The following is a 57,671-nucleotide window of genomic DNA, read 5'->3' on the forward strand; positions in this document are numbered from 1 at the left end:
CGATGAAGAACCGCTTTCCGTGCACGAACTGGCGGGCCATGGCCTCCGAGCCCGGCATGTTCGTGTCCGACTCGACCCACATGCCGCCCGCGGGCACGAAACGCCCCTCCGCGACGGCCTTCTTGACCTTCGCGTAGACCTCCGGGCGGTGCTCCTTGATCCAGGCGAACTGCTGGGCCTGGGACATGGCGAAGACGAACTCCTCCTCGTCCTCTAGGAGGCTCGTCATGTTCGATGTCGTACGGGCGACCTTGCGCACCGTCTCGCGCAGCGGCCACAGCCACGCCGAGTCGATGTGCGCGTGCCCGACGGCGCTGATGCGATGCGCGGACGCGTCGGCGGGGGCCCGCAGCACCTCGGTGAGCTGTGCGCGGGCCGCGGCCGCCGTGCCGCCCACGTCCTGCAGGTCGACGGCGTCCAGACAGCGCCCGACCGCCCGCAGCAGGTCCCAGCGCCGCCCGCCCTCGACCGGCAGTTCGTGCATCAGCTCGCCCACGACCTCCAGGTCCTGGATCAGCTCCCACACCGTGCTGTCGAAGACCGCGAGATCCATCCGGGCCAGGACGTACTGCGGCTTGTCGCCCGCGGTCTCCTTGTCTCCGAGCTGCGTGGGCCGGAAGGGGTGGTAGTCCAGGATCACCGGATTGGACGCGGCCTCGATGTGCAGCTCGATCCGCTCGCCGCCCACCGCGGGTGAGCCGATGCGCACCCACTGGTTGCGGGGGTTGAGGCCCTTCACCGGGGTGCCGTCGCTCTCGTAGACCAGGCCCTCGCACTGGAAGCCGGGCATGTTCTCGTCGAAGCCCAGGTCGAGGACGGCCTCCACGGTCTTCCCGGCCCACGCGGCGGGCACCTCGCCGGTGACCTTGAACCAGGTCGTCGCCCAGGGAGCCCCCCATGCCGAGCCGGCCTCCACCGGCTCGTGCGCGGCGGCCAGACCTTCGGCCACGGGCACCGGTTCGCCGGGCGCGACCCAGGCCCCGACCGTCAGCGGCACCGACTCGGGGTACACGGCGGGTCGGATGCGCTCGTCGAGCACACGCTTGAGGCGGGCCTCGACGAGGGCGCGGTCGTCATGCATGAGGGGTCTCCGTAACTGGGTTCAACTGGGTTCAACTAGGGGTGTGTTCAGCCGACAGCCAGGTTCCACCAGGGGTGCGGTCAGCGGCGTCGCCTGGGATCACCAGGGGTGTTGCACAGTGAGTGGAGCGGATACGGCAAAGCTCTCACCGACCGCCCTCAGCTCGAACGTCACGGTGTTCTCGCCCTGTTCGCGGGCCAGGCCCTTGACGTAGGCGGCCTGCGCGCAGGTACCGGCGAGGAAACGGCGGCCGCCGCCGGGCAGGACGCGGTACACCTCGTAGTGGCGCACCACACCGGTCGCGGCCTTCCAGGACAGCCGGAACTCCCCGTCCCCGGAGGCCTTGTCGACCTTGAGGCCGCTCGGCGCCGCGACCTGTTCGGCCGTGTCCTCGACGGTCAGCGCGCCCAGGCGCCACTTGACCGCTCCGGAGCCGCCGAGGCGTACCGCGAGGCCGTGGATCGTGCCCGTGCCGAGCGAGGAGAGACGGACGGCCGCCTCGGACCAGTCACCGGCCTTGAGCGTCCCCGCGGGCAGGAAGTCGTACGCCAGCGGATCGCCCGGCCTGTCCGGCTCGCGCAGGGCCACGCCGAGCTCGACAGTCACCGCACCGGACTCGACGCGCTGGGCGAGTTCCACGGTCGTCGCGGCGGTCAACGGCAGCCGGGTGGCGTGCAGTTCGACCGTGGTGGGCGCGTCGAGGGTGCCGTCCACCAGGAGGCTGGAGCCGCCGCGCCAGGCGTCCGCGAAGTCGAGTGTGACGGCGGGCCGCCGGCCGGTGGTGCGCACCACCCAGCGGCGCCCGGGCAGCCGGTCCTGCAGGCCGAGCTGGTTCCAGGCCGCGTCCGAGCGGACCACGCCGCCGTCGTACCACTTCAGGCCGTGCCCGGTGTTGAAGGAGCAGGCGAACGGCAGCGCGGTGACGGTCGAGCGGTCGGCGACCACGGCGGCCGGGGCGCGCCAACTGCCGCCCGGCTCGGCCGGATCGCGTGACTCACCGGTCCAGAACCGGTCGTCGGCGGCGTGGAACTGGCCGGGCGTGCGGCCGTCGGGCAGCTGGTTGCGGGTCCACTCGGGGCGGTAGAAGCCGTACGACACCACGTGCTCGCCGCCCGAACCGAGGATCGCGTCCCAGTCGACGGAGGTGTTCCAGCCGTTCGACTCGACGTCGATGCCGGCCCACAGCTCGTAGCGGTCGCGGCCGAGATCCTGGGCGAGTTTCGCGGAGGAGGCGAGCTTCGTGGTGTTCCAGTTGAAGTTGACGAACATCGTGTCGGACGCGGTGAAGAAGTCCTGGTTCCGTTCGTTCAGCTCGTCCTGCCAGTCGACGGAGCCGGCCGTGGTCATGGAGTCGTACCAGGTGATCCGCAGGCCGTGCGGCTCGCCCAGACGCTTCAACTCCCGTACGAAGGCGAGCATCTGGGCCCCGAGAGCCGCGTCACCGCCGCCGGTCTCGGCATTGAGGAACCAGCCGTCGAAGCCGTAATCGACGGCGACCCGCACCAGCTTCTCGGCGATCGGGAAGCGGCCGTCCGCGCCCTTCTGCACGAGGTCGCGGGTCCACCGCAGCTGTCCGCCGTACGCGATGGGCGGCAGGAAGACATTGCCGAGCACCGGCACGCCGTTGCGGTGGGCGGCGTCGACGACCGGGGCGTTGGGGGCGAGCACGATGCCCTCGCCGGACGAGCCGCCCCAGAAGACCAGTTCGTCGATGTACGCCCAGTGCGTCAGGGCGTAGTAGTCGGCGTTCGCGGCGCCCTGCGCGGGGTTGCCCGCGGTCGGGGCGAAGGAGACGAGCGAGGAGATACGGGCCTGGTCCGCGCGTGCGGTGGCGTTGACCGGTACGGGTGTGAAGCGGGGCGCGAGCGGCACGGTCGAGCGGTTGAACGCCAGGTCGGCGTCGCCCTCGGGCGTCCACTGCTTGAGCGAGCGCCAGGTGATGCCCTCGCCGGGCGTGCCTGAGGGCAGGGAGTCGGGGAACCAGTAGGAGGCGTACGGCTGCAGGGTGCCCGCGGCACGCTTCTTGGGGGCGGCCCCGGCGGCCCCGGTGGCCGGTGCGGCCTGCGCCGTGGCAGGGGCGAGCAGGGCCGCGGCGGCCGCGGCACCGGAGACGACGACGGTGCGGCGCGTGGGAGGTGTACGGGTCATGACGGATGAGCTCCTTAACGGGGGAGTCAGTCGACCTCTTCGGGGGTGACCGTCGCGGTGATGCCGCGGGCGGCCAGATGTGCCGTGTCGTGCGCGTGCTCCGCCAGGACCACCGCGGGGCGGGCGCCCTGCGCGGCGAGGGCGGTCCAGGCCTCGAAGAATGTGCCGCCGGGTGCGCATGCCGAGCGGTTCGTGGCGGTCACCGGATCGCTGTCCAGAACCAGGGCCGTGGTGCGCGGCGCGGGGGCGTACGCGCGGCCCCGCCAGTGCGCCACGAGCCGGGCGATGGCCTTCCCCGCGGGCTTGATGGCACGGTCGGTCGTCAACAGGCCCAGGCTGTACTCGAGTTCGGGGAAGTCGGCGAGGTCGCGGGAGACGTCGTGCGAGCACCACCAGGTGACGCCCCACACGTCCGTGCAGTCCAGAGCGTTCTCGACGGTCGCCTCGGTGAAGTGCGCGGCGTGCTCGGCGGGGATGTGCGGCGCGGGGGCGCCCACCTCCTGCAGCCAGACCGGGCGGTGCGGGTCCGTGTGCCAGGCCTTCGCGAGTTCGATCATGTACGCGGCGTGCTGCTCGGTCGCGGTGCCCGTGCGGCCGTGCCGCTGCGCGGTGCCGTTGAACACCCAGGAGTGCACGGCCGTCGCGGCGCCGAGACGGGCGGCCTGTGCGGGCGTGAAGGGGTGCTCGTCCTGGTACCAGGCGGCGTCGTACTCGGCGTGCAGATGGAACTTCCCGGGCGCGCCCGCCTCGCAGGCCGCGAGCATCCGCTCCAGCCAACTTGCCGCCTGACCGGGGGAGATGCGGTCCGGGTCGGGGTGCGGGCCGTCGGAGAACTGGTTGATCTCGTTGCCGATGGTCATGCCGAGGAAGTTCGGCCGCCCTGCGAGCGCCGCGGCGAGGGTGCGCAGATACTCCTCCTGGCCCGCGACCACGTCCGGGTCGGTGAAGAGGTTGCGGCGGTGCCAGGTCTGCGTCCAGGCGGGCAGGAAGTCGAAGCTCGACAGATGGCCCTGGAGCCCGTCCACGTTGACGTCGAGCCCGCGCTCGGCGGCCGCGTCGGCGAGCTCCACCAGCTGCTCGACGGCCCGCGGCCTGATCAGGGTGCGGTTGGGCTGGAACAGCGGCCACAGCGGGAACACCCGGATGTGGTCGAGGCCGAGCTGTGCGAGGGAGTCGAGATCGGCGCGTACGGCGTCCAGGTCGAAGTCGAGCCAGTGGTGGAACCACCCTTGTGTGGGCGTGTAGTTGGCGCCGAATCGCGGGGCGTGCCGAGTGGGGGAGACGTGGGGGGTGGTGCTTTCAGGCATGCGTGTCCTAGGGCAGGGCAGGGCAGGGCGGGTGCAGGGGTGGGGCGGGGCGGCGGGCTCAGCCCTTGACGGCGCCCTCGCCGACCCCGCGGAAGAAGTAGCGCTGCAGGCAGGCGAACATCACGATCAGCGGCAGGACGGCGATGATGGTGCCGGCCGCCACCAGGCGCTGGTTGTTCGCGAAGGTGCCGTGCAGGTAGTTGAGGCCGACGGTGAGGGTGAAGTTGGACTGGTCGCTCAGCACGATCAGCGGCCACAGGAAGTCGTCCCAGGCGCCCATGAACGCGAAGATCGCGACGACGGCGAGGGTGCCCTTCACCGAAGGCAGCGCGATCCGGGTGAACCGCTGCCAGGCGTTGGCTCCGTCGACGTAGGCGGCCTCTTCGACCTCGTACGGCAGATTGGAGAACGCGTTCCGCATCAGCAGTACGTTCATGGCGCCGATGCAGGCGGGCAGCAGCACACCGACCAGGGTGTTGTTGAGCTGCAGCTCACGCATGGTCATGAACTGGGCGATGATGATCGACTCGACGGGCACCAGCATCGCCATCACGAAGACGACGAGGGCCGCCTTGCGGCCACGGAAGCGCAGCCGGGCCAGGGCATAGCCGGCGAGCGCGGCGCCCGCACAGTTCGTGAGGACGTTGGCGGCGGCGACCTTCAGGGAGTTCAGGGCGAAGTCCCAGACGGGAATGAGGTCGGCGACCTTGGCGTAGTTGTCGAGCGTCGGATCCGATGGGAGCAGCTTCGGCGGATAGCTGTAGATGTCCTCGGCGGGACCCTTCAGCGAGGTGGACAGCTGCCACAGGAACGGGCCGACGGTCAGCGCGAAGACCCCGAGCAGCAGGGCGTAGCGCAGCACCAGCTGCCATACGGGCATACGGCGGCCGCTGCCCTGCCTGTCGGCGAGCCGCTCGCGGCGGCGCTCTTCGCGGCGGCGCTTGTCATGGGGTTCCGGGCGGCGCGTGGCCGTGAGCGTGCTCATCGGTCCTCCTTACGGTCGGCGCGCAGCACCAGGAGCATCAGGCCGAGCGTGATCACGAAGACCACGACGGAGATCGCCGAGGCATAGCCGACACGGCCGTTGAGACCGGTGCCGACCTGCTGGACGAGCAGCACAAGCGTGGTGTCCTCGCCGCCGGGACCGCCCGTGGGGCCCGCCATCAGATACACCTCGGAGAAGACCTTGAAGGCGTTGACCGAGGAGAGCGCGGCGACCAGGACCATCGTCGAGCGCATCGCCGGGACGGTGACGGTGAAGAAGCGGCGCACCGCGCCCGCGCCGTCCACCGCGCAGGCCTCGTGCAGCTCCCGCGGCACATTCGTCAGCGTCGCCAGATAAATGATCATGTAGTAGCCGAGGCCCTTCCAGACCGTCACCAGCATCGCGCTGATCAGCAGCAGCCACTGGTCGCTGAGGAAGGAGACCTTGCCGAAACCGACCGCCCCGAGCACGGAGTTGATCAGCCCGCGGTCGTCCAGCAGCCACACCCAGATCAGCCCGACGACCACGACCGAGGCGACCACGGGCGTGTAGAAGGCCGAGCGGAAGAACGTGATCCCGGGGATGTGCCGCTGCACCAGCAGGGCGAGCAGCAGCGGCAGGATCACCAGGAGCGGCACGGCCCCGATGACGTACAGGACGCTGTTGCGCAGGCCCGTCCAGAACATGTCGTCCTGGATCAGCTCCTGGTAGTTGGCCCCGCCCACGGGTGCGCCGTCGGTCAGCGTCCGCTTGTCGGTGAAGGAGTTGAGCACCGTCGAGACGAACGGATAGAGGCTGAAGCCGCCGACGACGAGGAGACCGGGGGCGAGGAACAGCCAGGGGCTGGACGGCAGATGGGTACGGATGGCGCGGCGCCGTCCTGACGGCCGGCCGGCGGCGGGGGCGGCAGGAACGCGTCCGGTTCCGGTGGTTCCGGTGGTCCCCGAGGCCCCGGAGGTCCCGTTGGCCTTTCCGGCGCCGGTCCTCGTGGCCCTCCCGCCGCCGCGGCCCTTCGTCATGGCAGTCATGTGCTGTGCGTCCCGTCCCGCCGTCTCAGCCCGTGGTCTTGAGGAGGCGGTCGCACTCCGCCACGGCGTCGTCGAGGGCCTGCTTCGGGCTCTTCTTGCCCTGCATGGCCTTGGCGACCTCATTGCGCAGGGCGGTCTTCATCTGCTCGCTGAAGAGGACCGGGGTGTAATTGACCGCGGTCTTCAGGGACTTGGCGGCCGCGACCCGCACCCGTGTCTCGTCCTTGCCGTCGTCCTCGGTGAAGTACGGGTCGTCCAGGCTGCCCTTGGTGGAGGGGAACACGGCCACCTCGTGCGCGAAGTCCATCTGGTTCTTCGCGTTGGTCACGAAGTGGGCGAAGGCGACGGCGGCCGGTTTGACCTCGCTCTGCCTGTTCACCATCAGACCCTGGACGTACATGTTGTCCTTGCCGGTGTTGTTCACGGCGGGCGTGATGCCGAGGTTCTTGTAGAGGCTCGGTGCCTCCGCCCTGAATGTCTCCAGGTCATGGGCGCTGCCCGGGTTCATGGCGATGGACTGCTGCTGGAACTTGCGGCCCGCGGCCTCCGCCTTGTTGGTGAGGGCCTGCGAGTCGAGCGCCCCCGCGTCGTACAACTCCTTGTATTTCTTGAGGAGTTCCACGCCCTCGGGCTCGTTGAAGGTGAACTTCGTGCCCTTCGCGTCCATGAGCCGTGCGCCGTAGCGGCCGAAGTCCTCGATGGCGGGCGCGTTGGCGAGCATGGCGATCCTGCCGTCGCTCTTCTCGGCCATGTCACCGGCGTCCTTGAAGAGCTGGTCGTACGTCGTCGGCGGCTTCTCGGGGTCGAGGCCCGCGTCCTTGAAGAGCTTCTTGTTGTAGAACATCGGGCCGGTGTTCAGATACCACGGGAAGGCGTAGGTGCCCTCAAGTCCCGGCATCCGGTGGCTCTTCCAGGCGCCGTCGAGATACTCGTCCCTGTACTTCGCCGCCGCCTTGTCCAGGTCGAGGGCCAGGCCCGCCTTGGCCAGGGGGTGGGCGAGGTCGGGGGAGACGTTCACGACGTCGGGCAGGGTGCCGCCGGCGGCGTCGGCGCTGAGTTTGTCCGCGTAGCCCTCGGCGGGCTGGTCGATCCACTCGACCTTCGTGCCCGGGTACTTCTTCTCGAAGTCCGCGATGACGCCCTCGAAGTAGTCCCTGAACTCGGTCCGCAGATTCCAGGTCTGGAACTTGACGGTGCCCTCCACCTTCCCCGCGGCGCTGTCGGAGCCGTCCGAACCCCCCGACGAGCCACAGGCCGTCATGACGAGTGCTGAGGTCACGGCCACCGCGGTGGCCGTGGCTGTGCGGCGGGATATGCGCATGTCTTGCGGCTCCTCTGCTCGGACCTGCTGGGACCTGTTCGGACCTCCAGTCGCGCACCGAAGTTCTACTAATGCGGTTTAGCGCTGTCAATACATCGGCCGGAAAAGGGATTTGAAGGCCTGCTCAGGACTGGTGACCTAATGCGCTTTAGCTGTAATGTCGTGAGCGCAGTCGGAGAACCCTGCAGACGGCATCCCGCCGGCACCCCCGACGGCACCCGGCAGAGACCTCTGCGAGACCCTTTGCAGAGGCCCCTGCACGGACTGCACAGGCCCCGGACCGGCCATCGACAGGCCCCGAACGGAAGCGGACGAGGACTCCACGACATGACGCCGCCCGGTGACGCCGCCAGGAGAGCCCCCGCGACAACTCCCGCGCGCAGGCCCACGATCAAGGACATCGCCCGTCGCGCCGGGGTCTCCGAGAGTGCAGTCTCCTTCGCGCTCAACGGCCGGCCCGGGGTCTCCCAGGGCACCCGTGACCGCATCCACCGCGTCGCCGAAGAGCTCGGATGGCAGCCCAACAGCGCCGCCCGGGCCCTGTCGGGGGAGCGCGCGGGCTGCGTCGGCCTGGTGCTCGCCCGGCCCGCGCACACCCTCGGCGTCGAGTCGTTCTTCCTCCAACTCGTCTCCGGCGTACAGGAAGTGCTCGCCGCCCGGAAGGTGGCGCTGCTGTTCCAGGTGGTCGAGGACATCGACGCCGAGTGCGAACTGCACCGCCGCTGGTGGGCCGAGAAGCGGGTCGACGGGGTCCTGGTCGTGGACCCGCGGGCCCGGGACCCGCGCCCTGAACTGCTGGCCTCCCTCGGCCTGCCCGCCGTGGTGATCGGCGCGCCCGCGGCCGGCGAGGACGCCACCGCCCTGTCCACCGTCTGGGCCGACGACTCCGCCGCCATGGCCTCCGTACTCGCTCATCTGCACAGCCTCGGCCACCGCCGGGTCGTCCATGTCGCGGGCCTGCCGGGCCTCGCCCACACCGAGCGCCGCATCGCCTCGCTGCGGGCCGCGGCGGACTCCCTCGGCCTGACCGACAGCCGCTCGGTCACCACCGACTACTCCGACGCCGAGGGCGCCGAGGCCACCCGGCGGATCCTCGACGAGCCCGCGCCGCCGACCGCGATCATCTACGACAACGACGTGATGGCCGTCGCGGGCGCCTCCGTCGCGGCCGAGCGCGGCATCCGGGTACCCGCCGAACTCTCCATCGTGGCGTGGGACGACTCGGCCCTGTGCCGGGTAACGCACCCGCGCCTCACGGCTCTCGTCAGGGACACCTCGGGCTTCGGCCGGCTCGCCGCCCAGGAACTCCTCGACCGCCTCGACGGCGGCCCGGTCCGCAGCATTCAGGCCGAACTGCCGCACCTGGAGCCACGGGAGAGCACGGGGCCGCCTCACCCGCAGGGCGCGGGAAGGAGGCCTCACCCGCAGGGCGCGGGAAGGGGGTAGGGCTCCACGGGGCGGTACGGGGCTGGGCTCGGCCGGGGCTCCACGGAGCCGAGGTGCCAGGGGCGCCGGTCAGGGCTCGGCCAGGGCCCGGCTAGGGCTTCACGGACCGGTAATAGCGTCGGGCCCCGTCGTGCAGGGCCAGCGGATCCGTGTAGATCGCGGTACGCAGGTCCACCAGCTGGGCGGCGTGCACCTTGAGGCCGATGTGGTCACGGCTGTCGATCACGGTACGCGTCAGCCGCTCGGTCAGCTCCGGGTCCGCGCGGTCCGTCGTGACCAGCAGATTGGCGACCGCGAGCGTCGGTACCTCGGCACCTTGCTGGGCGCGCGGGTACGCGTCGGCCGGCATCACCGCGGCCCGGTAGTAGCGCGAGGCGCCGCCCTGCTTGTGCAGTGCGGAGACCAGATTGCCGAGCTCGACCAGGCGGATGTCGGCACGCTCCGACAGCTCGCGGACGATGGTCGTCGGCAGGCCGCCGGACCAGAAGAAGGCCTCGACCTCACCGTCCATCAGCCGCCGGGGGGCGCGGTCTATGCCGTGCGGCTCCGGTTCGATGTCACGCTCCGGGTCGAGCCCGGCCGCCCGCAGCACCCGCTCCGCGATCAGCCGTACGCCCGAGCCCTCCTGCCCGACGGCGACCTTCTTGCCGCGCAGGTCCTCGACGCCGCGCACCTTGGAGTCGCCGCGCACGATCAGCTGCACGTAGTCGTCGTAGAGCCGGGCGCAGCCCCGCAGCCGCTCCCAGCCGGGCTTGTTCTGCAGCCGGTACTTCTCCACCGCGTCGGCCGCCGCGATGGTGTAGTCGGCCTGGCCGGTCGCCACCCGCGAGACATTCATCTGCGAGCCCTCGCTGTGCCGCAGCGAGATGTCCAGATCGGGCAGATCACGCGCGGCGGCGTTCTGCAGGAGCTTGCCGTACCGCTGGTAGACGCCCCGCTCCACACCCGTGCTGAAGACCACCTTCCCGCCCGGCGAGCCCTCGCCCAGCGGCAGCAGCCACCACATCAGCAGCCCGAAGACCACGAGGGCGGCCGCGGCGCCCTGGAGTGCGCGGCGCCTGCCGATAGGGGGGAGTGCCTGGAGCATGGCCGCGATCCTGCCAGCTCATCCCGGCCACGGACCAGCCCTCTTCGCGGGCGGACGCAGTGGATCTTCCATTGGATCTTCCAGGGGAGAGACGCAGTGGATCTTCCCCTCCGGAACCGTGCAGGACCGGCTCCGGAGCCGGTCGGGACCGGCGGACAAAGGGGCCCCGCGCACCGCCTACCCTTGTTTGTATGAGCAGCGTGGACCGGAGCGAGCCAGTGGGCGACGTCGTCGAGGGCAGGAGCAGCGTCGAGGGCAAGAACGGCGTCGAGGGCAGGAAGAGCTACGAGGTGCGCACCTACGGGTGCCAGATGAACGTCCACGACTCAGAGCGCCTGGCCGGTCTCCTGGAGGGCGCCGGATATGTGAAGGCACCCGAGGGCACCCCCGAGGGCGAGGCCGACGTCGTCGTCTTCAACACCTGCGCGGTCCGCGAGAACGCCGACAACCGTCTCTACGGCAACCTCGGCCGCCTCGCCCCGATGAAGACCAAGCGCCCCGGCATGCAGATCGCCGTCGGCGGCTGCCTCGCGCAGAAGGACCGCGACACCATCGTGAAGAAGGCGCCCTGGGTGGACGTCGTCTTCGGCACGCACAACATCGGCAAGCTGCCGGTGCTCCTGGAGCGCGCCCGGGTCCAGGACGAGGCCCAGGTCGAGATCGCCGAGTCCCTGGAGGCCTTCCCCTCCACGCTGCCGACCCGCCGCGAGAGCGCGTACGCCGCGTGGGTGTCGATCTCCGTGGGCTGCAACAACACCTGCACCTTCTGTATCGTCCCCGCGCTGCGCGGCAAGGAGAAGGACCGCAGGCCCGGCGACATCCTCGCCGAGGTGGAGGCCCTGGTCGCCGAGGGCGTCTCGGAGATCACGCTGCTCGGCCAGAACGTCAACGCGTACGGCTCGGACATCGGCGACCGCGAGGCCTTCAGCAAGCTGCTGCGCGCCTGCGGCGCGATCGAGGGCCTGGAGCGCGTCCGCTTCACGTCCCCGCACCCCCGTGACTTCACGGACGACGTGATCGCGGCGATGGCCGAGACCCCGAACGTGATGCCGCAGCTGCACATGCCGCTGCAGTCCGGCTCGGACCCGGTCCTGAAGGCGATGCGCCGCTCCTACCGCCAGGACCGCTACCTCGGCATCATCGAGAAGGTGCGCGCCGCCATCCCGCACGCCGCGATCACCACCGACATCATCGTGGGCTTCCCCGGCGAGACCGAGGAGGACTTCGAGCAGACGATGCACGTGGTCCGCGAGGCCCGCTTCGCGCAGGCCTTCACCTTCCAGTACTCCAAGCGCCCGGGCACCCCGGCGGCGGAGATGGACGGCCAGATCCCGAAGGAAGTGGTCCAGGCCCGCTACGAGCGCCTGGTCGCCCTCCAGGAGGAGATCTCCTGGTCGGAGAACAAGAAGCAGGTCGGCCGCACCCTGGACCTGATGGTCGCCGAGGGCGAGGGCCGCAAGGACGGCGCCACCCACCGGCTGTCGGGCCGCGCGCCCGACAACCGCCTGGTCCACTTCACCAAGCCGGACCAGGAGGTACGCCCCGGCGACGTCGTCACGGTCGAGATCACCTACGCGGCCCCGCACCACCTGCTCGCCGAGGGCGGGGTACTGGCCGTACGCCGCACCCGCGCGGGCGACGCCTGGGAGAAGCGGAACGCCGCTCCCGAGCAGAAGCCGGCCGGCGTACTGCTCGGCCTGCCCACGGTCGGCGCCCCCGAGCCGCTGCCCGCGGCGACGGGCGGCTGCAGCATCGACTGACGGCGAGAAGTACGCACGCGTACGGGAGCCACGGGGACGGGGGACGGGCGTGACCACACGGTGGGGTCTGATCGTCGAGCACACCGACGGCATGGGCGACAGCAAGAACTGGGCCGCGACGGTCCTCGCCCATGTCGACGGCACCCGTGAGCAGGCCCTCGCCGAACTGGAGAAGCGCGCCCGCGGCTATAGCCCGCAGCATCCGGCCAGCCCGGTGAGCACCCGGCTCTACCGCACGTCGGACGGCGGTTTCCTGCTGGTCAACGAGGGTTCGATGCGCACGTACCAGTGCCGTTTCTCGGTGGCGGAGCTGCTCTACGACAGCGTCGAGGCCGAGCGGGCCGAGCACGCCGCCCAAAAGGCGGCGCGGGAGGCCGAGCGGCAGCGGCGCGAGGCGGAGAAAGCGGCTCGCAAGGCGGCGAAGCGGGGCGGACGCGGGTCGTTCTTCAGCCGCTGAACGTGCGCAGGGCAGGCCATCCGTGGTCGCTGAATCGTGCGCAGGGCAGGCCATCGGAAGTCCCTGGCCCGAGCGCAGGGCTGGCCGTCCGAGGCGGCTGAACCGTGCTCGGGTCAGGCTGTCCGAAGTCGCTGAACCGTGCGCAGGGCAGGGCGTCCGAGGCCGCCGAACCGTGCTCGGGTCAGGCCGCCCGAACGTCCGAGGGCTGCGTGCCGGGCGTGAGCGCCAAGAGCTACCCTGCCGATCATGCTCGTAGCCGCTGCCGTCTGCCCGTGCCCCCCACTGCTCGTCCCCGAGGTCGCCGCGGGCGCCGCGCCCGAACTCGACGTGGCGCGGGCGGCCTGCACCGATGCCGTGGGCGTCCTCGCCGCCGCACGGCCCGACCGGCTGATCGTCGTGGGGCCCGCCGGACAGAGCGGCCGGGGTCCGCACCCTCAGGGGGCGCGCGGCTCGTTCCGCGGCTTCGGTGTCGACGTCGGCGTATGCCTCGGGCCGGGAGCCTGCGCAGGCCCGGGTGAAGGTGCCGACGTACGCCCCGGGCAGGCTGAGGAGTCCGTGGAGCGGGAGCTTCCGCCGTCCCTCGCGGTCGCCGGCTGGCTCCTGGAGCGCACGGGATGGTCCGCGTCCGCCGTCGAAGGACTCGGCGTGGGGGAACCTCTGGCGGCCGAGCGGTGTATTGAAGTCGGAAGGGAACTCGCGGCGCAGGCCGAGCGGGTGGCACTGCTGGTGATGGGCGACGCCAGCGCCTGCCGCACGCTCAAGGCGCCCGGCTACCTCGACGAGCGGGCGGCGGGCTTCGACGCCGAGGTGGCCCGTGCGCTCGGCGCGGCCGATGTGACGGCACTGCGGGAGCTGGACGCGGAGCTGGCGTATGAACTGCAGGCGGCCGGCCGGGCCCCGTGGCAGGTCCTCGCGGGCGCGGCCGAGGACGCGGGCCTGAGCGGCGCCCTCCTCTACGACGAAGCGCCTTACGGCGTGGGGTACTTGGTGGCTGCCTGGTCCTGACCGGCCGCGCGCCGGAACGCCCGGCGCGCGCGACGACTCGGGCAAGCGCGACGGCCGTGAGGACAAGTGCGACGGCCGTGAGGACAAGTGCGACGGCCGTGAGGACAAGCGCGACGGCCGTGAGGACAAGCGCGACGGCCGTGAGGAATCGTGCTCCTCACGGCCGTCCGCGCTGCGTCACTGCTGTGCCGTTCCTGGCCCGGTAGTCGGTCCTGGCCCGGCAGCCGGACCTGGTTCGCCGGCCGGACCTATTTCGGGCCCGGGGCCGGGAGCCGGCTCCGGTTCAGACCCGCTCAGCCCGCAGGAGGGCTGGGCGGAGTCCCGCCCGAACCGGGCGAAGGCGGAGTCCCACCGGCCCCGGGCGAGGGCGGAGTGCCCTCGTCCTTGGCGATCCGGTCCAAGGCGTCCTTGGCCTTGCCGGTCCCCGTCTGGATCTTGTCGCTGTACTTGCCCTTGGTCTTCTCGTCGACCGTCTTGGCGACTTTGTCCAGGCCCTGGTCGATCTTGTCCCCGTGCTCCTTGGCGAGCCCGGAGACCTTGTCCTTGGCCGGGGCGAGCTTGGCCTTCAGTGTGTCCAGGAGGCCCATGGGTCCACCTCTTCCTCGAGGCCGGGTTCGGCCTTACTTGCGGGCGCCCTCACCGGCCTCGCTGTCGGCCGCCTCCTCCGCGGACTGCTGCTTCGGGATCTCCACAGCCTCGGCTGCGGCGCCCTCGGCCGGCTGACCGTCCTCCTGCGGCGCCGCCTCCTCCGCTTCGGCCTTCGCCTCCGCCTCGGGCTCGGCCGTCAGAGTGCCGGTCTGCGCATCAGAGGTTGACGCCTCGTCGGCACCCTTGACCTTGCGGCGAAACCGTGAAAAAACGCCCATAACTACTCCAAACCTTACTCGTGTGAGCGAAATTTCGCGCCGCCCGGAGCGTCCCATTGCGTCGCCCGGGGCTCCGGTCCTCAAAACCGGCGGCCGAAACCTCGCAACAGGCAACGACCCCGGCCGCGTGCCGTCACGTAGCTCGTTCGAGGACCGTGCCCGAGGTTTGGGAGACTGGGGCGGTGAGTACCGCAGCCACCGCCCCCCGGGTCATCGCCGTCGTCGGTCCCACCGCGGCCGGAAAGTCCGATCTCGGCGTCTTCCTCGCCCAGCGGCTCGGCGGCGAGGTCGTCAACGCCGACTCCATGCAGCTGTACCGGGGGATGGACATCGGTACCGCGAAGCTGACGCCGCAGGAGCGCGCGGGCGTCCCGCACCACCTTCTCGACATCTGGGACGTCACGGTCACCGCCAGCGTCGCCGAGTACCAGAAGCTCGCCCGCGCGGAGATCGACCGGCTGCTCGCCGACGGCCGCTGGCCGATCCTCGTCGGCGGCTCGGGCCTCTACGTCCGCGGCGCCGTCGACAACCTGGAGTTCCCCGGCACCGACCCGGCCGTCCGCGCCGCGCTCGAGGACGAGCTCACGCTGCGCGGCTCCGGCGCGCTGCACGCCCGCCTCGCCGCCGCCGACCCCGCGGCCGGCAAGGCGATTCTGCCGAGCAACGGCCGCCGTATCGTGCGAGCCCTCGAAGTCATCGAGATCACCGGCCGCCCCTTCACGGCCAACCTGCCCGGACACGACTCCGTCTACGACACCGTGCAGATCGGCGTGGACGTGGCCAGGCCCGAACTGGACGAGCGCATCACCACCCGTGTCGACCGGATGTGGGAGGCGGGCCTCGTCGACGAGGTGCGCACCCTCGCGGCGCAGGGACTGCGCGAGGGACGTACGGCCTCGCGCGCACTCGGCTACCAGCAGGTGCTCGCGGCGCTCGCAGGGGAGTGCACCGAAGACGAGGCGCGGGCGGAGACCGTGCGCGCCACCAAGCGCTTCGCCAGGCGCCAGGACTCCTGGTTCCGGCGCGATCCGCGGGTGCACTGGCTCAGCGGTGCGGCCGCCGACCGGGGAGAACTCCCGGACCGCGCACTTACGTTGGTCGAACGAGCGGTTACAGCCTGATCACGTGATGGCATCGGGACGCTCCGGCGGTCATCCCGGCTCCTGAGGGCGTGCCATCATCGAGCTTCGATCGAGCCAGTGGAAGCCGAGTTGGGAGGGCGCGTGGCGATGGAGGCCGGCCCTCGCGACACTGCACACGAGGACCCGGGACAGCTCAGTCCCGATGGTTCCGGCGGTCCCGGCAGCACACCGGAGGACACCGTTCCGGGCGCCGACGCCGAGCGGAACACCCCGGCGGACACCCCCGTCGAGGCCCCGGCGGACACCCCCGATGAGGTCCCTGCGGACGGCCCCGTGGACGCCCCTGTGGACGCGCGTCCTGACGCGGCGGACGAACCGGGTGCCGCAGCGGACAGCCCGGACGATCCCGGCCATCCCGGCGTTCCCGCCGCCCGCGACAGTCTCGGTGTCGTGTCCGACGGCCCCGACGAGCTCGGCGGGACCACGGCGGACGGCGTGACCGGCCCCGAGGTCGAGGTCGAGCTGCGCCCGCAGCGCCGCCTGCGGATCTGGCAGCTGGCCCCGATCGTGGTGCTCGCGGCCATGGGCTCCCTGATGTTCGCCTTCCCTCTCGCCTTCGAGTTCGGCGACGGCGGTCCCGTGGTCGCCATGCTCGGCCTGCTCCTGTGCTGCTGCGCCGCCGGCTGGGGCATGATGGCCGCCCGCCGCGTCGGCCACACCTGGCCCGGCCTTCCGGGCCGCGGTTCCGGCCGCCGCCCCGACTGGCGCGTGATCGCCGCGTACGCCGTGGTCGTCATCGCCGTCGCGGTCCTCGCGGTCTGGCGGGTCGCCCGGCTCCGCTGAGGACACCCACCGGGTCCCGACTCCACCGGCGGCCCGGCCGGGTCCGGTCCGGGCTCTGGAACGGGTTGTCGGCGGCAGGTCGTACGATCGAGGAATGAGTACGCGGATCGCCTTCCTCAAGGGCCACGGCACCGAGAACGACTTCGTGATCGTGCCCGACCCGGACAATGCCGTCGACCTGCCCGCGACCGCGGTCGCCGCCCTGTGCGACCGCCGGGCCGGCATCGGCGGGGACGGCCTCCTGCACGTCGTGCGCTCCGCCGCCCACTCCGAGGCCCAGGCCATGGCCGCCGAGGCCGAGTGGTTCATGGACTATCGCAACGCGGACGGCTCGATCGCGGAGATGTGCGGCAACGGCGTCCGTGTCTTCGCCCGCTATCTGCAGCGCGCCGGACATGTCGAGGCGGGCGACCTGGCCGTGGCCACCCGCGGCGGCGTCAAGCGCGTCCACATCGCCAAGGCCGACGCCCGCGGCGCTGCCGAGGTCACCGTCTCCATGGGCCGTGCCACGCTCCCCGAAGAGCAGGCCACCGTCACGGTCGGCGAGCGCAACTGGCCTTCCCTGAACGTGAACATGGGCAATCCGCACGCGGTCGCCTTCGTCGACGACCTCGCGCACGCCGGCGACCTGTACACCCCGCCCCCGGTCACCCCGGCCACCGTCTACCCGGACGGTGTGAACGTGGAGTTCGTGGTCGACCGCGGCCCCCGCCACGTAGCCATGCGCGTGCACGAACGCGGCTCCGGCGAGACCCGCTCCTGCGGCACCGGCGCCTGTGCCGTCGCCGTCGCCGCGGCCCGCAGGGACGGCGCCGACCCGGCCGTCACAGGCACCCCCGTGACGTACACCGTGGACCTGCCCGGCGGCACCCTGACGATCACCGAGCATCCGGACGGCGCGATCGACATGACAGGGGCCGCGGTGATCGTGGCCGAAGGCGAGATCACTTCCGAGTGGCTCGAAACCATAAGCGTCTGAACCTTCGCTCGAATGGGTGATCCGTTTCACGCTGGGCGAGAGCGGGTGAGCGGCGCGTGATGGGCTCGGTAGCATCAAGCACCGGCTACGGGGGGACCCGCCGCCCCGCCCCCAGCCGCCGGTCGAGCAGCCGGAGGTGCCCATGAGTGCGGAGGCCACAAACCCTGCGACGTCCGGAGCTCCACGAAGGCGCGGCCGTCCCCGGCTCGACCTGCGCAGACTCGGGCTCGCCGCGCTCCTGGGCTCCACCTCGCGCGGCCGCCTTCCGGACGCGATCGGCCATGTGGCCGAAGCCCATCGCGCCCATCACGCCGACGCCGACCTGGAGCCGCTGCGCCGCGCCTATGTGCTCGCCGAGTCCTCGCACCGCGGCCAGATGCGCAAAAGCGGTGAGCCGTACATCACACATCCGCTCGCCGTGACCCTGATCCTGGCCGAACTCGGCGCCGAAACCACGACGTTGACCGCCTCGCTGCTCCACGACACCGTCGAGGACACCGAAGTGACGCTCGATCAGGTACGGGAGGAGTTCGGCGAAGAAGTCTGCTATCTGGTCGACGGCGTCACCAAGCTGGAGAAGGTCGACTACGGCGCGGCGGCCGAACCCGAGACCTTCCGCAAGATGCTCGTCGCCACCGGCAACGACGTCCGCGTGATGTCCATCAAGCTCGCCGACCGGCTGCACAACATGCGCACCCTCGGTGTGATGCGCCCCGAGAAGCAGGCCAGGATCGCCAAGGTCACCCGGGACGTGCTCATTCCGCTCGCCGAACGCCTCGGCGTACAGGCCCTGAAGAGCGAGCTCGAGGACCTGGTCTTCGCGATCCTGCACCCCGAGGAGTACGAGCAGACCCGTGCCCTCGTCGCCCGCAACTCCGCGGAGCCCGGCCCTCTCGCCGATATCGCCGAGGACTTCCGCGCCGTCCTGCGCGAGGCCGGCATCAGCGCCGAAGTCCTCATCAGGCCACGGCACTTCGTCTCCGTGCACCGCTCCCGGATCAAACGCGGTGAGCTGCGCGGCGCCGACTTCGGCCGCCTCCTGGTGCTCGTGAACGAGGACGCGGACTGTTACGGGGTGCTCGGCGAGCTGCACACCTGCTTCACCCCGGTCATCTCGGAGTTCAAGGACTTCATCGCCGCCCCGAAGTTCAACCTCTACCAGTCGCTGCACACCGCGGTCGCCCGAGGCGACGGCGAGGTCGCCGAAGTCCTCATCCGCACCCACCAGATGCACAAGGTCGCCGAAGCCGGCGTCGTCGCCCTGGGCAACCCCTACGACTACGGAGCGGACGAGGACGGCGCCGACGGCGAGCGTATCGACCCCACCCGCCCCGGCTGGCTCTCCCGGCTCCTCGACTGGCAGCGCTCCGCGCCCGACCCGGACACCTTCTGGAGCTCCCTGCGCGAAGAACTCGCCCAGGACCGTGAGATCACCGTCTACCGCCCCGACGGCGGCACCCTCGGTCTGCCCGCCGGCGCCAGCTGCGTCGACGCGGCCTACGCGCAGTACGGCGACGACGCCCACTCCTGCATCGGAGCCAGGGTCAACGGCCGCCTGGTGACGCTCAGCACGGTCCTGCGCGACGGCGACACGGTGCATGTGCTGCTCGCACCGCCCGAGACCGGCTCGGGCCCGGACGCGGAATGGCTGGACCACACCCGGACCCCCGCCGCGCGCATCGCCATCGGACGCTGGCTCAGCTCCCACCCCGAGGGCCCTGTCGTCGCGGCGGCGGCGCCGCGCCCGCAGCTGACGGTGGAGACGGTCCGCCCGGTCGCGGCCGGCGCCGTGGTCGATCTGCCGCACGCCACCGTCCGCCTCGCCGGCTGCTGCACACCGGTACCGCCGGACGGGATCACCGCCTTCACGGTGCGCGGCGGCGCCGTCACCGTGCACCGCGAGGAGTGTTCGGCGGTGGAGCGGATGACGGCGGACGGGCGCGAGCCGGTCGCCGTGCGCTGGGCCGAACTCGAGGACACCGCGGAGTGCCGGGTGACGCTGATCGCCGAATCGTTCGGGCGCCCCCATCTCCTCGCCGACCTCACCGAGGCCATCGCGATGGAGGGCGCCGCCATCGTCTCGGCCACGGTGGAACCCCCCAGCGAGGGCCGTGTCCGGCACACGTACACCCTCCAACTCCCCGACTCCACCGGGCTTCCCGGTCTGATGCGGGCGATGCGCAAGGTGCCGGGGGTGTACGACGTGGGCCGCGGCAAGGAGCCGGCGGCGGCGGGCCAGGGGCACCAGGGCCTGGGCTAGCCGCGCCCCGCCGAGCAGGGCGCGCTTCCGCGCGATGGCGCGCGGAGGACCTCGTTCGGGTGGGCCGGTCGCGCGCCGTCACAGGAACCAAGGCCCGTGCTGATAGCGGTGGTTCATGTTGCTCTCGCACCGCACCAGGGCCGCGCTCCTCGCCGCCGCCACCTCCGCAGTGTCCGTCTCGCTCCTCGCCGCCGGTGCGCCCTCGCCCGCCGTCCCGCTCGGTATCGGAGACCCGCTCTTCCCGCACCTGGGCAACCCCGGGTACGACGTGCGGTCGTACGACATCGCCTTCACCTACGGCGGCGACAACCGCAAGCCCCTGGACGCCGTGACGGTGATCAACGCGCGCTCCACGGACCGGCTCAAGCACATCAACCTGGACTTCGCCCAGGGCAAGGTGCGCTCGGTGGCGGTCAACGGCGCCCGCGCGGCGTACGCCACCACCAACGAGGACCTGGTCGTCACCCCGGCACAGCCGATCGCCGCGGGCAGCCCGATGCGGATCACCGTGCGGCACACCAGCAACCCGGAGGGCTCGACGGACGGCGGCTGGGTGCGCACCGGCGACGGCCTCGCCATGGCCAACCAGGCCGACGCCGCCCACCGCGTCTTCCCCTGCAACGACCACCCCGCCGACAAGGCGGACTTCACCTTCCGCGTCACCGCACCCAAGGGCCTGACCGCCGTCGCCAACGGTCTGCCCGAAGGACGGCGGGCCGGCGCCAAGGCCACCACGTGGACGTACCGCACCCACCACCCCATGGCCACCGAGCTCGCCCAGGTCAGCATCGGCAAGTCCACCGTCGTCCGCCGCAAGGGCCCGCACGGCCTGCCGGTGCGCGACGTGGTGCCCACCAAGGACCGTGCGCAGCTGGAGCGGTGGCTGAAGAAGACGCCCGGCCAGATCTCCTGGATGGAGCAGAAGGTCGGCCGCTACCCCTTCGAGGCGTACGGGCTGCTCGTGGCGGACGCGGAGACCGGCTTCGAGCTGGAGACCCAGACCCTCTCGCTCTTCGAGCGCGCCCTGTTCATGCGGCCCGAGTTCCCCGAGTGGTACGTCGACTCGATCATGATCCATGAGCTGGCCCACCAGTGGTTCGGCAACAGCGTCAGCCCCCGGACCTGGTCCGATCTGTGGCTGAACGAGGGCCACGCGACCTGGTACGAGGCGCTCTACGCCGAGGAGCAGGCGCGGCAGCCGATGGAGACGCGGATGAAGGACGCCTATCGCTCGTCCGACAGCTGGCGCGCGGCGGGCGGACCGCCGGCCGCGCCCAAGGCCCCCGCGCCCGGCGAGAAGATCAGCCTGTTCCGGCCGGTCGTCTACGACGGCAGTGCCCTCGTCCTGTACGCGCTGCGCCAGGAGATCGGCCACGCCGCCTTCGACCGCCTGGAGCGCGCGTGGCTGCGGCGGCACGCGGACAGGACCGCGACCACCGCGGACTTCACCCGGCTCGCCTCGGCGATCGCCGGACGCGATCTGACGGGCTTCTTCAAGGCGTGGCTGTACGCCAAGAAGACCCCGCCGATGCCGGGACACCCGGACTGGAAGTCCGACGCCCCGCTGGCGGAGCCGCGGGGGGCCGGCACGGATCGGGCGTCCGGTCACGGGGCGTCCGGTCACGGGGCGTCCGGTCACGAGGTAGCCGGTAACGAGGCGTCCGGCCACGAGGTAGCCGGTCACGAGGCAGCCGGTCACGGGGCTGGTCACGGGACCGGCCAGTCGGCAGGGCATGTGGCAGGCCACGAGGCCGCGCACGCCCCGGCCCAGTCGGGCTGAGCCCCGGCCGAGCCCCCGCCGTGCCCGGGCCCGGCCCTGGCTGTGCTTCGCCCGCGCGGCGGCGGTTAAGTCAGGTGACGAGACGCCCCGTGCCGTGCGACCATCAACGGGTCGACGGCGCGGCGGGCCGGGAATCTCCCGGTCGGTGCGCACGTTGACCTCTATGACGGCCGCCCGCCGTGGGTAGCCCCTCTCCCTATAGACGTAAAGGATCCAATGACCTCCTCTTCTTCCCCTTCCCAGGACGCGCAGGACCCGCAGAACTCCGCGCAGAACCTCCCCGAAGGACTTCGGGCCGATGCCCTGATGGAAGAGGACGTCGCCTGGAGCCACGAGATCGACGGAGCGCGGGACGGCGATCAGCTGGACCGCTCCGAGCGCGCGGCTCTGCGCCGCGTGGTCGGCCTCTCCACCGAGCTCGAGGACGTCACCGAAGTCGAGTACCGCCAGCTCCGTCTGGAGCGGGTCGTCCTCGTCGGCGTGTGGACCTCGGGAACCGTGCACGACGCGGAGAACTCCCTGGCCGAGCTGGCCGCCCTCGCGGAGACGGCGGGTGCCCTCGTGCTCGACGGCGTGATCCAGCGCCGCGACAAGCCCGACCCGGCGACGTACATCGGATCGGGCAAGGCCCAGGAGCTGCGCGACATCGTGCTCGAAACCGGCGCCGACACCGTCGTCTGCGACGGTGAGCTCAGCCCCGGCCAGCTCATCCATCTCGAAGACGTCGTCAAGGTCAAGGTGGTCGACAGGACCGCCCTGATCCTCGACATCTTCGCCCAGCACGCCAAGTCCCGAGAGGGCAAGGCGCAGGTCGCCCTGGCGCAGATGCAGTACATGCTGCCGAGGCTGCGCGGCTGGGGTCAGTCGCTGTCGCGGCAGATGGGTGGCGGTGGCTCCTCAGGCTCGGGCGGCGGCATGGCCACCCGTGGTCCCGGTGAGACCAAGATCGAGACGGACCGGCGGCGGATCCGCGAGAAGATGGCGAAGATGCGCCGTGAGATCGCGGAGATGAAGACCGGCCGTGACATCAAGCGGCAGGAACGCCGTCGGAACAAGGTCCCGTCGGTCGCCATCGCCGGTTACACCAACGCCGGAAAGTCCTCCCTGCTCAACCGCCTGACGGGCGCGGGCGTCCTGGTGGAGAACGCACTGTTCGCCACCCTCGACCCCACCGTCCGCCGGGCCGAGACCCCCAGCGGGCGGCTGTACACCCTGGCCGACACGGTCGGGTTCGTACGTCACCTGCCGCACCACCTCGTCGAGGCGTTCCGCTCCACCATGGAGGAGGTCGGCGACTCCGACCTCATCCTGCACGTGGTGGACGGCTCGCACCCCGTGCCGGAGGAGCAGCTGGCCGCCGTGCGCGAGGTCATCCGCGACGTGGGCGCGACCGACGTACCCGAGATCGTGGTGGTCAACAAGGCGGACGCGGCCGATCCGCTGGTGCTCCAGCGACTGCTGCGCACCGAGCGGCACGCGATCGCGGTGTCGGCCCGCACCGGCGCCGGCATCGACGAGCTGCTGCAGCTCATCGACGACGAACTGCCCCGGCCCAAGGTCGAGATCGAGGCCTTGGTGCCGTACACGCAGGGCGCTCTCGTCTCGCGTACGCACGCCGAGGGCGAGGTGATCTCCGAGGAGCACACCGCGGAGGGCACCCTGCTCAAGGCCCGGGTGCATGAGGAACTGGCCGCGGAACTGGCCAAGTTCGTGCCTGCGGAGCACTGAGCGCAGCGCTGCGCTCAGTCAGGCGGCCTGAAGGCTTGAAGGCCTGAAGGCCTGAAGGAGCGCTGTGCTCAGTCAGGCAGCCCGAAGGTCTGAAGGCCCGAAGGTCTGAAGGCTTGAAGGTCTGAAGACGAAGGCCCGCCTCCCCTGCTGGGGGAGGCGGGCCTTCGCCATGGGGCGCCGCGGCGCCGCTACTTGTTGCCGTACTTCTCGCTCATCGTGTCGAAGACCCGCTTCGCGCCGTCGCCCAGCTGCGGGCCCGCCAGCCAGCCCGCCGAACCGGCCGGGCCGATCGAGGTGTTGGAGACCAGGGCCAGCTTGCCGTTCGAGATCTCACGGAACCAGCCGCCGCCGGAGGAACCCGCGGTCATGGTGCAGCCGATGCGGTACATCGTCGGGGCCGACGAGGTCAGCGAGAGCCGCCCGGGACGGTCGACGCACTTGTGCATCAGTACGCCGTTGAAGGGCTCCGCCTGCGGGTAGCCCCAGGCGCCCATCGCGTCCACGGACTTGGGGGCCGGGGACGAGAAGTCGACGGGCAGGGCCGCGCCGACGGTCTCCTCGAGGGACTTGCCGCCCTTCTCCGGCTTCACATGCATCACGGCGTAGTCGTACTCGTACGAGCCGCCCTCGGGGTCGGTCGCCGTGGTGCCGTCGATCCACTCGCCGGACGTCGAGACCCAGTCCGCCCAGAAGTTGCCGTAGGGGGCGACCTCTTGAGGCTGTGCGTTCTGCATCTGGGCGGGGGACTTGCCCTTGTCGTTGTACGCCGGGGTGAAGACGATGTTCCGGTACCAGCCGCCCTTCTTGCCCTGGTGGACGCAGTGCCCGGCCGTCCAGACGAGGTTGGACTTGCCCGGGTTGCGTGGGTCCTTCACGACCGTGCCGGAGCAGACCGCGGTGCCCTCGGGGGTGTCGAAGAAGATCTTCCCGACCGGGGCGGCGTAGTTGTGGTACGGCGTCCGCTCCTTCTGGGCGCGCACCGGACGCGGCTCGGGGTCGGTGACGCCCTCACTGCCGGAGGCGGCCTTGGCGGAGATGGTCTGGCTGGGGTCCTTGGCGGACTTCATCCGCTCCGGGCTCCACAGGTCCTCGATGACCGGGTTGGCGAAGTCCTTCGCCTCACGCAGCCACTTGTCCTTGTCCCAGTTCTTCCACTCGCCGTCCTTCCACTTGTCGACGTCGATGCCGTGTTCCTTGAGCCGGTCGGCGATGGCGTCGAGATCTTCGGGAAGCTCCGCGCCGCCCTCACCGCCGGCCTGGTCGCCTTCCTGCGCGGCGGAGTTGGTCGGCTTGGCGTCGGCCTTCTTGTCGCCCGACTCACAGGCGGTGGCCGTCAGCACCAGGGCTACGGCGAGTGAGGCCGCCGCTAGGGCCGGACGTATGGATCGCATGGTGCTGAACCCCCGATAGGTATGAGATGTGCTGTTCTACGTCGTTCTACGTCGTTCTACGTGGTTCTACGTCGTTCTACGTGGTTCTGCAGTGTGTCTGTTCCGTCGCCGTGACTGTCATGTGCGCGTCAGGCGGAAGTTGTCGGCGGCGGGCGCCGAAACACAAGAGGCCACTATGCCGGGTGAATTGCGGACGGGTGACGGCGGGTCCGTGAAGATTGCGTAGGGCCGACGCGGCCGGTTACTCAGGGCCGAAGTGGCCGCTTGAGTGGGGCCGGAGGGTGGCCGCTTGCGTAGGGCCGAAGTGGCCGATCCGGGCGGCCCCCGCCGTCAACTCCGCTGCTCAACGGGCCGGCCGAGGGCCAGGGCGCCGTGGCACCTGGCCGGCCCGTTGAGCTGTGGCGCTGTGGCGCGTCAGTTCCCGAACTTCTTGCTGACCTCGTCGTAGATGCCCTTGGCCTCCTTGCCGAGTCGCGGACCCGCCAGCCAGCCGGCGGTCACGGGGCCGATGGAGGTGTTGGACACCAGGGCGGGCTTGCCGTCCTGTCCCGCGGCGACCCAGCCGCCGCCGGAGGAACCGCCGGTCATGGTGCAGCCGATGCGGTACATCGTCGGGTCGGTCTGGTTCAGCGAGAGCCGGCCGGGCTTGTCGGCGCAGGAGAACTCCTTCTGCCCGTCGAACGGCGGTGCCGCCGGGTAACCCGTCGCCTTGATGCTGTCGATGCTCGGCACCGCCGGAGCGTCGAACTCCACCGGCAGGGCCGAACCGACCGTCTCCTCAAGGGACTTGCCGCTGCCCTTCTCCGGCGTCATGTGCATGACGGCGAAGTCGTACGGAGCGCCCTGGCCGCCGCTCGCGGCACCCTGCTGGATCCACTGGTCGGATGTCCGCACCCCGTCGGCCCACCAGATGCCGTACGGAGCGACCTCTTCCTTCGTCGCACCCTGCAGCTGCTCGGCGGACTTGCCGTCGTTGTTGTACGAGGGGACGAAGGCGATGTTGCGGTACCAGCCGCCCTCCTTACCCGCGTGCACACAGTGCCCGGCCGTCCACACCATGTTGGACTTACCGGGGTTCGCCGGGTCCTTGACCACGGTGGCGGAGCAGACCATCGAGCCCTCAGGGCCCTCGAAGAGGACCTTGCCCGCCGCCGGGGCGCTGTCGTTGTACGGCGTCGCCACCGGCTGCGCGTCCACCGGCGCCGGGGTCGGGTCGGTCTTGCCCTGGTCTCCGGAGATGTCGTTGTCCACCGGCTTGTCCGGGCGCTTGTCGGCGTCCCGCATCCGGTCGGAGTCCCAGAAGTCCTCAATGATCGGGTTGATGAAGTCCTCGGCCTCGCGCAGCCACTTGTCCTTGTCCCAGTTCTTCCACTCGCCGTCACGCCAGTTGTCCAGGTCGATGCCGTGGTCCTTGAGCCGGTCCTTGATGTCGTCCGGGATCTTGATCGGCTCGTCCTCGCCGCCCGCGGGGCTGGACGCGGAGGGCTTGTCGTTCGCGTTGTCCTTGGCGTTGTCGTCACCCGGGCCACAGGCGGTGGCCGTCAGCGCGAGCGCGGCGGAGACGGCGAGAACGGCCGGAACGGAGGAGGTAGTGCGGCGCGCGCCCCTCCCTCGGCGAACGGCGAAGAGCGGGCGTATGGGTCGCATGTGGAAATCTCCCCCTGTTGAGCTTCTGGCGGACTTCTAGTGGCTTCTATTGGTGTCTATCGCGCTCTGCGGGGCTTCTGTTGGATACGGAAACCGCAGCTCACGTCCGTTGTCGTCGCCGTGCCGGGTCCCGGCCCACGGCGACGAGGCCCCACACTATGCCGGTGCCGTCGGGGACGGCCTACGGGGCGGCAACGGTTCTGTCACGGCAGGGATCTTCCGCCCGGACGACTTCCGTTTCGCCCGGATGTCGGCCAAGACGGCCCACCGTTCCGGTGCCGCCGGGCGTCGGAACCACCTTTCATTTCGGTGCGGACGACAGCCGCGGATCGGATGACACGCGGGGCGGCGCGGGGTGACTCCGGGACGGGCGCCGGTCGTTGCTCCCGCCTCCGGTCCGGGAAGGTTTTCGTTTGGCAAGGATCTTCCGGCGGAGCGTGTTCCCCCGTCTCAGCCGTCGTTGGTACGTACGGGGGACACGCGGCCCGCGTTCAGCCCCCTCCGGCTCATGGGTGGACAACGTCCAACCCACCTACATACAGCGGGAGGACCAACCGTCGTGGCCGTCACCGAGCCTGTGCCTCCGCAGCAGGCGTCCGTCCCTCCGCCGGCCGGGCCGCCGTCTCCCGCATCGCCCTCCGCGCCGTCCGCATTGCCCTCCGTGCCGTCCGCATTGCCCTCCGCGTCGTCCGCTACCGCCGTCACTGCCGCTCCGGTGAGCAGCAAAGGCACGGCCGCCCGGGTGAGCAGCAAGGGCATGGCCGGTGCCGATGGGATCCTGCGGCGGCAGTCGCTGCGCGAATCGGCTGCCAGGACCTATGCGCGCGCCCTGCCGATCGTGCCGGTGCGCGCACGAGGGCTGACCATCGAAGGCGCCGACGGCCGCCGGTATTTGGACTGTCTCTCCGGCGCCGGCACGCTGGCCCTCGGACACAACCACCCCGTGGTGCTCGAAGCGATCCGCAAGGTCCTCGACTCGGGCGCGCCCCTGCACGTTCTCGATCTGGCCACCCCCGTCAAGGACGCGTTCGTCACCGAGCTGTTCGCCACCCTGCCGCCCGCCTTTGCCGACCGGGCCCGCGTCCAGTTCTGCGGCCCCGCGGGCACCGACGCCGTCGAAGCGGCCCTGAAACTCGTCCGCACAGCGACTCGGCGCAGTGGCCTGCTCGCCTTCACCGGCGCCTACCACGGGATGACGGCGGGCGCGCTCGCGGCCTCGGGCGGGGCACAGGACACCGGCGTCACGCGGCTGCCCTACCCGCAGGACTACCGCTGCCCCTTCGGCTCCGGCGGCGAGGAGGGCGCCCAACTCGCCGCCCGCTGGGCCGAATCGCTGCTCGACGATCCCAAGTCCGGCGTACCGCACCCCGCCGGAATGATCGTGGAACCCGTGCAGGGTGAGGGCGGGGTCATCCCCGCGCCGGACAGCTGGATGCGCCGTATGCGCGAACTCACCGCGGACCGCGACATCCCGCTGATCGCCGACGAGGTGCAGACCGGCGTCGGCCGCACCGGTGCCTTCTGGGCGGTGGAGCACAGCGGGATCGTGCCCGACGTGATGGTGCTCTCCAAGGCGATCGGCGGCAGTCTGCCCCTGGCCGTCGTCGTCTACCGCGACGACCTGGACGTCTGGAAACCCGGTGCCCATGCAGGCACGTTCCGCGGAAATCAGCTCGCCATGGCGGCAGGTGCGGCCACCCTCGCCTATGTGCGGAAGAACGGCCTCGCGGAACACGCCGCGGTCGTCGGCGCCCATATGCTGCGCCAACTGCAGGCGCTCGCCTCCGATTACCCGGAGATCGGCGAGGTGCGCGGGCGTGGCCTGATGATCGGCGTCGAACTCGTCGACCCTGTGCCGGGGCCCGCCGGCTCCGTGCCCGGTGCTCCGCTGCCGGCCGCACCCCGCCTCGCCGCCGCGGTCCAGCGCGAATGCCTGCAACGCGGACTCATCGTCGAACTCGGTGGCCGCCACTCCAGCGTCGTACGTCTGCTGCCTCCCCTCACTCTCACCGACGACCAGGCAACCGCCGTCCTCGACCGCCTCACCGACGCGCTGGCCGCCGCGGTCCGCTCCCAGCCGCACCCCCGCTAGCCGCTGCGGCCGCGTCCCCAGCACCTTCCGAACGCGGCTCAGCCACCGCACAACCATCACCCACACGTGCAAGACCACCGCCCCCAGATCCAGTCCCTGAACCACGCTCCACACCACCCCTCCGACCAGAACCCAGAACCAAGAACCCAACGCTGACAATCGCCCAAGGAATCCTCGTGAACCGCAACTCCGCCCCCGACGGCCGCCGCCCTCACAACCACTCCTGCCGAGCAATCGCGGAGCCCACGCCGCTGGTGGCGGAACCGGGGTCGGTACCCCGCCAGAAGAGCGGGCCCGGAACCGAGCGACCCCACAGCGCGCAGGGTCACCCGGCGCCGCCCTCCGGCCTGCACGGCGATCTGCCCGCCGACCTGTTGGAGCACCACGACCCGAAGATCGCCGCAGCGGCCGCAGCCGTCGAGAACCTCCTGCGCTGCTGGGTACGTGAGTGCAACCTCCCCGCTCCCGCTCCCACCCCTGAAGCCGGCGCCGCACCGCAGGCCCGAAGCATCCTGCGCGTCCCCCTGGAAGCGAGCGGTACCGCGCTGCTCGTACCCGTGCACTACTGGTCGCCCACCGGCTGGCACCGCTTCGGCCTGCCGACCCTCGAAGGCGGTCCTCAGAGTGCGCCCCCTGCCGACGCCGTAACCGTCGCCGCCCTCCTGAGCCGAGAGGCAGCACGCGCGAGCACCGCAGGGGCAGTTGACGGCACGCCGACAGCGGGTGGGGCCCTGGCCGGTGAGCCCGGTGAGCCCGGTGAGCCCGGTGAGCCCGGTGAGCCCGGTGAGGCCGGTGAGGCCGGTGAGGCCGGTGAGCCCGGAGGGTCACATGAGCCCGGTGGGTCGAGTGAGTGCGGTGAGACTGAGGGGTCGAGTGAGTTCGGTGAATCGGCGGAGCCCCGGGCGCCAGGGGGCCCTGAGGGCCTCGCCGGTGCTGGAGCTTCCGATGAGGTCGTCCAGGACGGTGCTCCAGCCCCCGACCCGGCCGGTGACGGCGGCGATCTGGTGGGCAGGGTCGCCGACTCCGTGCGCCGCACCTCTGTCTTCCTCAGCGAGCGCAGGCGCCGGCCGGCCGATGAGACCGATCTGTTTCTCGCCACCGAACAGTCCCTGCTGCTCGGCCACCCGCTGCACCCCACCCCGAAGAGCAGGGAAGGGCTCTCCGAGGCCGAATCGCAGTGCTACTCACCCGAGTTGTGCGGCTCCTTCCCCTTGCACTGGTTGGCCGTCGCCCCTTCGGTGCTCGCCACCGACTCCGCCTGGACCGAACGAGGCCGCACCGTCCTCGCGCCCCAGCTGACCGCCCGGCTCGCCGGGGCCGGCCTCGATCTGCCCGAGCACCACGCGGCGCTGCCCTTGCATCCGTGGCAGCTGCGCGAACTGAGCCACCGCCCTGAAGTCGCCGAGCTGATGGCGGCCGGACTCCTCCAAGACCTCGGCGCACACGGCGAACCCTGGTATCCCACCTCCTCGGTCCGCACCCTCTACCGCCCCGGCGCTCCCGCCATGCTCAAGCTCTCCCTCGGTCTGCGCATCACCAACTCCCGTCGTGAGAACCTCCGTAAGGAACTCCACCGTGGCGTCGAGGTCCACCGGCTGCTGCGCAGCGGCCTCGCCGACCAGTGGCGCTCCGCCCACCCCGGCTTCGACATCGTCCGCGACCCGGCCTGGCTCGCCGTCACCGGCCGTGACGGCACACCCGTCCAAGGGCTGGACGTGATGATCCGCAACAACCCGTTCTCTCCCGGCGACGACGCCGGCTGTATCGCGGGACTGGTGTCGCCACGCCCCACGGCCGCTCCTGACCGGAAGCACCCGGGCCAGGGCTACCCGGCCCAGAGCCACCAGCGCCACCAGGGCCAGGCCCACCCGCGCTCGCGGCAGGGGCACTTGGACCCCGCCGCCCCGATGAGCTCCCGGCTTGCCGCTGTGATCACCAAGCTCGCCGGCAAGACGGGCAGGCCCAGGGGCGCCGTGGCCGCCGAGTGGTTTCTGCGCTACCTCGAGCAGGTGGTGCGGCCCGTGCTCTGGCTGGACAGTGAGGCGGGCATCGCCCTGGAAGCCCACCAGCAGAACACGCTCGTGCTGCTCGGCACCGACGGCTGGCCCGTGGGCGGCCGCTACCGCGACAACCAGGGCTACTACTTCCGCGAGTCGTGGCGTGCGCGGCTGGAGGAGCGGCTCCCCGGAATCGGAGAGCACAGCGCCTCCTTCGTCTCCGACGAGGTCACCGATGAGCGCTTCGCCTACTACCTCGGCATCAACAATGTGCTCGGCCTCATCGGAGCCTTCGGCTCCCAGGGACTCGCCGATGAGCAACTGCTGCTCGCTGCCTTCCGGCGTTTCCTCCGGGATGCCGCGTCAGGCGAAGGCAAGCTGAACTCCCCGCTCCCGGCACGGCTTCTGGAGTCCCCCGTCCTTCGCTGCAAGGCCAACCTGCTCACCAGGCTGCACGGCCTGGACGAACTCGTCGGCCCTGTCGACACCCAGTCCGTCTACGTCACGATCGCCAACCCCCTTCAGATCTGATCGTCACCTATTGCTTCTCCGCTGAGAGACGGCTTCCTGAACAGGCCTCTCTCATCACTCCCGCCTCACCTCCTGAGAGGAGCGTCGCCGTGGCCCCCACCGATGCGAGCACCGGCGCCGGTTTCAGCCCCACCTCCGATACGGCCCTTCCGGGCTCGGACGATGCCCCCGCCGGCCCAGATGCCGGCTTGGGCTCGGGCTCGGACATTGAAGACACGCTCGACCTGCGACTGCCCGACGAGTTGATCGCCCTGATCGCCGCAGACGTCCAGGGCACCGAAGGACAGGGCACCGATATCCAGGGCACCGATGGGCGGGCACGCCGCGACGTCCACGGACCCGGTGGGGTGCCGAGCGGCGACCTCCTCGACGACATCGCGGCATGGGGGCCCGGCGCCACACCCGCAGGTGCCTTTCAACTCGTGCCTGTGCGCATCGAACGCGACCTTCCGCTCATCAGCCACTGGATGAACGACCCTGCCGTGGCGGCCTTCTGGGAGCTCGCCGGATCGGAAGCCGTCACCGCCGCCCACCTGCGCGGCCAAATGGAAGGGGACGGACGCAGCATCCCCTGTCTGGGTGTCCTTGAGGGCACGCCCATGAGCTATTGGGAGATCTACCGCGCCGACCTGGATCCCTTGGCCCGCCACTATCCGGCTCGTCCGCATGACACCGGGGTCCACCTCCTCGTCGGTGGTGTCGCCGACCGCGGCCGGGGGCTCGGCACACTGCTGCTTCGGGCCGTGGCCGATCTCGTCTTCGCACACCGGCCTCGCTGTGCTCGTGTCGTGGCCGAGCCCGATCTGCGCAACATCCCTTCTGTGTCTGCCTTCTTGAGTGCGGGATTCCGTCTGTCCGCCGAGGTCGACCTGCCGGAGAAGCGTGCCGCGCTCATGATCCGCGACCGGGCCCTGCGCAAGGTGCTCTAGCCGTGACCGCGCTGCGATGATTCATCGGGTCCGCACTCACCTCATGCTCTTCGCCCCCTCGCGTATCGGCGCAGCAGCCGATCTCCTGTCCGTGTCGGCACCGATACCGCCCCGTCTCGCCGCTCGACTTCTTGCCATCACCGTCACCATCGCCACACCTCCTATTTCGCTCACGGTCCTGTCAGTTCCCCGCCGCTCCGTTCAGCGACCGGGTCCCGCCACGACGGCCCCGGCCTGGTTCTCACTACTGGTACACCGCTCGGTCCGATCGGGTTCCCACTCGAGCGCAACCAGTTCACCGGCCCCGCCCCACTCCCCTCACCTCCCGAACTCCGCCCTCCCCGAACTCCGCCTCCCGCACCTCGCCCGTCCAGTCACCTCGCATTGATTCCGGAGTCCCCGTGCTGAATGTCCCCGCCGACCACGACTCGGGAAAGCCGTCCGCGCTCCACTCACCTCCGGAGCTGAACCGTCAGGCCTGGGAGCACGCCGCCCGCCGGCTGCTTGCCAAATTGCTCGGCGAGTTCGCCCACGAGGAGATCCTCAAGCCGCAGGCGGAACCCGGAGCTGCCGAAGACTCGTACGCCCTCGGCCTCGACGAAGGAGCCCGGCTCAGCTTCCGCGCCCGCCGTATCGCATACGGGAGTTGGCGTGTCGACCCCGCCACGATCACCCTGCGCGAGGCGGACGGCAGTCACAGCCCGTTCGGCGATCCGCTCACCTTTCTCATGCGGGCGCATCACACACTCGGCCTGGACGGGGCCACACTCGGACATCTCATCCGCGAGCTCAGCGCCACACTCGCCGCCGACGCGCGCCTCGACCACACCGCGCTCGCCGCGGCGGACCTGGCCGACCTCGGCTACGCGGAACTCGAGGGCCATCAGACCGGTCACCCCTGGCTCATCCTCAACAAGGGCCGCCTCGGATTCTCGGCCACGGACACCGCCCGCTGGGCACCGGAAGCACGTACTACCGTCACGCTGCCCTGGATGGCGGTGCACACCCGGCTCGCGACGTACCGCGGCGTGGCCGATCTCGACACCCCGGAGCGTCTCTACGTCCGGGAGCTCGACGCCGCGGTCCGTGGGACGTTCGATGACGCACTACGCGCGCGTGGTCTCAATCCGGAGCAGTACTTGTACCTGCCGGTCCATCCCTGGCAGTGGGACGAAGTCGTGCTGCCGCTCTTCGCACCGTCCGTCGCCGCCGGTGACATCATCCCGCTCCCGGCGGACGCAGACGCGGACACGCGCCTGCCCCAGCAGTCGATCCGTACCTTCCTCAATGTGTCGCGCCCCGACCGGCACACGGTGAAGCTGCCGCTGTCCATCCTCAACACCCTTGTGTGGCGCGGCCTTCCGACCGAGCGCACGCTGGCCGCACCGGCAGTGACCGCGTGGGTGCACTCGCTGCGCGACGGGGATTCCTTCCTCCGGGACGACTGCCGTGTGGTCCTCCTGGGAGAGGTCGCCTCGGTCGCCGTCGAGCACCCTCTCTACGGGGCGCTGCCCGAAGTGCCCTACCAGTACAAGGAACTGCTCGGCGCCATCTGGAGGGAGCCACTGGGCCGTTACCTCGCGCCGGGGGAGCGGGCCCGCACGCTGGCGTCGCTGCTGCACACCGATCCCCAGGGGCGGGCGTTCACCACGGAGCTCGTGGCCCGCTCGGGCCTGACGCCCGAGGTCTGGCTGCGCCGTCTCTTCGCCGCCCTGCTGCCCCCGCTGCTGCACTTCCTGTACCGCTACGGCACCGTCTTCTCGCCCCACGGGGAGAACGCCATCGTCGTCTTCGACGACGCCGATGTGCCGGTCCGGCTCGCCGTGAAGGACTTCGTCGACGACGTCAACGTCAGCGCGGACCCCCTGCCCGAGCACGAGACGATGCCGGACGACGTCCGCGACGTCCTGCTCACCGAGCCGCCCGCCTTCCTCACCCAGTTCATCCACTCCGGGCTCTTTGTCGGAGTGTTCCGCTACCTCGCCCCACTGTGCGAGGAGCAACTGGACGTACCCGAAGCCGAGTTCTGGGCGCTCGTGCGAGCCGAGATCCTCCGTCACCAGGCCCGCTTCCCCGAGCTCAAGGACCGCTTCGAGACCTTCGACCTGCTCACACCGCACATCGAGCGTCTCTGCCTGAACCGGAACCGGCTGCACCTCGACGGCTACCGCGACCGCCCGCAGCGCCCGCACGCCGCCGTCCACGGCACCGTTCCCAACCCCCTCCACCAGCCTTGATCGCGGGGTTGTCAGTGGTGCCCCGTAGGGTGGTCGAGCTATGACGAAGCCCTCCCTCCCCGAACTCCTGCATGCCGCCGTCACCGCTGTCGGCGGCACGGAGCGCCCTGGCCAGGTGACCATGGCCGAGTCCGTCGCCGAGGCCATCGACGGCGGCTCCCATCTGCTCGTCCAGGCCGGCACCGGCACGGGCAAGTCGCTCGGCTATCTCGTGCCCGCGCTCGCGCACGGAGAGCGCGTCGTGGTCGCGACCGCCACGCTCGCCCTGCAGCGGCAGCTCGTGGAGCGAGACCTTCCGCGTACGGTCGAGGCGCTGCACCCCCTGCTGCGCCGGCGCCCGCAGTTCGCCATGCTCAAGGGCCGTTCCAACTATCTGTGCCTGCACCGCCTCCATGAGGGTGTGCCCCAGGACGAGGAAGAGGGTCTCTTCGACCAGTTCGAGGCGGCCGCGCCCACCAGCAAGCTGGGCCAGGACCTGCTGCGGATGCGTGACTGGGCGGACGAGACCGAGACAGGCGACCGCGACGACCTGACACCGGGCGTCTCCGACCGCGCTTGGTCACAGGTGTCGGTGTCCTCCCGGGAGTGCCTGGGGGCGTCGAAATGCGCGTATGGAGCGGAGTGCTTCGCAGAGATGGCCCGCGAGCGCGCCAAGCTCGCCGAGGTCATCGTCACCAATCACGCCCTGCTCGCCATCGACGCCATCGAGGGCGCACCGGTGCTGCCCCAGCACGAGGTGCTGATCGTCGACGAAGGGCACGAGCTGGTCTCCCGCGTCACCGGCGTGGCCACCGGCGAGCTCACCCCGGGCCAGGTGAACCGCGCGGTGCGCCGCTCGGCCAAGCTGGTCAACGAGAAGATCGCCGACCAGCTCCAGACGGCCGCCGAGACCTTCGAGCGCCTGATGGAGCTGGCCCTGCCGGGCCGTCTGGAGGAGATCCCCGAGGATCTGGGGTATGCCTTGCTCGCGCTGCGTGACGCCGCGCGCAATGTCATCTCCGCCCTCGGCTCCACCCGCGACAAATCCGTCCAGGACGAGGACGCCGTACGCAAGCAGGCCCTGGCCTCGGTCGAGACCATTCACGACGTGGCGGAGCGCATCACGAACGGCTCCGAGTGGGACGTCGTCTGGTACGAGCGGCACGACCGCTTCGGGGCCTCCCTGAGGGTGGCCCCGATGTCCGTCTCCGGCCTGCTGAGGGAGAAGCTCTTCACGGACCGCTCTGTGGTCCTGACCTCTGCGACCCTCAAGCTGGGCGGCGATTTCAACGGCGTGGGGGCTTCTCTCGGCCTTGCCCCCGAGGGCATCGCCGGGACGGAGGGCACCGACGCCGCGGAGCTGCCCATCTGGAAGGGCATCGACGTCGGCTCCCCCTTCGACTACGGCAAGCAGGGAATTCTGTACGTCGCCAAGCACCTGGCACGGCCGTCGCGTGAGGGCACGCGCAGCGACATGCTCGATGAGCTGACGGAATTGATCCAGGCGAGCGGGGGCCGGACCCTCGGGCTGTTCTCCTCGATGCGCGCCGCCCAGTCCGCAGCAGAGGAACTGCGGTCGCGCATCCCGGAGTTCCCGATTCTGCTGCAGGGTGAGGAGACCCTCGGTGAACTGATCAAGAACTTCGCGGCGGACCCCAAGACCTGTCTCTTCGGCACGCTCTCGCTCTGGCAGGGCGTGGATGTGCCGGGCGCCAGTTGTCAGCTCGTCGTGATGGACAAGATCCCGTTCCCGCGTCCGGACGACCCGCTGATGAGTGCGCGCCAGAAGGCCGTCGAGGACTCGGGCGGCAATGGCTTCATGGCCGTGGCGGCGACGCATGCGGCGCTTCTGATGGCACAGGGCGCGGGCCGGCTGGTGCGTGCGACGGGTGACCGGGGAGTGGTCGCGGTGCTCGATCCGCGGCTGGCCACAGCGCGTTACGGCAGCTACTTGAAGGCCTCGCTGCCCGAGTTCTGGTACACCACGGACCGTAATCAAGTACGCCGTTCATTGGCGGCGATCGACGCCACGGCAAAGGCGGCGGAGGCGTAACCCGACCCCCGCTGAAGTCGAGCCGGAGCCTGCCTTCGCAGGGGAGACGACTCGCACCTCTGGCGTACCGTCCGCGGAGCGTCAGAGGGGGCTCGACCCTGGCCACTGCCCGCCGCCCTCCGGAGCGCCTGGCCGTGCCCACGCCCCCAGTGCGGCTGTGGGACTGCCTGGTGCGGCTGTGGGACTGGCGGGCCTACGGCAGCCCAGAGCAGGCCGCTCACGGCCTACGGACACAGCACAGGGCCCCGGAACCGGCGCAGTTGGTTCCGGGGCCCGGTCATGGGCGGGGGGTGCTCAGACCCGCCGAAGCACCGCCACCACCTTGCCGAGGATGGTCGCCTCGTCACCGGGGATGGGCTGGTACGCGGAGTTGTGCGGGAGCAGCCAGACGTGCCCGTCCTCGCGCTTGAAGCGCTTGACCGTCGCTTCGCCGTCGAGCATGGCGGCCACGATGTCGCCGTTCTCCGCGACGGGCTGGCGGCGGACCGTGACCCAGTCGCCGTCGCAGATCGCCGCTTCGATCATCGAGTCGCCGACGACCTTGAGGACGAAGAGCTCGCCGTCACCGACCAGCTGCCGGGGGAGCGGGAAGACGTCCTCGACCGACTCCTCGGCGAGGATCGGGCCACCTGCCGCGATCCGGCCCACCAGCGGGACATACGAGGCCGCGGGCTTCCCGGTCGTGTCGGTGGGCTGGCTGCTGGGCTGGTCCGAGCCACGCACCTCGTAGGCCCGGGGCCGGTGCGGGTCGCGGCGCAGGAAGCCCTTGCGCTCGAGCGCCATCAGCTGGTGGGCGACCGACGACGTGCTGGAGAGGCCCACCGCCTGGCCGATCTCCCGCATCGACGGGGGGTAGCCGCGCCGCTGCACGGAGTCCCGGATCACCTCGATCACTCGGCGCTGACGGTCGGTGAGGCCGGTGCTGTCCGCCCTGATACCTGGAGGTCGGCCGGGCAGCGAGCGTGTGGGCTTGGACCCCTCCGGGTTCGTGGCTGCGTCATTCATGGCATGCACCGGCTCGAGTCGGCCCTGGGAACGGTCCTGGGCGGTGATGGTGGCGCTGTCTGCGGTGGTGGTCACGGCGGCCCCTCTCGAGATGTTCTCCCTAGTTGGACAACGGTAGTTGCTTTCGAAAGGTTGCGCCAAACACACGTTCGAGTGAAAAAGCGAGAATTGCCTGACGTGATCATGTGCCCGGGTGTATGGCTAATCCTCGACCGGAAGGCAATTCGGTTCATTACGGTACTCTTCACCGCCGGGGCGGTGACCCCTCCGAAGGGTCCTCAGTGTGCCACCCGCGGTCCCGCGGGCGGTGTGCGACCCCCCTTCACGTACTCTCGTCGTCGGCTCGCGACGCGCGACACGCGATGGCGTCGAAAATGAGGCCAAACCCCAGATCTAGTGGTTGGATTGGCTCAGGCGCCCAGAAGTTGTGGTCCCTGGTCCTTCGGGCCCGTGGCCATCACCTATGCTTGGGGCTGCTTCGAGGGGCTCAAGGCCCTCTTCGAGGCCATTCAGTCGTGCTGTGAAGGAGGGTTGGGAGTTATGCACTGCCCCTTCTGCAGGCACCCCGACAGCCGCGTCGTCGACAGCCGCACCACGGACGACGGCACGTCGATCCGCAGGCGCCGACAGTGCCCGGATTGCTCCCGTCGTTTCACGACCGTGGAGACCTGCTCGCTGATGGTGATCAAGCGCAGCGGGGTGACCGAACCTTTCAGCCGCACCAAGGTCATCAATGGCGTCCGCAAGGCATGCCAGGGGCGACCGGTGACTGAGGACGCTCTCGCCCAGCTCGGCCAGCGGGTCGAAGAGGCGGTGCGCGCCACCGGCAGCGCCGAGCTGACCACCCATGACGTGGGTCTGGCCATACTCGGTCCGCTGCGCGAGCTCGACCTCGTCGCCTACCTGCGTTTCGCGTCCGTGTACCGGGCGTTCGACTCGCTCGAGGACTTCGAAAGCGCCATCACGGAACTCCGGGAGCAGCGGAGCTCCGCGAACGGCGAGGACGACCAGGGCCAAGAGGCCGACCGCGGGTCCGGAGGGGCTGTCGAAGTCCCTGTGCCCGCCAACGCCGCCGACTGACGGGCAGGCCGGAACGGACCGCGCAAGCGCGCCGGTCCGGTCTATCGGCGGCGATCGAGACCTGTCAGGGGCGGCGTTCCGCGGCGCCCAGGACATTCAGACACACACCGTGCCACGGGAAGAACGAGGCACTTCAGGGCGTTTTAGCCCGATACAGGGAGGCGGCATGACAGAGACGGCGAGCGGCCCGGCACGAGGTTCCCGTACCAAGGGATCCAAGGCGAGCAAGGGTCTGCGTATCGAGCGCATTCACACCACCCCCGGCGTGCATCCGTACGACGAGGTGGCGTGGGAGCGCCGTGACGTCGTCATGACCAATTGGCGCGACGGCTCGGTCAACTTCGAGCAGCGTGGCGTCGAGTTCCCCGACTTCTGGTCGGTGAACGCGGTCAACATCGTCACCAGCAAGTACTTCCGCGGGGCCGTCGGCACCCCGCAGCGCGAAACCGGTCTCAAGCAGCTCATCGACCGGATCGTGAAGACCTACCGCAAGGCTGGTGAGGACAACAACTACTTCGCCTCGCCCGCGGACGCCGAGATCTTCGAGCACGAGCTGGCGTACGCCCTCCTGCACCAGATCTTCAGCTTCAACTCCCCGGTGTGGTTCAACGTCGGCACACCTCAGCCGCAGCAGGTCTCCGCCTGCTTCATCCTGTCCGTCGACGACTCCATGGAGTCGATCCTCGACTGGTACAAGGAAGAGGGCATGATCTTCAAGGGCGGCTCCGGTGCCGGCCTGAACCTCTCCCGTATCCGTTCCTCCAAGGAACTCCTTTCCTCGGGCGGCAACGCCTCGGGTCCGGTCTCCTTCATGCGCGGTGCCGACGCCTCCGCAGGAACGATCAAGTCCGGTGGCGCCACGCGCCGCGCGGCCAAGATGGTCATCCTCGACGTCGACCACCCCGACATCGAGGGCTTCATCGAGACCAAGGTGAAGGAAGAGGAGAAGATCCGCGCGCTGCGTGACGCGGGCTTCGACATGGACCTGGGCGGCGACGACATCACGTCCGTCCAGTACCAGAACGCCAACAACTCGGTCCGTGTGAACGACGAGTTCATGAAGGCCGTGGAGTCCGGCTCCAAGTTCGGACTGCGTGCCCGCATGACCGGCGACGTCATCGAAGAGGTCGAGGCCAAGTCCCTCTTCCGCAAGATGGCCGAGGCCGCCTGGGCCTGTGCCGACCCCGGCATCCAGTACGACGACACCATCAACGCCTGGCACACCTGCCCGGAGTCCGGCCGGATCAACGGCTCGAACCCGTGCAGCGAGTACATGCACCTGGACAACACCTCGTGCAACCTCGCCTCGCTGAACCTGATGAAGTTCCTCAAGGACGACGACGAGGGCAACCAGTCCTTCGAGTCCGAGCGCTTCGCCAAGGTCGTCGAGCTGGTCATCACCGCGATGGACATCTCGATCTGCTTCGCGGACTTCCCGACCCAGAAGATCGGCGAGAACACCCGCGCCTACCGCCAGCTCGGCATCGGCTACGCCAACCTCGGCGCCCTGCTGATGGCGACCGGCCACGCCTACGACTCCGACGGCGGCCGCGCGCTCGCCGGCGCCATCACCTCGCTGATGACGGGCACGTCGTACAAGCGCTCCGCCGAACTCGCCTCGGTGGTCGGTCCGTACGACGGCTACGCCCGCAACGCCACGCCGCACAAGCGCGTCATGAAGCAGCACGCCGACGCCAACGGCAAGGCCATCCGCGTGGACGACCTGGACACCCCGGTCTGGGCCGCTGCGACGGAGGCCTGGCAGGACGTGATCCGGCTCGGCGAGAAGCACGGCTTCCGCAACTCCCAGGCGTCCGTCATCGCCCCGACCGGCACCATCGGTCTGGCGATGTCCTGCGACACCACCGGTCTTGAGCCCGACCTCGCGCTGGTCAAGTTCAAGAAGCTGGTCGGCGGCGGCTCGATGCAGATCGTCAACGGCACCGTGCCGCAGGCGCTGCGCCGCCTCGGCTACCAGCCGGAGCAGGTCGAGGCGATCGTCGCCCACATCGCCGACCACGGCAATGTGATCGACGCCCCGGGCCTCAAGCCGGAGCACTACGAGGTCTTCGACTGCGCCATGGGCGAGCGCTCCATCTCCGCGATGGGCCACGTCCGCATGATGGCCGCGATCCAGCCCTGGATCTCCGGCGCGCTCTCCAAGACGGTCAACCTCCCCGAGAGCGCGACCGTCGAGGACGTCGAAGAGGTCTACTTCGAGGCGTGGAAGCTGGGCGTCAAGGCGCTCGCCATCTACCGCGACAACTGCAAGGTCGGCCAGCCCCTCTCCGCCAAGAAGAAGGAGGAGGAGAAGGCCGAGGTCACCGCGAAGACCGAGGAGACCATCCGCGAGGCGGTCGAGAAGGTCGTCGAGTACCGCCCGGTCCGCAAGCGCCTCCCGAAGGGCCGTCCCGGCATCACCACCTCCTTCACGGTGGGCGGCGCCGAGGGCTACATGACCGCCAACTCCTACCCGGACGACGGTCTGGGCGAGGTCTTCCTGAAGATGTCGAAGCAGGGCTCGACCCTCGCGGGCATGATGGACGCCTTCTCCATCGCCGTCTCCGTGGGTCTGCAGTACGGCGTGCCCCTTGAGACGTACGTCTCGAAGTTCACGAACATGCGCTTCGAGCCGGCCGGCATGACCGACGACCCGGATGTGCGGATGGCGCAGTCGATCGTCGACTACATCTTCCGCCGCCTGGCGCTCGACTTCCTGCCCTTCGAGACCCGCTCGGCGCTCGGCATCCACTCCGCCGAGGAGCGCCAGCGCCACCTTGAGACGGGTTCCTACGAGCCGACCGAGGAAGAGGTCGACGTCGAGGGTCTGGCTCAGTCGGCGCCGCGGGCGCAGGAACTGCTGAAGTCGGTCTCCGCGCCGCAGGCCGAGGCCGCCAAGACGGCTCCTCAGGAGGCGCACACCTCCGCTGAGCTCGTCGAGATGCAGCTGGGCATCCAGGCGGACGCCCCGCTCTGCTTCTCCTGCGGTACGAAGATGCAGCGGGCTGGTTCCTGCTACATCTGCGAGGGCTGCGGCTCCACCAGCGGTTGCAGCTGAGCGGTCGCCACTCGGTGACCGAGTGATCTATCTGCCCGAGGGGCGGTGAGCCGGACCGGCTCACCGCCCCTCGGCGGTTTCCCGGCCGCGAGGGTGCGCCTTCGCCAGTGGGTGCGTCCTCGTCAGGAGAGTGTGCCGAGCTGTGTGGCGAAGGACGCCGGGTCGGCGTCGAAGCCGCGGACAGTGCTGCGGAACTCCCAGGCGCCGGTCTCATCGCGAGTGAACTCGGCGAGCGTCGCGGCCGTGGAGCCTGCGGCCTCGGCGAGGTCGCTGGTCGCCAACTCCGTGTACCCCTCGGCGATGCGCACCCCTGTGTTCCCTATGTCGCCGAAGGTCTTCCGCTCTTCGTTCTGCTGTATCACCACGCCGACCACCACGCGTGTGTACGTCTCCGCGAGGCGGTCGAACTCCAGGGTCATGATCTCGTCGTAGCCGAAACCCTGGCCGGTGCGGCTGTCCCTGTTGAGGATGATCGTGCCGTCGGGCGAGCGGCTGTCGAAGTGCACGACATAGGCGGGGTCGTCGTAGGCGGCGTCGGCGGCATAGGTCACGGCGACGAGGTCGAGGTCGTGTTCTGGCGCACCTATGGGGCTCGGATCCCATCGCAGCCCCACCTCGACCTTGCTGAGCCCCTTCTTGACGCTGCTCACCGGAATCCCCCTAACTCGGCACCGAGTTGATACGACATCACATGGTCACTTCTGATGAGACACGTTACGGCCCGCCTGTGACAACGGGTGCAGTGACTCCGTAAGTTGACGGCTGCACGCGCGCGTAGAGCGCCAACTGCGCCTGGGGGAGCGGAAATTCGTAGCTCTTACCGATGACTGCCTCCGGAGAGTGACCGGCGACACGTTCCGCATCGTAGGATGGCGCGGTGCTGGTCAAGTGGATTCGCTGCACTGTGGTCGACCGCCGAGGCTTTGAGCGCGGGCAGCGGAAGTGGGCGGGGCTTCTGGGGGAGCCGGGGTTCCGGGGGCAGGGCGGCGGATGGAGCCGTAAACGGCCCCACGTCGTCCATGTCTTCTCCTTCTGGGAGAGCCGCGCTTTCTACGACTCCTTCATGGCGCGCTCCCACGATCGGCTGAGCGCCGCACAGTCGGGGACGTTCAAGGACCTCCAAGCCAAGCTCTTCGACCACCGATTCGACGTGAAGACGGGCTTCGAGCCGCGCTTCACGGACGCCGACGTGATCCGCCTGGCGCACTGCAAGGTGCACGAGGAGCGCGTAGAGCATTTCGCGCTGGTGCAGGAGAAGATCTGGAACCCGGCGATGGCCGGGTCGCCGGGCATGGTCCGCGGCCTCTTCGGCGAGGCGCCGGGACATGAATTCCTGGTGCTGTCCATGTGGCAGTCCGCCGCCGAGCACGGCAAGTACCAGGCCGAGCGGGTGGAACGGCTTTCGCTGCGGGCGCAGACGGAGGCCGATGTGGCGGCGCTCGCCGGGGACGTCGTGGAGCTTGAGCCCTCCTGGACGGTGTGACGGACTGGCGTGCTGGACCGCTTGCGTCGGGCCGGCTCGTGCTCGCTCCGGTGGGTTGAGCCCCGACTTTCCGGTGGGTTGATGTCGGGGTCGGTGCGGCCGGTTGAGCTCGGGGTCAGTCCGGCCGGTTGAACGCGCCCGCACGGGCCGCTGCCAGCGCGACGGCCGCGGACTGGTCGGCGAGCGCGGTGTCGACCGGTTCGCGCGTAATGAACAGCCGTAGGAACAGTGGCGCCGTAACGGCCCGGACCAGGGCCGCGGAATCAATGGCTGCGGTCGCCTCGCCGCGGGCCACGGCGCGGGTCACGACCGCCTCGCAGCGGCTGAACCGCTCGGTGTAGAAGGCGCGCAGAGCGTCCGCCGCCCGCTCGGACTGGAAGGCCGCCGCGATGAAGGCCGTGGGGGCCGCGGCGTCGTCCGGGCGCGCGAAGGAGTCCACCACTTCGAGGGCAAGGGCCCGCAGATCGCCTTCGAGGCTGCCGGTGTCGGGAGCCGTCCACGCGTCGTCGCCCGCAAGGTCCAGAGCCTCCGCGAGCAGGCCTTCCAGCCCACCCCAGCGGCGGTAGAGCGTCGTCTTGTGCACCCCCGAGTGCTCGGCGACGTATTCGACGGTCAGTCCCGGATAGCCGTGTTCGCTCAGGCCGGTGATCACGGCGTCGCGCACCGCCGCTCGGGTGGTCTGTTCCACCCCCGGGACCTGCGGGTGCCGGTCGGCGCGCTCTCCGCTGGACAGCGCCGGCGCCTTGCCCTCGCCCGCCTGCTCGCCCGACCGGCCGACCTGCTCCTGCTCGACGAACCGGCCAATCACCTCGCGCTGGGACTCCTCGAGGAACTGGAGACGGCGCTCGAGCAGTGGCCCGGCGCTCTGGTGGTGGTCTCGCACGACCGTCTGCTGCGGCAGCGGTTCAAGGGGCGAATACGCCGGATGGAGTCCGGACGCCTCCTCGGTTGACCACGGTCCGATCACCCGATCTAGGGTTTCGGCATGGCACGACCTCGGCGCATCGTCCTCGTCCGGCACGGCGAGTCGGAAGGCAATGCCGACGACACGGTGTACGAGCGCGAGCCCGACCATGCCCTGCGGCTCACCGAGACCGGGCGGCGCCAGGCCGAGGAGACGGGGCGGCGGCTGCGGGAACTGTTCGGGGACGAGCGTGTCAGCGTCTATGTCTCGCCCTATCGGCGGACGCACGAGACACTGCACGCCTTCGGCCTCGACCCCGCGCGTATCCGGGTGCGGGAGGAGCCCCGGCTGCGGGAGCAGGACTGGGGCAACTGGCAGGACCGGGACGACGTACGGCTGCAGAAGGCCTATCGCGACGCGTATGGGCACTTCTTCTACCGCTTCGCGCAGGGGGAGTCCGGCGCCGATGTGTACGACCGGGTGGGCGCGTTCCTGGAGAGCCTCTACCGCAGCTTCGAGGCGCCCGACCATCCGTCGAACGTTCTCCTGGTCACCCATGGGCTGACCATGCGGCTGTTCTGCATGCGGTGGTTCCACTGGTCGGTCGCGGAGTTCGAAGCGCTGTCCAATCCGGGGAACGCCGAGATGCGGGCGCTGCTGCTCGGGGCGGACGGGCGGTACACCCTGGACCGGCCCTTCGTACGGTGGCGAGAGCCCGAGACGTATGACCGCATCAGGTAGCAGTGGCTGTGTGTGGCTGTGGGCGCCGGTGCCGTATCCGACGGTGCGGGCGGTCTCTCGGCCGGGACACCCGATAGAGTGGCAGTGCCATGATCGCTGACTCATCTTCCGAACAGCGCCTCGAGCGCGCGCTTGCCGCCCTGCGCGGCCTGGCGGTGGGGGATGCCCTCGGCTCCCAGTTCTTCGTGCCGGTGAACTACCCGCTCCTCAAGGCCCGGGAAGTGCCGCAGGGCCCCTGGCAGTGGACCGACGACACCGAGATGGCCTCTTCTGTCCTGGCCGTCCTGGCCACCCACGGCCGGATCGACCAGGATGCCCTGGCCCGGTCCTTCGCCGAGCACCACGACTTCGACCGCGGTTACGGCCCCGCCGTGAACCGGCTGCTCAGACTGATCCGCGAAGGCGGGGACTGGCGGGAACTGGCGTCGGCGATGTTCAAGGGCCAGGGATCGTGGGGCAACGGCGCCGCCATGCGGATCGCGCCCCTGGGTGCCTGGTACGCGGACGACCCCGAGCAGGCCACTCACCAGGCGGAGATCTCGGCGTATCCCACACACCAGCACCGTGAGGCCGTCGTCGGCGCCATGGCGGTGGCGGCCGCGGCGGCCCTGGCCGCGGATCCGGCGGGCCCGCCGTCGCCCGGTGCGCTGCTCGACGGCGTGATCGGACTCATCCCGCGCAGCGCGGTGGGTGCCGGACTCCGCCGGGCCAGGGACATGCTCGACTACAGCGACGCGAATACCGTCGCGGCGGTGCTCGGCTGCGGCCGGCGCACCACGGCGCACGACACAGTGCCCTTCGCGCTCTGGTCGGCGGCACGGGGGCTCGGTGACTACGAGCGGGCGTTCTGGGCGACGGCCCAGGTCGGCGGCGACATGGACACGACGTGCGCCATCGTGGGCGGCGTCCTCGGCGCGAGTGCCGGCGGCGCCCCTCCCGCTCCCTGGCTGGAGCAGACCGAGGCACTGCCGGGGTGGGCACTGGCGGGGCTTCCTCACCAGGGCTGAGGTCCGCGACGGGGTCAGCGCTGACCTCTTACGGGGTCAGCGCTGACGTACGCCCCCTCGCCTTTCCCCGCAGCCTCGCAGCCCTGCGGCCCCGCAGCTCACCCACCCCTTGCAGTGCGCAGCCCCGCAGGTCACATGCCTGCTGTGCCGCTTTTGCCGCTCAGGGCCTCCAGGTCGCTCTTGCGTACCGTGATGACGAAGACGGCGGCCAGTGCGGCCAGCGCGACGAGGGCCGTCGCGGCGATGTAGGCGGTGCCGATGCCCTGGGCGAGGACGGCGTCGCTCCAAGGCGCGGGCAGCTCATGGGTCTTGGCGAACGTGATCTTCTGCTGCGGTGTGGCCTCGGCGAGCAACTTCGTGACCTGCTTCTCGCCCTCATTGCGGCTCGCGGTGCCGAAGACCGTGGTGAGGATGGACAGGCCGAGCGCGCCGCCGACCTGCTGAGTGGTGTTGAGCAGCCCGGACGCCGCGCCGGATTCGCTGTCGGCGATGCCGGAGACCGCGGTCAGGGTGAGGGTCACGAAGTTGAGACCCATGCCGAGGCCGAAGAGGAGCATGGGGCCGAGAACCCCGGACACGTACGAACTGCCGGGGTCGATGAAGGTGAGCCAGCCCATCCCGACGGCGGTGAGGAGGCTGCCGGTGACCATGAAGGGCTTGGGGCCGAGGCGGGGCAGCAGGCTGGTGGACAGGCCCGCACCGGTGACGATGGCGACGGTCACGGGAAGGAAGGCCAGGCCCGCCTTGATCGGGCTGTAGTGCAGCACGTTCTGCACGAACAGCACGATGAAGAAGAACATCCCGAACATCGCGGCCGCGAGGCTGAGCATCATCGCGTAGGTGCCGGAGCGGTTGCGGTCGGCGAACAGCCCCAAGGGCGTGATCGGTTGGGCGGTGCGGCGTTCGACCGTGACGAAGGAGACCAGGAGTATCAGGGCGATGCCGAACGACGTCAACGCGACGGCGTCGCGCCAGCCGTCCTGCGCCGCGCGGATGAAGCCGTAGACGAGGGCGGCCATGCCCGTGGTCGAGGTGAGCGCTCCGGTCAGGTCGAAGCGGCCCGGGTGGCGCTGGGACTCCTGGATGAAGCGTGGGGCCAGGGCGGCGATCAGTATGCCGATGGGTACGTTGACGAACAGCACCCAACGCCAGTCCAGCCAGTCGGTGAGCATGCCGCCGGCGAGCAGCCCGATGGCGCCGCCGCCCGCGGAGACGGCGGCGAAGACGCCGAAGGCCCGATTGCGTTCGGGGCCTTCGGGGAACGTGGTGGCGATCAGAGCGAGTGAGGTGGGCGAGGCGATCGCGCCGCCGATGCCCTGGAGCGCTCGGGCAGCCAGCAACTGCCAAGGTTCCTGGGCGAATCCGCCGAGCAGTGAGGCGAGCGTGAACACGGCGATTCCGGTGATGAACATGCGGCGGCGGCCCAGCAGATCGCCGGCCCGGCCGCCGAGCAGGAGAAGTCCGCCGAAGGTCAGGGCGTAGGCGTTGATCACCCAGGTGAGATCGCTGGTGGTGAAGCCGAGGTCGGTCTGGATGTGCGGCAGGGCGATGTTCACGATCGTGGCGTCGAGCACGACCATCAACTGGCAGGCCGCGATGATCGTCAGCGCTATGCCGCGGCGGGCCGTCCGGGGATCGGTTACGGGTTTGGGTTGGCGGGCGCGAGCGTCAGCTTGGTGGTGCGTCACGGTGGGTCCCCCCCCTTGAACCGCGAGTAGTGAACGCTACCGTTCACTATGTGCGACCTTAGTGAAGCCGCAACCATGAACACAATTGGTAACGAGGGGAGTTGAGGGAGAGGATGAGGGAGCGGAGCCGGTCGCGCTCCGGCCGGAATCGGGGGAACGTACCGCCGTGCGCATGCCTCCGCTCGCCCCGGTGGAGCCTCAACGCCCCGATGGAGAGACAGAGATGGCTACTTCGCGATGGCCGGCCGCGCCCGCTCGCAGGGCCTCTCCTCGCCGCCGCGGTGCCGTACTGGAACGCGCCATTCTGGATGCCGCACTGGAACAGCTCAGCACCGTCGGCTGGAATGGTCTGACGATGGAAGGTGTGGCCGCCGGTGCGCAGACCGGCAAGGCGGCGGTGTACCGCCGGTGGCCCTCGAAGGAGGACCTCGTCGCGGATGCGCTCCAGGCCGGGCTGCCCGGTATCGGTGCCGTATCTGACAGCGGCAGTGTTCGGGAAGATCTGCTCCAGCTGTGCCGCAAGATGCGGGAGGCGATGTACTCGCGCCCCGGTATCGCCCTTCGCGCGGTCCTTCACGAATGCGACGGAGCCATGGCGGAGCGCTTTCATGAGGTGATCTTCGATGGCGTCATCAGGCCGTCGGTGGATCAGATCAGGGCGGTCGTACGCCGTGGAACGGAGCGGGGCGAAGTCCGGCGCGGGGCGGAGAGCGACCTCGTCTGCGAGACCATCCCCGCGATGATGATGTACCGCTCCAAGGTGTACGGAAGCGAATGGACGGAGTCCGATCTCGCCGAGCTGATCGATGAACTCATGCTTCCGCTTCTGGGGGCGGGTGGCGAGTGAGGGGCGGGGCGGGGGGCCCGGGCGCCGGGCTGCCCGCACTTGGAGCGGAGTGTTCCGGGAGTTGTCAGGGCGTGTTCCGGGAGCCGGGGTGTCGCGCGGTGCCCGGGGCGGCGTAATCTGTCTGGCGCCATGCCGTACGAAGCACCCACCCACACCGTCGAGCGCTCTCTGCGCGCCACCACCGGAGCCAAAGTCGTCGCCGGTGTCGATGAAGTGGGACGCGGCGCCTGGGCGGGCCCGGTCACCGTCTGCGCGGCGGTCACCGGACTGCGCCGGCCGCCCGAAGGACTCACCGACTCCAAGCTCCTCACCGTCAAGCGACGGGGCGAGCTGGCCGAGCTGCTCACGGGCTGGGTCACCGCCCACGCGCTCGGGCACTCCTCGCCTGAAGAGATCGACACCCTGGGCATGACGGCCGCGCTCCGCCTCGCTGCGGTGCGCGCGCTCGAGAGCCTGCCGGTGCGTCCCGACGCGGTCATCCTGGACGGCAAGCACGACTACCTCGGCGCCCCCTGGCACGTCCGCACGGTCATCAAGGGGGACCAGTCCTGCATCGCGGTCGCCGCCGCTTCTGTGATCGCCAAGGTCCGGCGCGACGCCATGATGGCCGAACTGGACGCCGAACACATGGACTTCGCCTTCGGCGCCAACGCGGGGTATCCCTCGCCGGTGCACAAGGCGGCGCTCGAGGAGCGGGGTCCGACCCCGCACCACCGGCTCTCGTGGTCCTATCTCGACGCGCTGCCCAGGTGGCGGCACCTCAAGAAGAACCGCGTACCGGTGTTCAGCGGCGGTACTCCGGAAATCGAGGGGCAACTCGGCTTCGATTTCTGACACCATGCCGGTCGCACTCATGTGCCACCCGCCGGTGCGGTGCGTACCGGCGTTTGATAGACAACCACTCATGCCTCTCATTCCCGAGGAGCCTCAGATTCACGAGAGCGCCCAGGGTCCCCGCGCGACGCCGTCCAGCGGCCGCACCGCGCCGACCCCCCGTCCTGTACCCGGCCCCCGCCCCGCGGCTCCGCCGCGACCGGGACGTCCGGGTCCTGCCCGGCCCACGCCGCCTGCCCAGCGCACGCCGGCCAAGCCGACTCCGTCCGCTACGCCCGCGAAGCCTGTCCCGGCGGTGACTCCTGCTCCGGCGGCGACTCCAGCCGCGGCGCAGGCGCCCGCCACTCCGCAGGCGCCCGCCACTCCGCAGGCGCCCGCCACTCCGCAGGCGTCCGCTGCTGCTCAGGCGCCCGCCACTCCGCAGATCCAGCTGATCCCGGCCTCGGCCGAGGGTGCGCTCGATGCCGCGGAAGAGGCGGTCGACCTGCTGCTCGACACCGGTCGCGCGCCCGGCGAGATCCTGGTGATCACGACGGGTGAGCAGCACCCTTGGGCAGCCCACGAGCTGTCCTTCGGTGAGGCCGCCTACTGGGCTCAGCACGACGCGCGTGACGATGTCTTCTACGCCGCCGCTGCCGACGCGGGCCGCGCCGACACCCGTCCTGTGGTGGTCGTCGCCGTCAACGGCGGTTCCGACGACGACGCCGCCACCGCGCTGCCGCTCGCGCTGGGCAGGGCCGGGGCCCTGCTGATCGTGTGCGGCGACCCGCAGCGCATCAACTCCGCGCTGGGCGCGGGAGTCTGACACACCAGCGGGCGCCCGCCGCCCGCTGGTGCATGTCGGGCCGGTGCTGACGGTGGTGCCGTCGGCGCGCGCCGGTGCTCTTGCCACTGTCGGACGCGCCTGTGGGTTCGGAATCGGATGCCAGGTGGGGTCGGATGCCGCTACAGGTCCGAAACCGGATGCGGATGCGGATGCGACAACGGGTTCGGATGGGGTACGGCTCGGATGCGGTACGGGTTCGGATTCGGATGGGCTCGCGCGGTGTCGTGTCGTGCTCTGCCTCCTCACGGTGGCGGTGTGCAGTGGTGCGGTCGCGACCGGCTCACGTCGTGGGGCGGGTCGGCTGCCGACTGCCGGGCGCCTCGCCGGAGCTGCCCGCACCGATGACGCTGCGGTCATGACCCGCGTACCGGCTCAGCTCAGCGCGCCGCACTACGGCGTAGGCGCTCTGACGCTCCTCCGGGGCGGGACTGCACCGACGGCGTGCCGTTGAGCCGTTGCTGCGGGTGCGGCTGAGGCTGCGGCTGCCCGGGTTGTCCGACTGTGGGCTGTCCGGTCGATGAACCGATGTGTGGGCGACGGCCGCTGCGGCCTTCACCGAGCACCTGCCAGCCAGTGTGGGTCAGTGTGATGTAGGCCCCGCAGCGCAGCCCGTGCAGGGTGCAGGCGTCACGCAGTCCCCACATCCAGGCCCCGTCCTCCTGGGTCCAACGTGCTTCGCCCTCACGGCAGTAGAGCAGCACCGCGGTGCGCACCGGTGTGCGGCGCCGCAGATCGTGGGGGATGACACGGCGCAGCTGGGCCAGCAGCGCGTTGCGGTAGACCCATCCGTCCGCGCCCGTGGCTCGGGGGGCGAACGACGCACTCGCGCGCAACCGCTCCTCTTGGTCGAGAACGGCCACCACCGCGGTCTCCGGTGTGGGCCGATGCCGGGAGTGCAGACCGCTGATGACCTCACGCGGGTCTCGTAGCAGGGGAATTCCTGCCGCCGCCCACTCGGCGGGCTCGAGCATGCGGGCCAATGGGTTGGCGGAGTCGGCGGATAGCTGAGCGGGACTCGACGCCCCTGGCGTCGAAGCCGCTTCGGACGGAGCGAATCCGAAGGTCACGATCCTCCCTTCGGCTACGCGCCCACACCTGCGGGCGGGGTCGGACTGGGGAGCGCACCGCGGCACAGCACTGCCGGACCACGGACGAGCCCTGCGGGGAGCAGTTCCGATTCTCGCCGCCGTACCGGTCACAGGCAACGAGCAATCGAAGCGGCTGACCGCGATCGATGGGCGCGCCACCCATATCCCTGCCCTGACCGGTCCTCGCTGACTCCTCGGTCACCCCTGAATGGCGAGCACCAGTGGCAACACCCCCTCGGCGCCGGACCGGCGGAGCAAGCGCGCGGCGACCGCGAGTGTCCAGCCCGTCTCCGTCAGGTCGTCGACGAGCAGCACAGGCCCGCCGCCCGCCTGCCGCAGCGTGTCGGCCAGTTGGGACGGGACTGTGAGGGCGCCGTCCAAAGTGCGCAGCCGCTGTGCGCTGTTGGACCGTGGCACCTGGACATCGGCCGTGCCGTCCGCGTACTCGAGTGAGCCCAGGAGCGGCATACGGCCTACGGAGGCGATATGGCCCGCGAGTGACTGGATCAGCTGTGGCCTCGACCTGGACGGCATCGCGACCACACCGACAGGCCTGGCCGTGGCCTCGGGGCTGCCCGAGGCCCAACCGCCGGGCCCCTTCGCCCAGTCGGCGAGTACGTCCACCACGGCTCGGGCCACATCGTCCGGAACAGGGCCGTCGGGGGACTGGGGCGACAGCATCGGGCGCAGCCGGTTGCCCCAGCCGATGTCGGAGAGCCGTCCCAGCGCCCGGCCCGGCGTGGCCTGCTCGCCTGCCGGAATCCTGCCCTTCAGGTCAAGGCCCACGGAGGCGAGGCCGGTCGGCCACATCTTGCGCGGTTCCACTTCGACGCCGGCCCGGCCCAGCTCACCGCGCGCCGCATCCAGAGCGGCGGAGGAGACCTCGGGGTCGAAGCGGGGTCCCTTGCAGTTGTCGCAGCGCCCGCACGGTGCGGCGCCCTCGTCGTCCAACTGCCTCCGGAGGAACTCCATTCGGCATCCGGACGTCGCGGCGTAGTCGCGCATGGCCTGCTGCTCGGCCTCGCGCTGTCGGGCGACCCAGGCGTAACGCTCCGTGTCGTACGTCCATGGCCGGCCGGTGGAGATCCAGCCGCCCTTGACCCGCCGCACGGCTCCGTCCACGTCCAGGACCTTGAGCATCGTCTCCAGGCGTGTCCTGCGCAGTTCCACCAGCGGCTCCAGGGCGGGGAGGGACAAGGGGCGTCCCGCACCCGCCAGTACGTCCAAGGTGCGCCTCACCAGTTCCTCGGGCGGGAAGGCGACCGAAGCGAAGTACCGCCAGATCGCCTCGTCCTCCTTGCCCGGGAGCAGCAGCACCTCCGCGTGGTCGACTCCGCGGCCCGCTCGGCCCACTTGCTGGTAGTAGGCGATGGGAGAGGAGGGCGAGCCGAGGTGGACGACGAAGCCCAGATCGGGTTTGTCGAAGCCCATACCGAGGGCGGATGTGGCCACCAGGGCTTTGACGCGGTTGGCCAGGAGATCCTCTTCGGCCTGCTGGCGGTCCGCGTTCTCGGTCTTTCCGGTGTACGAGGAGACGGTGTGGCCGCACTGGCGCAGGAACGCGGTGACCTCTTCGGCGGCGGCGACGGTCAGCGTATAGATGATCCCTGAGCCCGGAAGATCGGCCAGGTGCTCGCCCAGCCAGGCCAACCTGCTCGCCGCATCCGGGAGTTGGAGCACGCTCAGGCTGAGGCTCTCGCGGTCCAGGGGGCCGCGGAGTACGAGTGCGTCCGAACTGCCGCCGGTTCCCAGCTGTTCGGCGACATCGGCCGTCACGCGCGCGTTGGCCGTGGCCGTGGTCGCGAGGACCGGGACGCCGGGGGGCAGGTCGGCGAGCATGGTGCGCAGCCGGCGGTAGTCAGGACGGAAGTCGTGGCCCCAGTCGGAGATGCAGTGTGCTTCGTCGACCACGAGCAGTCCGGTGGCCGCGGCGAGCTTGGGGAGCACCTCGTCACGGAAGTCCGGGTTGTTCAGTCGCTCCGGGCTCACGAGCAGGACATCGACCTCGCCTGCCGCGACCTCGGCCTGGATGGTCTCCCACTCTTCGGTGTTGGAAGAGTTGATCGTGCGCGCGCGGATGCCCGCACGCGCTGCGGCTTCTACCTGATTGCGCATGAGGGCGAGCAGCGGGGAGACGATCACGGTGGGGCCGCCGCCCTGCTCTCGCAGCAGCGCGGTCGCGACGAAGTACACCGCGGACTTGCCCCAGCCCGTGCGCTGTACGACGAGGGCCCTGCGCTTGTCGGCGACCAAGGCCTCGATCGCCCGCCACTGGTCCTCGCGCAGCCGGGCGCGGCCGGTCTGATCGCCGACGAGCCGGGCGAGGACGGCGTCGGCCGTTGTGCGGAGTTCTTCGTTGCTCATGCGTCCATGCAACCCGATGCCGACGACATTCGGCGAATGGGTCCGCCGGTCTGTGGACAACTCCTGTCGTGTCCACGGCCATGGTTATCCACAGGGAAACCGGAGCGCGGAAATCCGCGGGACAGTCTCGCCATGACGAATCACAGCGATGCCGCCGGCCATCCCGGCGACCAGACGATCATGTTGCGCAGCGCGGCTGAACTGGCCGACGCGCTCCCGTACTTGCTGGGCTTCCATCCGGACGACAGCGTGGTGCTCATCGCCGCCCACGGCGGGCGACGAAGGTTCGGTGGACGCGTGCGCCTGGGCATCCCCGACGAGGAGGAGGACTGGCCGTCCATCGCCCGGCAGCTCGTCCTCTGCCTGGCCGCAGGCAGCGAGAAGCGAGAGGGGCGACCTGATGGTGTCTTCGTCTTCCTGTGCCGTGATCCCCGCGAGGGCGAGGACGGGCAGCGGGTGATGCAGCGGTTGCGCCCCTTCGCCGAGGCGCTGCGCGATGCCTGCGGCGACCACGGTCTTCCGGTGGAAGAGGCGCTCTGTCTGTCCGACGGACGGTATTGGTCGTATGTGTGTCAGGACGCCCGCTGCTGCCCTGTGGACGGCACACCTCTGGCGCTGCGCGGCACCTCGATCGCGGCGGCGACCGCGGCGTACGCAGGCATTCAAATGCGCGGCAGCCTGCGGGAGATGGAGTCCCGGTTCGCCCCCGTGGAAGGCCGGAGTGCCTTCGGCCTGAGGCGTGCGCTCGACGCGGCGGCGGTCGCGCTGACGCCCCGCATCCTCACGAGCCCCGCCGAGAGTGAGCATGTGGCGGACGAGACGCTCGAGGCGGCCGAAAGGATCATGGCCCGGCTGCGTGCCGCTCCACCGCGGGGCGGCCACGGAGAGGCGGATGCGCGGGACGACCGGCTGCTCGGGCACCGTGAGGCGGCGGAGCTGATCCTCGGGCTGCAGGTCCGAGAGACCCGTGACCGAGCGGCGGAATGGATGGAAGGGGATGAGGCCAAGGCCGCTCTCCGGCTCTGGCGCGCGCTGGCCCGTCGCTGCGCCGGGCCGTACGCGGAGTACGCCACGGCGCCCCTGACGCTCGCGGGCTGGGTCGCCTGGTCGCTCGGAGACGAGCCTGAGGCCAGGGTCGCCTTCGGCATGGCTCTCCGCCTGGACCCTGACTACACCTTCGCCCAACTCCTGCATCGTGCCTGTAATGAGGGCCTGAGCGTCGAGTCCGTGCGCAGCTGCCTACGCGGGCAACGCGTGACGAGGGCGGCCGAGCCCGAAGCCACGGACGGCCCGGGTGCGCGTCCGGACACCGTCAGGCAATTCGGCCCGTCCAGTCGGCCTGGCACCGGCGAGCAGCCCGATGCGCGCGTTCAGCCCGATGCGCGTGTTCAGCCGGACAGGGACAGGCAGTTGACTCCTGACGCGGAGCCGGGCCCCGCTGCGCCGGGGGCGGCATCGCGGACACGTTCGTGCAAGACCCACCGCCCGGCGACCCCGCCATGGCCTCCGGGCCCCGACAGCCGACGTCGCAAGCGCCGGAGCCGGCCCCCTGAGCGGGACGGCGGCGGCCCCGGAGCGCGCCCCAAGCGGGAGTCCGGCCGGAGCGGCAGCGAAGGGCCGGGCGCCCGGGCGCAGAGGCGGCACCGTGACAGTGGGGCCGCGTCCCGGAGGCGTCGGCCGGGGCACGAGGGACACGTGCCGGGCCTGGGCGAGGAACGCCAACAGGGAGAGGGGGGAGTGAAGCCGTGACAGCCACGACCGCCCAGCTTCTCTCGAGCACGCGCCTCAATCAGTCGGGCTTCTCGATGCATGGCGGGTTGTGCATGCCGCCTCCGGCACGCTCGCGGCGCTCCCCGCACACGAGGCCCATGAGGCCCACGGAGTCCACGGGGCCCACAAGGCAAGGGCAAACACAGCCTCCCCGGCAAGCAGCGCGCACGCGACGACGGCATGCACCGCACACGTGGCACCCGCCGCTCAGCACATCTCTGCTCCCCGCACCCCGCACACGGATGCTGGCTCCCGGACCCCGCACACGGATGCCGGCTCCTGGCCCCCGCGTGCGGGTGCCGGCCCCCGCACCGTCCGCACCGGTCACCCCATCGGTACCACCTGCCCCACCTCACACCGAGAAGCCGAGGGAGAAGACCGGATGTGTTCGGTACGGCCGTGACCTCGGGCGCCGCCGCCGCGTTCACCTGAGTGGCGCAGCCCGCACGCCGCACCCGATCACGAGTCCTCAACGAGCCGCACCGCGAAGCCCGTTGCTCCGGCCGACGGCGCGGACCAGAGAGCAGAAGAAGACAACGCATGCCTCTTCCCGTGCCGTCACCTGCCTCCGGCAGAGGGAGCCCCACCCCTCTGCGGCCGACGCCGCCCCGGTCTCGACCGCAGCCGTTGAGCGGAGAGCTACCGCTGCCCGCGCCCCGTCGCCCCGCGGAGCTGCCGCCCGTCCACGCCGCTCTCATCTGCGTGGCGATGCCGGGCCTCGCGATCTCCTCGGAACACGGTCAGCTGACGGGCCGGGGACTCGAGGGTTTCTACCGCGCGGGCCGCAGACTGCTGTCCCGGTGCCAGGTGCGGGTGGCGGGACGCGAGCCACAGGCCGTCCAGGCGTGGCTGTTGTCCGCGGACAGGGCACGGTTCGTGGCGACGCTGCGTCCCACGGCGGACAGCGGGCCCGACCCGGCCGTGGTGGTCGAACGGACACGGGGTGCCGACGGCACGGAACGGATCACGTTCCGCAGCTCGGCGAGCAGGGCGTTGCGGCTGCCCGTCGAAGTGTCTCTGGCCACCGACCTCGCGGAGCTGGGGGCGGTCGCCTCGGGCAACCCCGGGCCCGAACTTCCGGCCAGCGTCCACGACTCGGGGATGCGCTGGTCGACCGCGGCGGCCCAGGCCGTCGTGACGGCGTCCCCTCCGGCGGACGACGCGCTGGCGTCGGCGGGATTGCTGCGATGGGACTTGGAGCTGTCCCCAGGGGCTGCGTACAGCATCGAGCTGCGGATCCGGCAGGACGGTGCCGGACCGCTCAGGCCGGTGGCCCGTGGGGCGGGCAACCCGCTCTCCGCGGCGCGGGCCGTGGGCGACGACACACGGGTGCAGCGGCTGTTCAGCACCTGTGTGGGGGATCTGCAGGCGCTGCTCCTTCGCGATGCCGGACACCCTGCCGATGTGCATCCGGCGGCCGGTGCTCCCTGGCGCTGCGGGCTCGCGCCGGCCGATGCGCTCGCGGCCGTCAGAATGGCGCTGCCGCTCGGCACCCGTCTGGCCGCGGGCACCCTGCGCACCCTCGCGCGCACCCAACTGCCGGGTCCGGGGCCGAAGTCGGGGATGATCCCGGGGCCGTTGCGGGACGCGGGCCCTCATCTGCCACCCGGGTGCACGGGCATCGAGGCCACCCTCCTGTTTCCGGTCGTGCTCGCCGAGGCCAGGCGCTGGGGTCTGCCCGAGCCGGAAGTCCAGGAGCTGCTGCCCGCCGCCGAGCGGTGCCTCGCCTGGCTGCGGGCCGCGGTCGGAGACGAGGTGTACTTGCCGGACCCGTATCCCGGTGGCCCGCTGCGGTGCGAGACCCAGGCGCACGCGCACCGCGCCGCCCTGCTAGGGGCGGACCTCCTCGAGTCCTGCGGGCGTGCCGGGGCGAGCGACTGGCGGCGGTGGGCCGGCGAACTGCGGACGGCCTTCCGGGCGGACTTCTGGGTGGCCGACCGCGGCGGTGGCCGGCCGGCGGCGGCGCGCACGGCGCAGGGCCACCCCGTATCGCAGCTGGGGGCAGGGGCGGCGCATCTTCTGGACACGGGGCTGCTGGGCGGCGGCAGTTTGGCGGAGGGGCTGCTCGACAAGGTGCAGACCGAGCAGCTGGCAAGGCTGTTCGGCGGACCGGCCATGGACTCGGGCTGGGGCTTGCGAAGCCTTGCGGCCAAGGAGCCCGGGTACAACCCGTTCGGCCACCGTGGCGGAGCCGTGCGGGTCCATGAGACCGCTGTCGCCGTCACGGGGCTGGCCGCAGCGGGATACGAGAAGGAGGCGAGCGCGCTGCTCAAGGGGGTGCTGTCCGCAGCCGAGGGCTTCGGCTACCGGCTGCCCGAGATGTTCGCGGGGGAGCAACGCACCGAAGGCGCCGCACCGCTGCCGCACCCGGCCGCCTGCCGGCCGGCGGCCACCGCGGCGGCCGCGGGGATCCAGCTCCTGACGGCGCTGGCCGGAATCAGGCCCGACGCACCCGCCGGGACAGTGACACTGCGCCCGGTACGCGGTGCGCCACTGGGGGAGGTGGAGCTCACGGGCCTGGTGGTGGCGGGGGCACCGTTCTCGGTCCGGGTCAGCAGGCTGGGTCTGGCCATGGTGGAGGAGGCAGTGGACGGGCTCCAGTTGGGAGCGTGACGGGTCCGGCCCTGAGGGCAGGGCACGGTGGCGGTGGCGCGAGGCGAGGTTGCCGGTGCTCACCAGATCAGAGGCACCGGCCGCCATGAGTCGTAGTCATCGGCTGTCACCGGTCAGATGCACCGGCTGTCACGCTTCAGATGCACCGGCTGTCACGCTTCAGAGGTACCGGCCGCGACCGTGCGCACCGAGTGGAACAGAGTCCTCGATGGGTGTCCGGGAAGGGAGTGCTTATCGTCAGGCAGACGACTATGATCGCCGCATGTCGCCCTACGACCCGTCGGCTTTCCCGCCCTTTGCTGTCACTGTCGACCTGGTCGTGCTGACCGTGCGCCGTCATGCGC

General features: G+C 70.5%; 43 protein-coding genes and 1 pseudogene (2 of these 44 running past the window's edge). 27 read left to right on the forward strand and 17 right to left on the reverse strand.

The genetic code is table 11. The features are described from left to right. The 6 genes from ACFQVC_RS00245 to ACFQVC_RS00270 form a co-directional block, all read right to left on the reverse strand. Nucleotides 1-1,081 carry the 5' portion of an alpha-mannosidase gene (locus ACFQVC_RS00245; RefSeq protein ID WP_381825085.1) on the reverse strand. It extends 1,964 nt beyond the left edge of the window, so 1,081 of the gene's 3,045 nt are visible here — the first part of the coding sequence; its start codon is at nucleotides 1,079-1,081; its stop codon lies beyond the left edge, outside the window. A 99-nt stretch (nucleotides 1,082-1,180) separates the two neighbouring features. Continuing rightward, nucleotides 1,181-3,229, reverse strand: a complete 2,049-nt coding sequence (locus ACFQVC_RS00250) for an endo-beta-N-acetylglucosaminidase (protein WP_381825087.1) — start codon at nucleotides 3,227-3,229, stop codon at nucleotides 1,181-1,183. Nucleotides 3,230-3,255: 26 nt separating this feature from the next. Beyond that, the gene (locus ACFQVC_RS00255; RefSeq protein WP_381825089.1) at nucleotides 3,256-4,536 is read right to left on the reverse strand and encodes a glycoside hydrolase 5 family protein; all 1,281 of its coding nucleotides are present in this window, start codon (nucleotides 4,534-4,536) and stop codon (nucleotides 3,256-3,258) included. A gap of 58 nt (nucleotides 4,537-4,594) precedes the next feature. After that, nucleotides 4,595-5,521: a carbohydrate ABC transporter permease gene (locus tag ACFQVC_RS00260; protein ID WP_381825091.1), complete on the reverse strand. Its 927-nt coding sequence runs from the start codon at nucleotides 5,519-5,521 to the stop codon at nucleotides 4,595-4,597. Further along, entirely contained in the window at nucleotides 5,518-6,540 is a 1,023-nt protein-coding gene (locus ACFQVC_RS00265) for a carbohydrate ABC transporter permease (RefSeq protein WP_381827000.1), read from the reverse strand. Before ACFQVC_RS00265 ends, ACFQVC_RS00260 begins: the two co-directional genes overlap by 4 nt. Nucleotides 6,541-6,574: 34 nt before the next feature. Further along, a complete protein-coding gene (locus ACFQVC_RS00270) occupies nucleotides 6,575-7,870 on the reverse strand; it encodes an ABC transporter substrate-binding protein (protein WP_381825093.1) in 1,296 nt (431 codons plus the stop codon). A gap of 327 nt (nucleotides 7,871-8,197) precedes the next feature. On the opposite strand from ACFQVC_RS00270, the gene ACFQVC_RS00275 reads away from it, so the two are divergent. Then, nucleotides 8,198-9,316 carry a LacI family DNA-binding transcriptional regulator gene (locus ACFQVC_RS00275; RefSeq protein WP_381825095.1) on the forward strand — a complete coding sequence of 373 codons (1,119 nt, stop codon included), beginning with the start codon at nucleotides 8,198-8,200 and terminating at the stop codon, nucleotides 9,314-9,316. Between the two features lie 91 nt (nucleotides 9,317-9,407). On the opposite strand, the gene ACFQVC_RS00280 is transcribed toward ACFQVC_RS00275, so the two are convergent. After that, complete coding sequence (locus ACFQVC_RS00280) at nucleotides 9,408-10,403, reverse strand: TAXI family TRAP transporter solute-binding subunit (protein ID WP_381825097.1); 996 nt, start codon at nucleotides 10,401-10,403, stop codon at nucleotides 9,408-9,410. A 191-nt stretch (nucleotides 10,404-10,594) separates the two neighbouring features. Between ACFQVC_RS00280 and miaB the strand changes: the two genes are divergently transcribed. From miaB to ACFQVC_RS00295, 3 genes are all read left to right on the forward strand, one after another. Beyond that, nucleotides 10,595-12,163, forward strand: a complete 1,569-nt coding sequence (miaB, locus tag ACFQVC_RS00285; RefSeq protein WP_381825099.1) for a tRNA (N6-isopentenyl adenosine(37)-C2)-methylthiotransferase MiaB — start codon at nucleotides 10,595-10,597, stop codon at nucleotides 12,161-12,163. Between the two features lie 49 nt (nucleotides 12,164-12,212). Next, nucleotides 12,213-12,620, forward strand: coding sequence for a hypothetical protein (locus ACFQVC_RS00290; RefSeq protein ID WP_381825101.1), 408 nt, complete (start codon nucleotides 12,213-12,215; stop codon nucleotides 12,618-12,620). A gap of 246 nt (nucleotides 12,621-12,866) precedes the next feature. Beyond that, nucleotides 12,867-13,625 carry a class III extradiol dioxygenase subunit B-like domain-containing protein gene (locus tag ACFQVC_RS00295; RefSeq protein WP_381825103.1) on the forward strand — a complete coding sequence of 253 codons (759 nt, stop codon included), beginning with the start codon at nucleotides 12,867-12,869 and terminating at the stop codon, nucleotides 13,623-13,625. A 293-nt stretch (nucleotides 13,626-13,918) separates the two neighbouring features. Here the strand turns inward: ACFQVC_RS00295 and ACFQVC_RS00300 are convergent, their stop codons facing one another. Then, nucleotides 13,919-14,212 carry an antitoxin gene (locus ACFQVC_RS00300; RefSeq protein WP_381825105.1) on the reverse strand — a complete coding sequence of 98 codons (294 nt, stop codon included), beginning with the start codon at nucleotides 14,210-14,212 and terminating at the stop codon, nucleotides 13,919-13,921. 33 nt (nucleotides 14,213-14,245) lie between these two features. Then, complete coding sequence (locus tag ACFQVC_RS00305; protein ID WP_381825107.1) at nucleotides 14,246-14,491, reverse strand: hypothetical protein; 246 nt, start codon at nucleotides 14,489-14,491, stop codon at nucleotides 14,246-14,248. A 182-nt stretch (nucleotides 14,492-14,673) separates the two neighbouring features. On the opposite strand from ACFQVC_RS00305, the gene miaA reads away from it, so the two are divergent. From miaA to hflX, 6 genes are all read left to right on the forward strand, one after another. After that, complete coding sequence (miaA, locus tag ACFQVC_RS00310; RefSeq protein ID WP_381825109.1) at nucleotides 14,674-15,612, forward strand: tRNA (adenosine(37)-N6)-dimethylallyltransferase MiaA; 939 nt, start codon at nucleotides 14,674-14,676, stop codon at nucleotides 15,610-15,612. A 306-nt stretch (nucleotides 15,613-15,918) separates the two neighbouring features. Further along, entirely contained in the window at nucleotides 15,919-16,416 is a 498-nt protein-coding gene (locus ACFQVC_RS00315) for a hypothetical protein (RefSeq protein ID WP_381827002.1), read from the forward strand. Nucleotides 16,417-16,510: 94 nt separating this feature from the next. Beyond that, the gene (gene dapF / locus ACFQVC_RS00320; RefSeq protein WP_381825111.1) at nucleotides 16,511-17,395 is read left to right on the forward strand and encodes a diaminopimelate epimerase; all 885 of its coding nucleotides are present in this window, start codon (nucleotides 16,511-16,513) and stop codon (nucleotides 17,393-17,395) included. Between the two features lie 142 nt (nucleotides 17,396-17,537). Then, nucleotides 17,538-19,655 (forward strand): RelA/SpoT family protein, encoded by a 2,118-nt coding sequence (locus ACFQVC_RS00325; protein WP_381825113.1) that lies wholly within the window; start codon nucleotides 17,538-17,540, stop codon nucleotides 19,653-19,655. Between the two features lie 115 nt (nucleotides 19,656-19,770). Continuing rightward, on the forward strand, nucleotides 19,771-21,435 hold the full coding sequence (locus ACFQVC_RS00330) for a M1 family metallopeptidase (RefSeq protein ID WP_381825115.1): 1,665 nt from the start codon (nucleotides 19,771-19,773) through the stop codon (nucleotides 21,433-21,435). Nucleotides 21,436-21,651: 216 nt separating this feature from the next. Further along, nucleotides 21,652-23,163 carry a GTPase HflX gene (hflX, locus tag ACFQVC_RS00335; protein ID WP_381825117.1) on the forward strand — a complete coding sequence of 504 codons (1,512 nt, stop codon included), beginning with the start codon at nucleotides 21,652-21,654 and terminating at the stop codon, nucleotides 23,161-23,163. A gap of 188 nt (nucleotides 23,164-23,351) precedes the next feature. Here the strand turns inward: hflX and ACFQVC_RS00340 are convergent, their stop codons facing one another. After that, a complete protein-coding gene (locus tag ACFQVC_RS00340; protein ID WP_381825119.1) occupies nucleotides 23,352-24,554 on the reverse strand; it encodes a trypsin-like serine peptidase in 1,203 nt (400 codons plus the stop codon). 414 nt (nucleotides 24,555-24,968) lie between these two features. Continuing rightward, nucleotides 24,969-26,201, reverse strand: coding sequence for a trypsin-like serine peptidase (locus tag ACFQVC_RS00345; RefSeq protein WP_381825121.1), 1,233 nt, complete (start codon nucleotides 26,199-26,201; stop codon nucleotides 24,969-24,971). Between the two features lie 757 nt (nucleotides 26,202-26,958). Here ACFQVC_RS00345 and ACFQVC_RS00350 point away from each other — a divergent pair. The 5 genes from ACFQVC_RS00350 (at nucleotide 26,959) to ACFQVC_RS00370 (ending at nucleotide 36,019) form a co-directional block, all read left to right on the forward strand. After that, complete coding sequence (locus ACFQVC_RS00350; protein WP_381827004.1) at nucleotides 26,959-28,293, forward strand: diaminobutyrate--2-oxoglutarate transaminase family protein; 1,335 nt, start codon at nucleotides 26,959-26,961, stop codon at nucleotides 28,291-28,293. Nucleotides 28,294-28,802: 509 nt separating this feature from the next. After that, nucleotides 28,803-30,821 (forward strand): IucA/IucC family protein, encoded by a 2,019-nt coding sequence (locus ACFQVC_RS00355; protein ID WP_417851969.1) that lies wholly within the window; start codon nucleotides 28,803-28,805, stop codon nucleotides 30,819-30,821. Between the two features lie 89 nt (nucleotides 30,822-30,910). Then, nucleotides 30,911-31,750, forward strand: a complete 840-nt coding sequence (locus ACFQVC_RS00360) for a GNAT family N-acetyltransferase (protein WP_381825125.1) — start codon at nucleotides 30,911-30,913, stop codon at nucleotides 31,748-31,750. 401 nt (nucleotides 31,751-32,151) lie between these two features. Further along, entirely contained in the window at nucleotides 32,152-33,987 is a 1,836-nt protein-coding gene (locus ACFQVC_RS00365) for an IucA/IucC family protein (protein WP_381825127.1), read from the forward strand. Nucleotides 33,988-34,027: 40 nt separating this feature from the next. Next, nucleotides 34,028-36,019: an ATP-dependent DNA helicase gene (locus ACFQVC_RS00370; protein ID WP_381825129.1), complete on the forward strand. Its 1,992-nt coding sequence runs from the start codon at nucleotides 34,028-34,030 to the stop codon at nucleotides 36,017-36,019. 294 nt (nucleotides 36,020-36,313) lie between these two features. Here ACFQVC_RS00370 and lexA read toward each other — a convergent pair whose 3' ends face one another. Next, the gene (lexA, locus tag ACFQVC_RS00375; RefSeq protein ID WP_381825131.1) at nucleotides 36,314-37,099 is read right to left on the reverse strand and encodes a transcriptional repressor LexA; all 786 of its coding nucleotides are present in this window, start codon (nucleotides 37,097-37,099) and stop codon (nucleotides 36,314-36,316) included. A gap of 465 nt (nucleotides 37,100-37,564) precedes the next feature. Between lexA and nrdR the strand changes: the two genes are divergently transcribed. Both nrdR and ACFQVC_RS00385 read left to right on the forward strand, forming a co-directional pair. After that, complete coding sequence (nrdR, locus tag ACFQVC_RS00380; protein WP_381827006.1) at nucleotides 37,565-38,104, forward strand: transcriptional regulator NrdR; 540 nt, start codon at nucleotides 37,565-37,567, stop codon at nucleotides 38,102-38,104. Nucleotides 38,105-38,270: 166 nt separating this feature from the next. Then, the gene (locus tag ACFQVC_RS00385; protein ID WP_381825133.1) at nucleotides 38,271-41,162 is read left to right on the forward strand and encodes a vitamin B12-dependent ribonucleotide reductase; all 2,892 of its coding nucleotides are present in this window, start codon (nucleotides 38,271-38,273) and stop codon (nucleotides 41,160-41,162) included. Nucleotides 41,163-41,284: 122 nt separating this feature from the next. Here ACFQVC_RS00385 and ACFQVC_RS00390 read toward each other — a convergent pair whose 3' ends face one another. Further along, on the reverse strand, nucleotides 41,285-41,812 hold the full coding sequence (locus tag ACFQVC_RS00390; RefSeq protein ID WP_381825135.1) for a TerD family protein: 528 nt from the start codon (nucleotides 41,810-41,812) through the stop codon (nucleotides 41,285-41,287). Between the two features lie 227 nt (nucleotides 41,813-42,039). Here ACFQVC_RS00390 and ACFQVC_RS00395 point away from each other — a divergent pair, with 227 nt between their 5' ends. Beyond that, entirely contained in the window at nucleotides 42,040-42,645 is a 606-nt protein-coding gene (locus ACFQVC_RS00395; RefSeq protein ID WP_381825137.1) for a YdbC family protein, read from the forward strand. A 115-nt stretch (nucleotides 42,646-42,760) separates the two neighbouring features. Here the strand turns inward: ACFQVC_RS00395 and ACFQVC_RS00400 are convergent, their stop codons facing one another. Further along, on the reverse strand, nucleotides 42,761-43,333 hold the full coding sequence (locus ACFQVC_RS00400) for a TetR/AcrR family transcriptional regulator (protein WP_381825138.1): 573 nt from the start codon (nucleotides 43,331-43,333) through the stop codon (nucleotides 42,761-42,763). Between ACFQVC_RS00400 and ACFQVC_RS00405 the strand changes: the two are divergent. From ACFQVC_RS00405 to ACFQVC_RS00415, 3 genes and pseudogenes are all read left to right on the forward strand, one after another. Beyond that, nucleotides 43,322-43,597, forward strand: a pseudogene (locus ACFQVC_RS00405) (ATP-binding cassette domain-containing protein); the annotation flags it as partial. The gene ACFQVC_RS00400 and the pseudogene ACFQVC_RS00405 sit on opposite strands and share 12 nt — an antisense overlap. Nucleotides 43,598-43,630: 33 nt before the next feature. Further along, on the forward strand, nucleotides 43,631-44,290 hold the full coding sequence (locus ACFQVC_RS00410; RefSeq protein ID WP_381825140.1) for a histidine phosphatase family protein: 660 nt from the start codon (nucleotides 43,631-43,633) through the stop codon (nucleotides 44,288-44,290). An 89-nt stretch (nucleotides 44,291-44,379) separates the two neighbouring features. Continuing rightward, nucleotides 44,380-45,297 carry an ADP-ribosylglycohydrolase family protein gene (locus ACFQVC_RS00415; RefSeq protein ID WP_381825142.1) on the forward strand — a complete coding sequence of 306 codons (918 nt, stop codon included), beginning with the start codon at nucleotides 44,380-44,382 and terminating at the stop codon, nucleotides 45,295-45,297. Nucleotides 45,298-45,428: 131 nt separating this feature from the next. Here ACFQVC_RS00415 and ACFQVC_RS00420 read toward each other — a convergent pair whose 3' ends face one another. After that, nucleotides 45,429-46,910 carry an MFS transporter gene (locus ACFQVC_RS00420; RefSeq protein ID WP_381827008.1) on the reverse strand — a complete coding sequence of 494 codons (1,482 nt, stop codon included), beginning with the start codon at nucleotides 46,908-46,910 and terminating at the stop codon, nucleotides 45,429-45,431. Between the two features lie 298 nt (nucleotides 46,911-47,208). On the opposite strand from ACFQVC_RS00420, the gene ACFQVC_RS00425 reads away from it, so the two are divergent. The 3 genes from ACFQVC_RS00425 (at nucleotide 47,209) to ACFQVC_RS00435 (ending at nucleotide 49,471) form a co-directional block, all read left to right on the forward strand. Beyond that, nucleotides 47,209-47,832 (forward strand): TetR/AcrR family transcriptional regulator, encoded by a 624-nt coding sequence (locus ACFQVC_RS00425; protein ID WP_381827010.1) that lies wholly within the window; start codon nucleotides 47,209-47,211, stop codon nucleotides 47,830-47,832. A gap of 129 nt (nucleotides 47,833-47,961) precedes the next feature. Then, complete coding sequence (locus ACFQVC_RS00430; RefSeq protein WP_381825144.1) at nucleotides 47,962-48,666, forward strand: ribonuclease HII; 705 nt, start codon at nucleotides 47,962-47,964, stop codon at nucleotides 48,664-48,666. Nucleotides 48,667-48,736: 70 nt separating this feature from the next. Continuing rightward, a complete protein-coding gene (locus tag ACFQVC_RS00435) occupies nucleotides 48,737-49,471 on the forward strand; it encodes a hypothetical protein (RefSeq protein WP_381825146.1) in 735 nt (244 codons plus the stop codon). Nucleotides 49,472-49,869: 398 nt separating this feature from the next. On the opposite strand, the gene ACFQVC_RS00440 is transcribed toward ACFQVC_RS00435, so the two are convergent. Next, nucleotides 49,870-50,559, reverse strand: coding sequence for a hypothetical protein (locus ACFQVC_RS00440; protein WP_381825147.1), 690 nt, complete (start codon nucleotides 50,557-50,559; stop codon nucleotides 49,870-49,872). Between the two features lie 219 nt (nucleotides 50,560-50,778). After that, on the reverse strand, nucleotides 50,779-52,944 hold the full coding sequence (locus ACFQVC_RS00445) for a RecQ family ATP-dependent DNA helicase (RefSeq protein WP_381825149.1): 2,166 nt from the start codon (nucleotides 52,942-52,944) through the stop codon (nucleotides 50,779-50,781). A gap of 132 nt (nucleotides 52,945-53,076) precedes the next feature. On the opposite strand from ACFQVC_RS00445, the gene ACFQVC_RS00450 reads away from it, so the two are divergent. The 3 genes from ACFQVC_RS00450 to ACFQVC_RS00460 form a co-directional block, all read left to right on the forward strand. Beyond that, the gene (locus ACFQVC_RS00450) at nucleotides 53,077-54,693 is read left to right on the forward strand and encodes a DUF4192 domain-containing protein (protein WP_381825151.1); all 1,617 of its coding nucleotides are present in this window, start codon (nucleotides 53,077-53,079) and stop codon (nucleotides 54,691-54,693) included. Nucleotides 54,694-55,422: 729 nt separating this feature from the next. Then, nucleotides 55,423-57,327, forward strand: a complete 1,905-nt coding sequence (locus ACFQVC_RS00455; protein WP_381827012.1) for a glycogen debranching N-terminal domain-containing protein — start codon at nucleotides 55,423-55,425, stop codon at nucleotides 57,325-57,327. 262 nt (nucleotides 57,328-57,589) lie between these two features. After that, nucleotides 57,590-57,671 carry the 5' portion of an NUDIX hydrolase gene (locus tag ACFQVC_RS00460; RefSeq protein WP_381825153.1) on the forward strand. Its footprint extends 671 nt past the window's final position, so 82 of the gene's 753 nt are visible here — the first part of the coding sequence; it begins with the start codon at nucleotides 57,590-57,592; its stop codon lies beyond the right edge, outside the window.

It is taken from the genome of Streptomyces monticola (assembly GCF_042665355.1).
GTDB lineage: Bacteria > Actinomycetota > Actinomycetes > Streptomycetales > Streptomycetaceae > Streptomyces > Streptomyces monticola.

Excerpts from the sequence above, each read along its gene's own strand:
- ACFQVC_RS00250 (WP_381825087.1), bottom strand. The coding sequence starts at position 3,229 with ATGACCCGTACACCTCCCACGCGCCGCACCGTCGTCGTCTCCGGTGCC.
- ACFQVC_RS00255 (WP_381825089.1), bottom strand. The coding sequence starts at position 4,536 with ATGCCTGAAAGCACCACCCCCCACGTCTCCCCCACTCGGCACGCCCCG.
- ACFQVC_RS00260 (WP_381825091.1), bottom strand. The coding sequence starts at position 5,521 with ATGAGCACGCTCACGGCCACGCGCCGCCCGGAACCCCATGACAAGCGC.
- ACFQVC_RS00265 (WP_381827000.1), bottom strand. The coding sequence starts at position 6,540 with ATGACGAAGGGCCGCGGCGGCGGGAGGGCCACGAGGACCGGCGCCGGA.
- ACFQVC_RS00270 (WP_381825093.1), bottom strand. The coding sequence starts at position 7,870 with ATGCGCATATCCCGCCGCACAGCCACGGCCACCGCGGTGGCCGTGACC.
- ACFQVC_RS00275 (WP_381825095.1), top strand. The coding sequence starts at position 8,198 with ATGACGCCGCCCGGTGACGCCGCCAGGAGAGCCCCCGCGACAACTCCC.
- ACFQVC_RS00280 (WP_381825097.1), bottom strand. The coding sequence starts at position 10,403 with ATGCTCCAGGCACTCCCCCCTATCGGCAGGCGCCGCGCACTCCAGGGC.
- miaB (WP_381825099.1), top strand. The coding sequence starts at position 10,595 with ATGAGCAGCGTGGACCGGAGCGAGCCAGTGGGCGACGTCGTCGAGGGC.
- ACFQVC_RS00295 (WP_381825103.1), top strand. The coding sequence starts at position 12,867 with ATGCTCGTAGCCGCTGCCGTCTGCCCGTGCCCCCCACTGCTCGTCCCC.
- ACFQVC_RS00300 (WP_381825105.1), bottom strand. The coding sequence starts at position 14,212 with ATGGGCCTCCTGGACACACTGAAGGCCAAGCTCGCCCCGGCCAAGGAC.
- ACFQVC_RS00305 (WP_381825107.1), bottom strand. The coding sequence starts at position 14,491 with ATGGGCGTTTTTTCACGGTTTCGCCGCAAGGTCAAGGGTGCCGACGAG.
- dapF (WP_381825111.1), top strand. The coding sequence starts at position 16,511 with ATGAGTACGCGGATCGCCTTCCTCAAGGGCCACGGCACCGAGAACGAC.
- ACFQVC_RS00325 (WP_381825113.1), top strand. The coding sequence starts at position 17,538 with ATGAGTGCGGAGGCCACAAACCCTGCGACGTCCGGAGCTCCACGAAGG.
- ACFQVC_RS00330 (WP_381825115.1), top strand. The coding sequence starts at position 19,771 with ATGTTGCTCTCGCACCGCACCAGGGCCGCGCTCCTCGCCGCCGCCACC.
- hflX (WP_381825117.1), top strand. The coding sequence starts at position 21,652 with ATGACCTCCTCTTCTTCCCCTTCCCAGGACGCGCAGGACCCGCAGAAC.
- ACFQVC_RS00340 (WP_381825119.1), bottom strand. The coding sequence starts at position 24,554 with ATGCGATCCATACGTCCGGCCCTAGCGGCGGCCTCACTCGCCGTAGCC.
- ACFQVC_RS00345 (WP_381825121.1), bottom strand. The coding sequence starts at position 26,201 with ATGCGACCCATACGCCCGCTCTTCGCCGTTCGCCGAGGGAGGGGCGCG.
- ACFQVC_RS00350 (WP_381827004.1), top strand. The coding sequence starts at position 26,959 with ATGGCCGGTGCCGATGGGATCCTGCGGCGGCAGTCGCTGCGCGAATCG.
- ACFQVC_RS00370 (WP_381825129.1), top strand. The coding sequence starts at position 34,028 with ATGACGAAGCCCTCCCTCCCCGAACTCCTGCATGCCGCCGTCACCGCT.
- nrdR (WP_381827006.1), top strand. The coding sequence starts at position 37,565 with ATGCACTGCCCCTTCTGCAGGCACCCCGACAGCCGCGTCGTCGACAGC.
- ACFQVC_RS00385 (WP_381825133.1), top strand. The coding sequence starts at position 38,271 with ATGACAGAGACGGCGAGCGGCCCGGCACGAGGTTCCCGTACCAAGGGA.
- ACFQVC_RS00410 (WP_381825140.1), top strand. The coding sequence starts at position 43,631 with ATGGCACGACCTCGGCGCATCGTCCTCGTCCGGCACGGCGAGTCGGAA.
- ACFQVC_RS00415 (WP_381825142.1), top strand. The coding sequence starts at position 44,380 with ATGATCGCTGACTCATCTTCCGAACAGCGCCTCGAGCGCGCGCTTGCC.
- ACFQVC_RS00425 (WP_381827010.1), top strand. The coding sequence starts at position 47,209 with ATGGCTACTTCGCGATGGCCGGCCGCGCCCGCTCGCAGGGCCTCTCCT.
- ACFQVC_RS00430 (WP_381825144.1), top strand. The coding sequence starts at position 47,962 with ATGCCGTACGAAGCACCCACCCACACCGTCGAGCGCTCTCTGCGCGCC.
- ACFQVC_RS00435 (WP_381825146.1), top strand. The coding sequence starts at position 48,737 with ATGCCTCTCATTCCCGAGGAGCCTCAGATTCACGAGAGCGCCCAGGGT.
- ACFQVC_RS00445 (WP_381825149.1), bottom strand. The coding sequence starts at position 52,944 with ATGAGCAACGAAGAACTCCGCACAACGGCCGACGCCGTCCTCGCCCGG.
- ACFQVC_RS00450 (WP_381825151.1), top strand. The coding sequence starts at position 53,077 with ATGACGAATCACAGCGATGCCGCCGGCCATCCCGGCGACCAGACGATC.
- ACFQVC_RS00455 (WP_381827012.1), top strand. The coding sequence starts at position 55,423 with ATGCCGGGCCTCGCGATCTCCTCGGAACACGGTCAGCTGACGGGCCGG.